We start from the raw sequence: 57,671 nt of genomic DNA, 5'->3' as shown, positions 1-57,671 counted from the left end.
GTGGCGCCGCCATAGACGGCGCCGAGCGCGGCGGCGCTGTTGCCCTCGATGAAGATCCGGTCGCCGACCTTGTCCGACTTTTTCACCCTGAGGCCAATCGGGCATTTCAAATTCTGCAGCGCCCAGTCGCGCCCCAAATGCAGCGCATGGACGTTGGAGGAGAGCAGCTTTTCCTTGCCCTTGTATTGCTCGCCGATCAGCTGCTCGATCAGCTTCGGGTCCATGTCGAGCAGCGCCGAGAGCGCGCCGAGGTAGATGATGTTCTTGAACAGCTGGCGCTGGCGCGGATCGGTGTAGGTCGAGTTGGTGATGGCGGTGAGCGGCACGCCGATTACGGTGATATCGTCGCGGAATTTGGTCGACGGCATCGGCTTGGTGGAATCGTAGAACAGATAGCCGCCGGGCTCGATGCCGGCCACGTCCTTGTCCCAGGTCTGCGGGTTCATCGCCACCATCATGTCGACGCCGCCGCGGGCGCCGAGATGGCCGTCCTCGGTCACCCGCACCTCGTACCAGGTCGGCAGGCCCTGGATGTTGGAGGGGAAGATGTTGCGTGGGGACACCGGGACGCCGTGCCGCAGGATCGCGCGCGCGAACATCTCGTTGGCGCTGGCCGAGCCCGAGCCGTTGACGTTGGCGAAGCGGACGACGAAGTCGTTTACGCTGCTGATCGGCTTTTTGTCGGGCATGTCGAACCTGCGTGGGTCATCTCGATGAAATATTTTTGCATGTCCCAGGCGCCGGTGGGACAACGCTCGGCGCACAGCCCGCAATGCAGGCAGACGTCCTCGTCCTTCACCATTACGCGCCCGGTTTTGAGATCCGAGGAGACGTAGAGGTCCTGGTCCGGATGCGGCGAGGGTGCCTTCAGGCGCTGGCGCAAATCGCTTTCCTCGCCGTTGCCGGTGAATGTGATGCAATCCATCGGGCAGATGTCGGCGCAGGCATCGCACTCGATGCAGAGCGAGGTCGAGAACACGGTCTGGACGTCACAATTCAGGCAGCGCTCGGCTTCGCCCAACGCCAGCTTGACGTCGTAGCCGAGCTCGACCTCGGCGCGGATGTCCTTCAGCGCGATCACCTTGTCGCGATGCGGCACCTTGTAGCGTTTGTCGATCGAGATGTCGTTGTCATAGCTCCATTCGTGGATGCCCATCTTCTGCGATGAGACATGCACGTCGGGCAGCGGACGCTCGGTAATGTCCTCGCCCGAGAGCATCTTGTGGATCGACAGCGCGGCGTCATGGCCGTGCGCCACCGCCCAGATGATGTTCTTCGGGCCGAATGCAGCATCGCCGCCGAAGAACACCTTTGGATTGGTCGAGGCGAATGTCTTGGGATCGACTTTGGGCATGTGCCATTTGTCGAACTCGATGCCGCAATCCTGCTCGATCCAGGGGAAGGCGTTCTCCTGGCCGACCGCGACCAGCACGTCGTCGCAGGGAATGGTCTGATCGGGGTCGCCCGAAGGCACGAGGTTACGGCGGCCCTTGGCGTCAAATTCGGCTTTGACGTGCTGGAAGGTGACGCCGATGAGCTTGCCGGCGACGTGCTTGAATGCCACCGGCACCATGTAATTGAGAATCGGAATATCCTCGTGGATTGCGTCCTCCTTCTCCCACGGCGAGGCCTTCATCTCCTCGAAGCCGGAGCGCACGATCACCGTGACTTTCTCGCCGCCGAGGCGGCGCGCGGTGCGGCAGCAATCCATCGCGGTGTTGCCGCCGCCGAGCACGATCACGCGCTTGCCGATCTTGTCGACATGGCCGAATGACACGTTGGCCAGCCATTCGATACCGATATGGATGTTGCCCGCCGCTTCCTTGCGGCCGGGAATGTCGAGCTCGCGGCCGCGCGGTGCGCCGGAGCCGACGAAGATCGCGTCGTATTTCTCCGCGAGCAGCGACTTCATGCTCTCGATGCGGTGGCCGCCCTTGAAGTCGACGCCGAGACCCAGGATGTAGCCGGTCTCCTCGTCGATCACCGAATTGGGCAGGCGGAATTTCGGGATCTGCGTGCGCATCATGCCGCCGGCTTCGGGATCGGCATCGAACACGGTGCAGTGATAGCCGAGCGGCGCCAGATCTCGCGCCACCGTCAGCGAGGCGGGGCCGCCACCGACGAAGGCAACGCGCTTGCCGTTCTTCGGCGAGGGGCGCGGCAGGCGCTGCCTGATGTCGTCCTTGAAATCGGCGGCGACGCGCTTGAGCCGGCAGATCGCGACCGGCGTCTCCTCGACGCGTCCGCGGCGGCACGCCGGCTCGCATGGACGATCGCAGGTGCGTCCCAGAATTCCGGGAAACACGTTCGATTTCCAATTGATCATATAGGCGTCGCTGTAGCGGCCTTGTGCGATCAGTCGGATATATTCGGGAACCGGGGTGTGCGCAGGACAGGCCCATTGGCAATCGACCACTTTGTGAAAGTAGTCGGGGGCCGCGATATCGGTCGGTTTCATTCCTACCCTGTCCGCGCAGGCTCAAAGACCCGGCGGCCTCTTCTGAGCTTGGCGAACGCTTAACGCGCTGCGATCTGGTTTCTGAATGACGTCATTGGGTTAGCTTATTAGAACCTTTCCGAAGTACAACGGCAAAGTTCGGCGCGTCCCCGCTTTCATGGGAGCTACGCGCGCACAGCATTAACGGCCGCGCGCGATGCGCGTGCGGTGCAATATGTTGCGATGCAGATGGTTGTTCAGCCGCGCGCGATATCGCTCTTCGCGAGATCCCACATCAGACCGTATGTGCCGACGGAGACGGGCAGCGGGAAGGGCGATGCGGCAGGGCCGGTGAAGCGCTCGGCAATCACGGCCGAGACCGCGCCAACATGCGTGCCGTCGATCAGCACGAACCAGTCGCGGACGCCTTCGTTGCGCACCGCCGGAATGTCCGCTGTCGCGCCGGACAATTCCGGCTCGCTCTCGAGCAGATGCATGGAGATGATGCCGTCGCGCTTCTCCGGCGCCAGCTTTTCTTGCAGTGCATCACGCCATGCGCCGGCATTGTCGGGCGTCGGCCGCAGGCGCACCACGCCGAGCGCAGCGCCGCGGCCGGTGCCGTTGCTGATGGTAATGCGCGCGACGACACGGAGCATGTCCTTGAAATGCGCCATGCTCCGCCGCGACCATTCGGTCTGGTTGGCCAGCCGCGCCCGATAGGCGGGACTGTCGAGCACGTCGAGCGTCGCGGTCGAGTACAGCGAGAGATATTTGGGATTGGCGGCATGCGCGACATAGCGCCGCGCTTCCAGAAAGCCCTCGATCGCGACGCGCTCTTCCAGATGTTCGCGATCGTACCAGCGGTTGAAATCGGCCTCATTGGCTGCGTCGATATTCATCGACGTCAGCAGCATGCCCTTTCCGGCGAGCGGCATTTTCTTGTTGTCCTTTTTCGCGCATTAGCGCGCGGCCTTCGACGCAAGGTCGGCAATCGACTTCATGACCGCATCCCTCACGCCGGCATCATAGAGCGAATGTCCGGCTTCTTCCACGAGGCGAAGCTCGGAACCCGGCCAAACTTTCGCGAGCGCGTGTGATGTCTCAGGGGGGCACAACAGGTCGTAGCGGCCCTGCACGATAATGCCGGGAATGCCGGCGAGCCGGTCCGTGTTCCGCAGCAGCTGGTCTTGGTTCATGAAGCTGTCGTTGCTGAAGTAATGCGCCTCCATGAATGGCGTCGCCGGCAGCGTGCGCCAGACGTTCAGTGACGCCAGGTCCAGCCGCGTCTTGGCCGCCTTGTGCTCCGACAATGCGCGCTCGGTGTCGTGCCAGGCGCGGGCCGCGGGTCCGTGAACGGCCGGATCGGCATCGAGGATGCGGCGATAATAGGCTTCCACCGGATGCGCGCGTTCCCCGGGCGGCAGCACGCTCAGAAAATCCTCGTAGAGCGCGGGATAGAATTGCGGCAGGCGTACCGTGAAGGCCGTCTCGACCTCCGCCCGCGTGCCCAGAAAGGTTGCACGCAGCGCGATGCCGCAGACGCGCTCGGGATGGGCCTGCGCGTACGCCAGCGCCAGCGTCGCGCCCCAGGAGCCGCCGACCACCATCCAGCGCTCGAAGCCGAACTTGTCGCGGATTTTCTCCATGTCGGCGATCAGATGGGCCGTGGTGTTGTGCTCGCGCGATCCCTTGGGACGGCTGCGGCCGCAGCCGCGCTGGTCGAACAGCACGGCGCAGAAGCGATCAGGGTCGAACAGCCGGCGATGATCGGGCTGGCATCCGCTGCCGGGCCCGCCGTGCAGGTAGACCGCGGGAATGCCGCCGCTGCGACCGACGCTCTCGACATAGAGCTCATGGCCGTCGCCGACGTCGAGCATGTCGGAGGTCAGCGGCGCAAACGGATCGGCGCGCCTCGCGGCTGTGCCAGCGTCGGCGTCAGGCCCCATTCTCGGATTCCAGGGTGCCGCCGGCGAAGTTGCGATAGAGGAAGCGGCTGGTCTCGCCCTCGGCCTCACGCTCGGCCTGCTTGAAGATGGTTTCGTGCAGCGGCGACAGTGCGCAGGCGGGATCGGTGTTGGCGGCATCGCCGGTCAGCGCAAAGGCCTGGCAGCGGCAGCCGCCGAAATCGATCTCGCGGAATTCGCAAGACTTGCACGGCTCCTTCATCCAGCCGGTGCCGCGATAGCGGTTGAAGGCCTCGGAGTTCTGCCAGATCCAGGCGATCGAATGGTTGGAGCGCACCGACTCGAAGTCGAGCCCGGTGATGCTCTCGGCGGCGTGGCAGGGCAGCACCTTGCCGGCGGGCGAGATGTTGAAGAACTGACGGCCCCAGCCGCCCATGCATTTCTTCGGCCGCAGCGCGTAGTAATCGGGAACGACGTAGTCGATCGCAAGCGTGCCCTTCAGCCGTTCGCGCGCCTCCTCGACGAGGCGGGTACATTCGTCGAGCTGCGCCACCGTCGGCATCAGCGCGGCGCGGTTCTTCAACGCCCAGCCGTAATACTGCACATTGGCGACCTCGAGCCGGTCGGCGTCGAGATCGACGGACATCTGGATGATGTCAGGCAGCTGGTGCAAATTCTGCCGGTGCATCACCGCGTTCACGGTGAGCGGCAAATCGAGCTCGCGCGTCCACTTTGCGACCTCGAGCTTCTTGCGGTGGCCGCCCTTGTAGCCGGCGACGCGATCGGCGAGGCCTTCCTCGATGCCCTGGAACGAGATCTGCACATGGCAGAGCCCGGCATCGGCGAGATCGCTGAGCTTCTCGCGCGTCAGCAGTACGGCCGAGGTGATCAGGTTGGTGTAGAGGCCGACGTCGCTGGCATGCTTGACGAGGTCGACGAGGTCCTTGCGCGCCGTCGGCTCGCCGCCGGAGAAATGCACCTGCAGCACGCCGATCTCGGCGAGCTCGCTCAAGACCTTCTTCCATTCCTCGGTGGTCAGCTCCTTGCCCGAGCGATCGAGCTCCACCGGGTTGGAGCAGTAGGGGCATTGCAGCGGGCAGCGATGGGTGATCTCCAGCAGCACCGCGAGCGGAATGCCAAAAGTCTCCGCTGTTGAGCGCTGCTTCTCCAGCACCGCGAGGCTGTCGCTGGCGTTGGGCGGGACGGTGGGATTGCCGAGCACATCGCTCATGACGTCTTCTCCCGGGCTTCCGTGAGAAAGCCCTTGTCGGCGAGATCCTGCAGCATGACGATGACATCGGCCAGGATCGCCTCGCGCGGCGCGGCGTATTTGACCGCCAACGCGTCCGCAATGTCGCCGACGCTGCGCTCGCCGTTGCAGAGCTGCAGGACCTCGACTGCGATCTCGTCCGGGGCCAGCACACGTTCCGGCGCCAGGATCACCCAGACCTTCCGCGTCTCATCATATTTCAGCTTGGCATGCCGCGGCAGCACCGGGCGGCTTGCCTCGCTGACGCTGATGTTCCGCGGCCCGGCCATTCCAGTTCCTCTTCAGCTCGCTTTGGGCACGAACGCGCCCGGCGGAATGTTGCCCTCGACATAGGCGTGCTGGAGCGCGTCGAGCTGCACCCATAGCACGTTGGTCTTGAAGATCAGCGCGTTGCAGACGGAGGCGCGCTCTTCCGGCGTCCTTGCATGCGCCTTGACATAGTCGAGCGCAAAGCCGGCATCGCGCGGCGCCTGGGTCAGGCGACGCTTGAAGTAGCTCATGATGTCAGGATTGACGAAATCATAGTGCTCCAGCATGCCGGAGATGCGTTCTTCATGCAGATTTGGCGCGAACAGCTCGGTGAGCGAGGAGGCGATCGCCTCCAGCGGGCTCTTCTCGCGGCAGTAGTGGACGTAGGCTTCGACCGCGAAGCGCGTCGCCGGCAAGATGCCTTCGGTCGATTCCACGTAAGCCGTGTCGAGCCCGAGTCCTTCCGTCAGCTTGATCCAGCGCTCGATGCCGCCCTCGGAGCCGACATCGCCGTCATGGTCCTCGATGCGATGGCGCCATTCCAGGCGCGTGGCGCGGTCGCGGAAGCGCGAGATCACCACCGCGTCCTTGATCGGGATGGTGCTCTGGTAATAGTAGCGGTTCAGCGCCCAGGCCTGCACCTGGCCCTTGTTCAGCTTGCCGCCGTGCAGCAGCTTGTGGAACGGATGCAGGCTGTGATAGCGCGTCGCCCCGATATGGCGCAGCGCCGCCTCCAGCTCCTCGGCGCTCGTGAGCTTGATGTCCTTGCCGATCGAGAGCGCAGTCATTCCAGTCATTGACGCCGCATTCACAGCACGATCTCCGTTCCATCCGCCGGTATCTGCCAGCCCGCCTGCTCAGCGGCCTTGCGCTCGGGTGAGGCAGGCAGCAGCGCCGGGTTCGAGTTATTGATATGCAGAAATATCTTCCTGTCGATAGCAAGGTCGGCCAGCCGTGCGATGGCGCCGTCGTCGCCGGACATGGCGACATGTCCCATGCTCTTGCCGGTCTTGTGGCCGAGGCCGCATTTGATCATCTCGTCGTCCTGCCAGACCGTGCCGTCGAAGAACACGAGCGAAGCGCCGTCGATCTCGGCCTTCAGCGCGTCGGTCACCTCGGCGCACGCCGCGATGAAGTAGAAGCACTTGCCGGTCGCCTTGTCGGTGATCTTCAGGCCCAGCGTGTCGCCGTCGCCGCTCTCGCCACCGGGATGCGCCTTGCCTTCCAGATACCAGGCCGACTTGCCCGGGACTGCGAAGGCCAGCACTTCCAGCCCGGAGCGCGCGCCATCCGGTAGCCGCGGTTCGAACGGCTCGCTGATGTCGATCGGCTGGCGCCGCACGTTCTTTTCGTTCAGCACGTCGAAGATGCTGTTGCTCTTCAGGATCGCCAGCACCTTCTCGTGCGCATAGACCGTGAAGGGCGAGCCCTCGCGCATCGAGAGCAGGCCTGCCACCGCATCCACCTCGCTGTTGGTCAGGATAACGCCTGCGATCGGCGTATGGCGCAGCGCGCCCGCTTTGGGGTGCAGCTGCGGCGTGGCATTCAATTGCTGCCGCAGGTCCGGGGAGGCATTGATCAGGAACCAGTACTCGCCGTCGCCGCTGAAGGCGACCGAGGCTTGGGTTCTCAAGAGTTCATGGCCGTTCTCACGGGCCGCCCGGCAGCCCTCGCAGCCGCAATTCCATTGCGGCACTCCGCCGCCGGCTGCGGCGCCCAGGACGACGACGCGAAGCATGATCCGTCTCCTGGAAGCAATGTCACGGAGGTGGATCTCAGGCCGACACGATTTCCATCATTCGGAAACCGGTCGTGACCGAAAGACCCACCTGCGCTGAACGCAGATCACCAACCGCTTACTTGCGGTTGGCGCTCACATACATGTTGATTTCCATGCCGCAGGGCACTTCGACGATCTTCGGGGCTTTCCAGGCCATTTTGGCACTCCATTTTCGCGAATTCGGACGTATCCGCCCACCCGTTAAATTAATGCGCGCCGAGAAGTTCGCCAGTGAAATTTTCCCGAGAAGCCCATGTTGCGCCGCGAAAAAAAGCCCTCGGGAACGCCACTTCTGGGGCGCTGCCTTGCGTTCGGCGCATTCGGTCGCGAACCCTGTCCTGATAAAGCAGTTGTGAGTGCAGTGCAGCTTTCAATCCGGTACAGGCGACCCAACTGGATTTCGATGATGCCCAGATACTACTTCAACACCCGTATCGGCGACGAACTGATCGTGGATCCCGAAGGCGAGGACCTGCGCAACCCCGACCGCGCCTGGGAGGTCGCCCGCCAGATGATCCTGGAGGTGGTGAAATCCGAGGGCACCCAGCGCGCCCTGCTGGACGCCGTGATCGAGGTGACCGACGCCGAAGGCGAGATCGTGCTGGAGTTCCCCTTCACCGAGGCGCTGCTGGACATCCCGGACGCGTCCGCGACGCGGCACTAGCCCACACTCCCTCCCCGTCATTGGCCCTTGCGACGAAGCAATCCAGACTGCCTCCGCGGAGGGATTTCTCGATTGCTTCGCTGCGCTCAGGATTCAATGACGAGGCGCCACCCGGCACCCCAGCGCCTTCGCCCCTGCGAAATCCGCATGGCTTTGCCGCGTTCCCGGCGCTAAAAGACGCGGGTTACACGGAGCAAGCCATGCAAGATCTCTGGCGCCTGTCGGCTGCCGACCTCGCCATCCTCGTCAAGTCCAAAAAGGTGTCCGCCAAGGAGGCCGCCAAGGCCGGTCTCGCCCGCCTGGACGCCGTCAATCCCCAGCTCAATGCGGTGATCGACCACCGGCCGGACGACGTGCTCAAGCAGGCCGACGCCGTCGATGCCGCCATCGCGCGGGGCGAGGACCCCGGCGTGCTCGCGGGCGTGCCCGTCACCATCAAGGCCAATGTCGACCAGGAGGGCTTTGCAACCACCAACGGCCTCAAGCTCCAGCGCGATTTGATCGCGCGCGAGGACAATCCGGTGGTCGCCAATTTCCGCAAAGCCGGCGCCATCCTGCTCGGCCGCACCAATTGCCCGGCCTTCTCCTATCGCTGGTTCACCACCAACCTCGTCCATGGCGACACCAAGAACCCGCGCGATGCTTCGCTGACCCCGGGCGGTTCGTCCGGCGGCGCCGGTTCGGCGGTCGCGGCCGGCATTGGCCACATCGCCCACGGCACCGACATCGCCGGCTCGATCCGCTATCCCGCCTATGCCTGCGGCGTGCACGGCCTGCGCCCGACGCTGGGCCGCATCCCCGCCTTCAATCCGGCACTGCCGGAGCGCCCGATCGGACCGCAGATCATGGCGGTCTCGGGTCCGCTGGCGCGCACCGTCAACGACCTCAGGATTTCACTGGCTGCGATGTCGGCCCGCGACATCCGCGACCCCTGGTTCGCACCGGTGCCGCTCGAAGGCCCGGCGCGGGACAAGCGCGCCGCGCTCTGCCTCAATCCGGACGGCCTTGCCACCACGCCCGAAGTGAAGGCGGCGGTGAGCGATGCGGGCAAGCGCCTCGAGCGTGCCGGCTGGACGGTCGAGGCGATCGAAAACACGCCGTCGATGCGCGAGGCGGTCGAGTGGCAGATCAAGCTTTGGCTCGGCGACGGCTATGAAGCGCAGCTGGAGATGGCCGAGCGCGAGGGCGATCCCGGCGCGCTGGCGTGCCTGCGCGGCAATCGCGGCAGGGTCACGCCGATGGATCAGGCCAATTACGCCAAGGCGCTGACGCGGCGGGCCACTCTGACCCGCGACTGGATGCTGTTCTTCGAAAAATACGCGGTGCTGCTGACGCCGGTGTCCGGCGAGCTGCCGTTCCCCGATCATCTCGATCGCAAGGACGATGAGTCCTTCAAGCGCGTCTGGGAAGCGCAGCTGCCGCAGATCGCCATTCCCTTCATGGGTCTGCCGGGCCTCGTGGTCTCCACGGGTCTGGTCGGCCAGGCGCCCGTCGGCGTGCACATCGTCTCCGGCCGCTACCGCGAAGACCTCTGCCTGCTCGCAGGCGAAGCGATCGAGGCGGGCGGCGTGCCGCCGTCGCCGATCGATCCCGTGGGTTAGCGATGTCCGCGATCTACGATTTCAAGGCCAACTCGCTTGCGGGTGAGGAGGTTGCGCTCCGCCGCTTCGAGGGGCAGGTGCTCCTGATCGTCAACACCGCGAGCAAATGCGGCTTCACGCCGCAATATCGCGGTCTGGAGGATCTGCATCGCGATCTCTCGCCGCGCGGCTTCTCCGTGCTCGGCTTTCCCTGCAACCAGTTCGGCGCGCAGGAGCCGGGGCAGGCGAGCGAGATCCAGGCGTTCTGCTCGACCAATTACGACGTCACCTTTCCCCTGTTCGAGAAGATCGACGTCAACGGCGCCCATGCGCACCCTCTGTATGAGTACCTGAAACACCAGCAATCGGGCCTGTTAGGGGCCTCCATCAAATGGAATTTCACCAAATTCCTGGTGGACCGTACCGGCAAGGTGATCGCGCGCTACGCGCCGACCGCACGGCCGGAAGGATTGCGGAATCAAATCGAGACCCTGTTATGAGCGAGACAATCATGAGCGATGAATTTCCGGACCGCCTGTCGGTCGATCCGAACAGCCCCTATTACAACGCAGACATCCTGGCGCGCGACGTCGGCATCCGCTTCAAGGGCGTCGAGAAGACCAATGTCGAGGAATACTGCATCAGCGAAGGCTGGGTCCGCGTCACCGCCGGCAACGCCAAGGACCGCCACGGCAACCCGCTGACCATCAAGGTGCACGGGCCGGTGGAGCCGTATTTCAGGGATAAGAAGTGACGGCGAAGCCGTCATTCCCGGGCGATGCGAAGCATCGAACCCGGAATCTCGAGATTTCCCGGTGCGCAATTGCGCACCTGAGGTCAGGTCCTTCGGACCATCCCGGAATGACGGGCTAACAAATCGAAAGGCCCCCCATGTCCGTCCGCATCGTCGACGTCCGCGAGATCACCAAGCCGATCTCATCGCCGATCCGCAACGCCTATATCGACTTCACCAAGATGACGACGAGCCTCGTCGCCGTCGTCACCGACGTCGTTCGCGACGGCAAGCGCGTGATCGGCTACGGCTTCAACTCCAACGGCCGTTACGGGCAGGGCGGCCTGATCCGCGAGCGTTTTGCCTCGCGCATCACCGAGGCCGATCCGAAGTCGGTGCTGAATGCGGCCGGCGACAATCTCGACCCCGACAAGGTCTGGGGCGCGATGATGACCAACGAGAAGCCCGGCGGCCACGGCGAGCGCTCGGTCGCAGTCGGCACCATCGACATGGCGGTGTGGGACGCGGTGGCGAAGATCGCGGGCAAGCCGCTGTTCCGCCTGCTCGCCGAACGGCACGGCGTCAAAGCCAATCCGCGCGTGTTCGTCTACGCCGCCGGCGGCTATTACTATCCCGGCAAGGACCTCTCGATGCTGCGCGGTGAGATGCGCGGCTATCTCGATCGCGGCTACAACGTCGTGAAGATGAAGATCGGCGGCGCGCCAATTGAAGAAGACCGCACCCGCATCGAGGCGGTGCTGAAGGAGATCGGCAAGGACGCGCAGCTCGCCGTCGACGCCAATGGCCGCTTCAACCTGGAGACCGGCATCGCCTATGCCAAGATGCTGCGCGACTATCCCTTGTTCTGGTACGAGGAAGTCGGCGATCCCCTCGACTACGCGCTGCAGGCCGCGCTCGCCGAATTCTATCCAGGCCCGATGGCCACAGGCGAGAATCTCTTCAGCCACCAGGACGCCCGCAATCTGATCCGCTACGGCGGCATGCGCCCCGATCGCGACTGGCTGCAATTCGACTGCGCGCTGTCCTACGGCCTGTGCGAATACCAGCGCACGCTGGAGGTGCTGAAAACCCACGGCTGGTCCCCCAGCCGCTGCATCCCGCATGGCGGCCACCAGATGTCGCTCAACATCGCCGCCGGCCTCGGCTTAGGCGGCAACGAGAGCTACCCCGACCTGTTCCAGCCCTACGGCGGCTTCCCGGATGGCGTTGGCGTCGAGAACGGCCACATCACCATGCCGGACCTTCCGGGCATCGGTTTTGAAGGCAAGTCGGATCTCTACAAGGAGATGAAGGCGCTGGCGGAGTAGGGTCGACGGCGTCTCCAACAACTCGGTGTCGTCCCCGCGAACGCGGGGACCCATAACCCCAGGGAGAGGTTATGGAGCGGGCCGGCAACTCCGAATCTTCGCCAAACCCAACCCTGTGGCTTTGGGTCCCGGATCAGCGCTTCGCTTGTCCGGGACGACGACTGAGTTTGCGGCTTACGACAATCGCATGTCCAGCAGCCGCCTTCCTTCGCCCTTCAGCAGCTTCTTCACCGCGCTCGACGCCACCACCTCGCCGTCATTCGCGTAGGCCTCGTGGTTTTTCTCGATGTCGTCGAGGCGATAGAGGTAGTTGACCATCACGCCGGCGGATTCCCGCACGCCCTTCGGCGAGAGATCGCCGAGCCAGTTGATGCGCTCCAGCCTTGCGCCGTTGCCGAGATGGAAGCGGGCGACGGAATCGATCAGCTTGCCCTTCGGCGTGCGCGCCTTGAGGAAGTAGTGCGCCGCGAGCGGCTCGATCACGGCGCGGAGCTGTGCCGTCGTCTCGGGGCTCTCGAACCATTTGGGGTCGTCGAGGCGCTTCAGCACCTCGCGGTCCTCGTCCGACAGCGGCAGGTCCTTGTCCTGCTTCAGCCATGGCATGAAACCCGGCACCGGCGACAGCGTCACGAAAGTGTCGAGCTTGGGCGTTTCGCGGCGCAGCTCCTCGACCACCTGCTTGATCAGGAAGCTGCCGAAGGAGATGCCGCCAAGACCGCGCTGGGTGTTGGAGATCGAATAGAACACGGCGGTGCGCGCGCGCTCGATCGGCAGATACTGGCGATCGACCGCGAGCAGCGGCGCGATCGCGCCGGGGATCGTCTCGGTCAGCGCCACCTCGACGAAAATCAAGGGCTCGTCGACCATCGCGGGATGGAAGAAGGCGTAGCAGCGGCGGTCGACCGGATCGATGCGGCGGCGCAGATCGTCCCAGTCGGAGATCTCGTGCACGGCCTCGTAGCGGATGATTTTTTCGAGGATGTTGGCCGGGGTCGACCAGTCAATCCTGCGCAGCACGAGAAACCCCCTGTTGAACCACGAAGAGAGAAGATGCGAGACGTCGCGATCGAGCGCGGCGAGCTCGGTGTGGCCGTTCATCATGCCGAGCAGATCGGCGCGCATGTTGACGAGATCGCCGGTGCCGCCGGGCGCGCGGTTGAGGCGGCGGATCAGCTCCTGCCGCCGCGGCTCCGAGGCGAAATGCAGCGAGCTCGCGTCCTCGTCGCTCGGCGCGGCGCGCCATTTCTCGATCGCCTTGGACAGGCGCTCCCGGTCCGGGCCGAAATCGCGCACCAGTCCGTCGAAGAAGGCGCGGCGTCCCGCCGCATCCAGCTCCCGGTAGATGTCGAGCACCTCACGCGCGATGGCGATGCCCGATGCCTCGCCCCGGCCCGACAGCAGCGCGTCGCAGAGATCGATCAGCCCGTCGGCGTCCCGTCTGGTGTCGGCGGAATCTCCCCGACGAAGCAGCGTGCGGCCGCGCTCGGAGATCGTGGCGAGCAGGTCGGAGAAGAAGGCGTTGGCCATCGGGACTTTCGTGTCGGGTTTGTGCGTTGCGGAAGCTTACACGGGATTTGGGCAGAAACCGATCACAATCAAGCCGAGGAATGCGGCAACTTTAGTTGGGCCGTGCGTCTGGAGAATGCCGGCATGCCTGCCTCCGCGGCAATGCCACCGAGGGCACCGCTACCGTAGGGTGGGCAAAGGCGCACTTGCGCCGTGCCCACGATCTCTCTCGATTGCGAAAAATGCGTGGGCACGCTCCGCTTTGCCCACCCTACGAGTTCTGCGCTCGTATCGACGAGCTACCCTTTCCCCGCAAACTCCGTCGGCGTCCGCCCCGTCACCTGGCGGAACGCGGCCGAGAACGCCGGCACGCTGGCATAGCCGAGCTGCGTCGCGAGCTGCTTCACCGAGACATTCGCATCCGTGGAGAGCCGCTGGATCGCCGCCGCAATCCGCGCGCGCTGGCACCAGCTTTTGAAGCTCAGCTGCGTTTCCGTCGAGAACAGCCGCGACAGCGTCCGCGCGGAAGTTCCAACCTCGCGCGCCAGCGTGTCGATGTCGTGCAGGCCGGTGGGATCGTCGAGCACGATCATGGCGGCGCGGCGGCAGCGCACTTCGCGCGGCAGCGGCACGAAGGTCGCGGAATCCTCGGCCTGGTGCAATTCCAGCATGACGAGGCGCACCAGCAGCTCGGTCCGCTCCTCCGTGTTGCGCGCGTCGAACAGCGCCAGGATCGCCTGATTGAGCAGCGGCGACACCCGCACCACGAATTCCCGGGTCAGGCCGTCATAGCGCTGCTCGCGCTTCAGCCAGGACAGGTCGAAATACAGCGTGCGCATCTCGATGTCGGCGAGCAGATCGATGGCATGCTCGAGCCCGGCCGGGACCCAGACCGCGCGGTCCGGCGGCACCAGCCATCGCCCCCCGGGCGTCGTCACCTGCATCGTGCCCTTGGCCGCATAGATCAGCTGTGCCTCGCGGTGCAAATGCGGATCGATCCGCATGCCCTTGGGATAGTCGCGCGCGACCAGGTGCACGCCCGCGGGCGAGCGGTGGTTGCTCCGGACCTCCCTCAGGATTGGCGTTTCCAAGATTGGCGTTTCCAAGACAGTCATTGGCAGCATCCCGTCATGGGGAGGACATATAACTCATTTCGGAGCAGGAGAGGATTCGTATGAACAGCCCCAACCGGGTCATCAGTTTCGTCAACGCAGGCCATTTCATCGACCATTATTCGATGCTGATCTTCGCCGCCGCCGTCATCATCATGGGGCCGGCGCTCGGCATGGCCTATTCGGAACTTCTGCCCTACGCGACACCGGGCTTTGTGGCTTTCGGCGCCGGCTCGCTGCTCACCGGCTGGCTCGGCGACCGCTGGAGCCGCCGCCACATGATGCTGATCTTCTTCGTCGGCATTGGTGCCTCCATGATCTCGGTCGGCTTCGTGCAGACGCCCGTGCAGCTCGGCGCCGCGCTGCTCGCCATCGGCATCTTCGCCTCGATCTATCATCCCGTCGGCACCGCCATGATCGTGTCGTATGCCGACCGGCTCGGCCGCGAGATGGGCATCAACGGCGTCTGGGGCAATCTCGGCGTTGCCTCCTCGGCGCTGGTCACCGGCGTGATCGGCCAATATCTCGGCTGGCGTTTCGCCTTCATCGTTCCCGGCGTGGTCACGATCCTGATCGGTATCGCCTTTGCGATGCTGGTCGTGCACGAGGACCGCAAGGGCTCGAAGCAGGCGGCGGCGCAGGCGCGGGTGGCAAAACAGGACATGTGGCGCGTGGTGCTGTCGCTGCTGATCGTGGTGATCGCGATCTCCACCACGTTCAACGCCGTCACCGTCGCGCTGCCAAAACTGTTCGCGGAGCGTCTCGCCGATTTGACCAAGAGCCCGGCGTTGCTCGGCGTCATCGCGGCCTGCGTCTACGTGTTCGGCGCGATGACGCAGTACACGATCGGCCGGCTGCTCGACCGTTACTCGCTGAAGACGGTGGCGTTGCCGCTGTCCTTCATGCTGGCGCCGTTCCTCTATCTCGCCGCCAGCCTGAACAATCTGCCGCTGATCCTGGTCTCGATCGGCATCGTCATGGGTGCGTTCGGACAGGTCACGGTGAACGATGCCATGGTCGGCAAGTACACCAGCGAGGAATGGCGCTCGCGCGCCTACGCGGTGCGCTATTTCATCGGCTTCACCGCGGCCGGCGCCTCGGTCGGCCTGGTCGCCTGGCTCTACGAGCAGGGCGGCTTCGTCACCATGCTGCACGCCTTCGCCGCGCTCTGCCTGCTGGCAATCGCGGCGGCGATCATCCTGCCGCGCGAAATCAGGACGCCGGCTGCAGTGTGAGGGTCCGTGTCCCGGACAAGCTGCAACGCGTAAGCGTTGCGGCGCAGAGCCGGGACCGAGAAAATTGCGGGCAAGTTTCTCGGCGGCATAGGCCCCGGCTCTGCAGCGCACCGCCGAAGAGGCGCTGCGCTGCGTCCGGTGCACCAGCGGGGTGGAACCCGCCCCACCTCCCGTGGGTTCTATCCCCGTGGCCCCGACGCCGGGGGTGAAGGGGGAAAGACACCAGCATGCCATGGCGCCTGCTCCGACCGGTCGGCCTCGTCCCCGCGGCGCTTGTCCTCACCACCATTGCGGCCGGTGCCGAGGGCGGCAAATCGGCTGGCCCATCCGAATTCCTGTTGGTGGCGCAAATCGTGCTGTTGATCGCGGTCGGTCGCGGTCTCGGCGAGATCATGCAGCGCGTCGGCCAGCCCTCGGTGATCGGCGAGTTGCTCGCCGGCATTCTCCTCGGACCGTCGCTGTTCGGCTGGATCTGGCCCGAAGCGCAGCACGCGATCTTCCCGAAGGCACCCGAGCAGAAGGCGATGCTCGACGGCATCGCGCAAGTGGGCATCCTGCTCCTGCTGCTGCTCACCGGCATGGAGACCGACCTCAAGCTGGTCAGGAAGGTCGGCAAGGCCGCGATCGCGATCTCGATCGCCGGCATCCTCGTGCCCTTCGCCTGCGGCTTTGCGCTCGGCGAGTTCCTGCCCGATGCGCTGCTGCCCAATCCGCAACAGCGCCTGGTCGCTTCGCTGTTCATGGGCACGGCGCTGTCGATTTCGTCCGTGAAGATCGTCGCCGTGGTGGTGCGCGAGATGAATTTCATGCGCCGCAATGTCGGTCAGATCATCGTCGCGACCGCCGTGATCGACGACACCATCGGCTGGATCATCATCGCCGTCATCTTCAGCCTGGCCTCGCACGGTACGCTGGACATCGCCTCGGTGACGAAAGCCGTGCTGGGCACGCTCGCCTTCCTCGCCGTCAGCTTCACCATCGGCCGCCGCCTGGTGTTCCAGCTGATCCGCTGGGCCAACGACAATCTCGTCAGCGCGGCCGCAGTCATCACGGTGATCCTGCTGTTGATGAGCGTGATGGCGCTGATCACGCATCTGATCGGCGTGCATACGGTGTTAGGTGCCTTCGTCGCCGGCATCCTGGTCGGGGAATCACCGATCCTGACGCGGCAGATCGACGAGCGCCTGCGCGGGCTGATCTCCAGCTTCTTCATGCCCGTGTTTTTCGGCCTCGCCGGCCTCAGTGCCGATCTCTCGGTGCTGCGCGATCCCAATCTGCTGATGCTCACCGGCCTCCTGGTCGTGATCGCCAGCGTCGGCAAGTTCGGCGGCGCCTTCGTCGGCGGCACGTTGGGCGGCCTGAACAATCGGGAGTCGCTGGCGCTGGCGAGCGGCATGAATGCCCGCGGCTCGACCGAGGTGATCATCGCGACCATTGGCCTGTCCATCGGCGTGCTGAGCCAGAACCTGTTCACGATGATCGTGACCATGGCGATCGTGACCACGATGGCGATGCCGCCGATGCTGCGCGCCGCGCTGGCAAGGCTGCCGATGAACAAGGACGAGAAGGAACGGCTGGAGCGGGAGGAATTCGAGAAGCGCGGCTTTCTCGCCAATCTCGAGCGTCCTCTGCTGGCGGTGGACGAAAGCGTCAACGCCACCTTTGCCGCCCACATCGCCGGCCTGATCGCCGGCATGAGGGGCTTGCCGATCACCGTGCTGCATATCGGCAAGAGCGCCAAGGAACAGGAGAAGGGCCGCGACCAGGAGGAGAGCCACGAAGCGGTGGTGAAGAAGGCCGCCGAAGTCGTGTCCGCCCATGGCGACGGCGAGGCCGGCAACGTCGATGTCGTCACCCGTGCGAGGCAGGCGGAACTCGGCGAGACCATCGCCGACGAGGCGCGCAAGGGTTTTGATCTCCTGGTCGTTGGCATCGACAAGGTCGTGACGGCCAAGGACCGTTTCGACCGGAGGATCGACGACATCGCCGCGAAGTTCGAAGGACCGCTTGCGATCGTCGCGGCCAAGGGCAAGCACCTGAAGCAGCCGGCGCCCGAGGCGCTCAACATCCTCGTTCCCGTCTCCGGCAGCGGCATCTCCAAGCGCGGCGCCGAGGTGGCGGTCGCGCTGGCGCAGGCCGGGTCAGGCTCGCTCCGGGTGATCTATGTCGCGACGACGCGCGACAAGGGCGCGCAGCGCGGCGCCTCCCGTGGCCTCGGCCAGGAGGCGGGCATCCTCAAGGACGCCAGCGATCTCGCCGCCCGCTACGACGTCGACATCACCACTACGCTGCGGGTGAACCGGGCGCCGGAGGCCGCGATCCTGCGCGAGATCGACACCACCGACGTCGATCTCGTCGTCATGGGCGTCGACCGCATCCAGGCCGACCATCTCTCCTTCGGCGGCGTCGCCGACGCCGTGCTCAGGCAGTCGAAAGTCTCGGTGCTGCTGGTGTCGAGCGGCGAGGCGCGGCAGGCGCCGGTGGAGAAGGCTTAGGATGTGGCTGTAGCCGCGTGGACGGTGCGCTCCCTCTCCCGCTTGCGGGAGAGGGTTGGGGAGAGGGTGTTTCCGCAGTGGACTCTTAGGGCTTCACCTCCGCCGCCGTCTCCACCTTCGCCACCTTCTTGCTCGCCCGCCAGTTCTCGAAGCGCTGCACCACCACGAAGAAGGCCGGCACGAACAGCACGGCGAGGCAGGTCGAGGCCAGCATGCCTGAGAACACCGTGATGCCGATCGACTTGCGCGCGCTGGCGCCGGCGCCGGTCGCGAGCACCAGGGGCACCACGCCGAGGATGAAGGCGAACGAGGTCATCAGGATCGGGCGGAAGCGGGCGCGCGCCGCCTCGATCGCGGCCTCAAGCACCGGCTTGCCGTCGCGGCCGTGCAGCTCGAGCCCGACCTCGACGATCAGGATCGCGTTCTTGGCCGACAGCGCGATCAGGAGGATCAGCCCGATCTGGCAATACAGGTTATTGTCGATCTTGAGCCCGGAGAGGATCAGCATCGGCCCGAGCAGCGACAGCGGCACCGCGAGGATCACCGAGATCGGCGCGTACCAGCTTTCATACTGGCCGGCGAGCACGAGATAGACCAGCAGCATGGCGAGGCCGAACACCCAGTAGATCTGGTTCGAGACCGCCTTCTCCTGATAGGACATCGCGGTCCATTCATAGCCGGTGCCCGGCGGCAGCGTCTTGTCCGCGATCTCCTCCATCAGCTTCAACGACTGGCCGGAGGAGTAGCCCTGCGCCGGCAGGCCGATCACGGTCGAGGACGGATAGAGGTTGTAGAGGCTGATCAGCGAGGGGCCGGTGGCCGGCGTGATCTTGGCGACGGTGCCGATCGGGATCATGTCGCCGTTCGAGTTGCGCACCTGCATGTTGGCGATGTCGCTCTCGGTGACGCGGAAGGCGGGATCGGCCTGGGTGTAGACCTGGAACACACGGCCGAACTTGTTGAACTGGTTGACATAGGACGAGCCGAGATAGGTCGACAGCGCCGAGAACACCTGATCGGTCGTGACGTGCAGCGTCTGGGTCTTGACCCGGTCGATCTCGACGTTGAATTGCGGCACCGAGGAGCGGAACGAGGACTGCACGCGCTGCAGCGCGCTCTGGCTCTGGCCGTTACTGACCATCGCGCCGGTGATCGCCTGCAGCTTGGCGAAATCGCTGTTGCCGTCGCGCAGCTCGACCTGCATCGAGAAGCCGGCGGCGTTGCCGATGCCCTGGATCGGCGGCGGCGGCAGCACCAGCGTGCGCGCCTCCATGATGGTCGCGAGCTTGTCGTTGAGCCCATACACCAGCGAGCGCAGATCCTCGCCGGGTCCTTTGCGTGCGTCCCAATCCTTCAGGATGATGTAGGCGACGCCGGCATTGGCCAGGCTTGCGCTGTTGTCGAGCGCGGAGATGCCGGCGATGGTGATGACCTGCGCCACGCCCGGCGTCTCCTTGATCAGCCCGCTCGCTCTATCGAGCACGGCTTGGGTCCGCTCCAGCGCGGCGCCGTCGGGCAGCTGCACGGCGGCGATCAGATAGCCCTGGTCCTCGATCGGCAGGAAGCCGGTCGGCACCCGCGACAGGCCGTAGCCGCTGGCTCCGATGACCAGCAGCGCGAACGCAACCGAGACGGTGGCGTGCCGGCACAGGAAGGTGATCAGCCTTGTATAGCCGCGCTCGACCCGGTCATAGACCGCGTTGAAACCGCGATAGAAGAAGTTGCGCTGCTCCGGCGGCACCGTCGGTCGCAGCCACAGCGCGCATTGCGTCGGCTTCAGCGTCGCCGCGTTGATGGCGGAGAGCAGCGCAGTCGCCGCGATCACCAGCGCGAATTGCGAATAGATGCGCCCGGTGAGCCCCGCGAGGAACGAGGCCGGCAAAAACACCGAGATCAGCACCAGCGTGATGCCGACGATCGGCGCGAACAGCTGGTCCATCGCCTTGATCGCTGCATCGTGGCCGTTCATGCCCTGCTCGATGTTGTGCGCGGCGCCTTCGACCACGACGATTGCGTCGTCGACCACGATGCCGATCGCCAGCACGATCGCGAACAGCGTCGACATGTTGATGGTGAAGCCGAGCGCCGCCATCGCCGCAAAGGCGCCGATGATGGTGACAGGCACGGTCGTCGCCGGCACCAGCATCGCGCGCCAGTCCTGCAGGAACACCAGGATCACGACCAGCACCAAAAGGCCGGCCTCGATCAGGGTCATGTAGACCTCGTGCACCGAGGCCTCGACGAATTTGGTGGTGTCGAACGGCGTGTCGTATTTGATGCCTTCCGGAAACCGCTTGGCGAGGTCCGCCATCTTCTTCTCGACGGCCTGCTCGACCTGGAGCGCGTTGGCGCCGGGCGACTGGAACACGCCGATGCCGACGGCCGGCTGCTTGTTGAGCGAGAAGATCTGGCTGTAGGTCTGCGCGCCCAATTCGACCCAGCCGACATCGCGCACCCGCGTGACGTCGCCGCTGGTGCCTGACTTGACGATGATGTTCTCGAACTGGCTGGTGTCGTCGAGCCGTCCGTTGACGTTGAGCGTGTACTGGAACGCCTGGCCCGGCGGCGTCGGCGGCGCACCGACCTGGCCGGCGGAGACCTGCTGGCTCTGCTGCTGGATGGCGTTGATGACGTCCTGCGGCACGAGACCGCGAACCTGCAGCTTGTTGGGATCGAGCCAGACCCGCATCGAATACTGGCCGGCGCCGAACACGGTGACGTTGCCGACGCCGGGCAGGCGGGAGAGCTCGTCGCGGATGTTGATGGTGGCGTAGTTGCTAAGATACAGGCTGTCGTATCTGGAGTCCGGCGAGGTCAGCGTCACGAACAGGAGGATCGAGGTCGACCGCTTCTGCACGGTGACGCCCTGGTTCTGCACCGCGCTCGGCAATTGCGACAATGCGCTGGAGACGCGGTTCTGCACCAGCACCTGCGCGAAATTGAGGTCGGTGCCGATCTTGAAGGTCACGGTCAGCGTATAGGTGCCGTCGGAGCCGCTGTAGGACTGCATGTAGAGCATGTCCTCGACGCCGTTGACCTGCTGCTCGATCGGCAAGGCAACGGTGTCGATCACGGTCTTGGCGCTGGCGCCGGGATAGCGCGTGGTGACCTGCACGGTCGGCGGCACCACATCGGGGTATTGCGCGATGGCGAGATTGAACAACGCGACGCCGCCGATCAGGATCATCAACAGCGCGATGACGTTCGACAGGACCGGCCGCTCGATGAAGAACTTTGAGATCATGGCAGGCAGCTCCCTACTTGGCAGACGCCTGCGGCTGCTCGATCTTCGTTGTTTGCGGATCGATCTTCTGGCCCGGGATCACCCGCAGCAGCCCCGCGATGACGACGCGGTCGTCCGGCTTCAAGCCGCTTTCGATGACGCGCAGCCCGTTGTCGACCGGGCCGATCTGCACCTTGCGCTGCTCGACGACGTTGTCGCCGTTCACCACCAGCAGATAGCGGCCGCCCTGGTCACTGCCGAGCGCGGTGTCGGGGACGAGCAGGGCGCTCTTCTCCTGGTCGAAGGGCACGCGCACCCGGACGAAATAACCGGGCAGCAGCACCCGCTTGTCATTGGGCACGACGCCGCGCACCGCGAGCGTGCCGGTTGACGTATTGAGGGTCGGCGAGACGTAGTCGAGCTTGCCCTCATGCGGATAGCCGGTCTCGGTCTGCAGTCCCACCTGAATCGGGAATTGCTTCATGTCGGCGGGGGTCAGTCCGCGGCGGGCCGCTTCGGCGCGGATGCGCAGCACGTCCTGCTCGTTGACCGTGAAGTTCACCCAGATCGGATCCATCGCGACGATGGTCGCGAGCTGGGTCGGCGAGGAGACGCCGACGAGCTCGCCGATCGAGACCAGGTGGGCGCTGACGATGCCGTCGAACGGCGCTGTCACCCTGGTGTAGCCGTAATTGACCTCGGCCAGCCTCGTATTGACCTGGGCCTGCTGGAGGTTGGCCTGGGCGTTGTCGCGGGTCGATGTCGAGGTGTCCAGGGTGGACTGCGAGACCGCCTGGCGCTGCACGAGCTCGACCTGCCGCTTGAAATCGGCTTCGGCCTGCTTGACCGTGGCTTGCGCACCGACCTCGGCCGCCTTCGCCTGCTCGACCTTGAGCTTGTAGGTCTCGGGCTCGATCGTGAACAGCTGGGTGCCCTGCTTGACGAAGGTGCCGTCCTGATAGTCGATCGATTGCAGGAAACCCTGCACCCGCGCCACGAGATCGACGCTCTTGATCGGCGCGGTGTTGCCCGTGGCTTCGATGTAGCGCGTCACCGGACGCTGCACCGGCGTTGCCACGTCCACCTTGGGCGGCGGCGGTGCCACGAACGTGTTCTTGTCCTCGCAACCCGCCAGTGCGACCACGGTCGCAGCGGCGGCCAGTGCCCGCCCGGCCTGTCTCCACGCTTCATTGCGCCGTGCAGCAGATGCGGGATTCGATGAGGTCATTCGGTAGCCCCCGAGTATCGTCTGTCGGTGCGGCAGGCTACCAACAAATGTCCGGCCGTGGAACACCATAGCCATGGCAGTCGCCGGCCTTGCGCTGCAAAGGGCGGTGTGGCCTTTGACAGATTTGTCACGACAAACCGCTTTTCACCGAGCGCACGATCGACCAGAATTGTGCCAAAGACCGTGTGACGGTGCGCGAGCCAGCCGGGAAGAAGCCAAGAAGAAAAGGTGAGGAGAACATGACATGCCCACGTCCCTCCGCTCGGGCCTTGCCGGCCTCGTTCTCGCAGCGATGGTCGCCATGCCGGCGCTAGCAGACGGTCTGAAGGACGAGATCGCGCCGACCGGCAAGCTGCGCGTCGCGATCGCAATCAGCCCCGCAGGCGGCGCATTCTGGTCGACCAAGATCGAAGCCGGCTATGCCGGCGTTCCCGTCGATCTCGGCAAGGCGATGGCCGCCAAGCTCGGCGTCCCCGTCGAATATGTCGTCCACCAGAACTCCGGACAGATCACCGACGCGGCTGGCAAAGGCACGTGGGACGTCACCTGGCTCCCCAGGGATCCCGAGCGCGAGACCAAAATGTTGTTTGGCCCGATCTACGAGGTCGCCGACGCCACCTACATCGTCAAGCCCGGCTCCGCCGTCACCAATTTTGCGACGCTCGACCAACCCGGAATCAAGGTCGCGGCCGTCAACGCCACCACCACCATGCGCGGCGCGATCGCGCATCTGAAGCATGCAACGGTCACCGGCTATCAGACCTATGACGAGATCTTCGGCTTGCTGAAGAGCGGCGAGATCGACGCCTTCGCATTGTCGCGCGACCAGCTCAACAAGATGGCGCAGAAGATTCCGGGGACAAAGGTGCTGGACGAGACGTTCAAGAAGACAGTGACCGCCGTCGCCGTGCCGCTCGGCCACGGCCAGGCACTGGCCTTCGTCACCAAATTCATGACCGAGGCCACGACGAACGGCACTCTGCGCAAGGCCTATGATGACAACGGCCTGAAGGATTCGTCGATCCGGACGGAGTAGACTGTCAGCCGGCTTGCGCGATTGGGCTAGGTTCCGGTTGCCGGTGTCCTTTCGGCATGCCAGGCCGCCAGCACGTCCCGCTCTTCATCGGCGGAAAGCCCGACGACCGGGCCGCCGCTGACGTGAAGCCAATGCAGCGTGTCGCGCGCGGTGTCTCCCGCTGGTCGCGAGGTCAGTCCGGCCTCGCGCGCCGGCGAGGTGTCGCGCGTCAGGAAGCCCGCGAAGTCGGGCAGGGGCAGCCACATCGGCAACGACCGCGGACCGGCCCAGCGCCGCACGTCGTGTGCCTCGAGGAAGGCGCGATCGATCCAGGTGAACGTGCAGGACGTATTCAGCGCTGCCGCGCATTCGATCAGAAGCTCGCCGCGCCTGCGGATTGGTCCAATCCCGTCATAGATGCCGGTGAGACGAATTTCCGCCGCATGCACGATCCATTGCGCGAGGTCGCGGACATCGATGAACTGGACGGCATCGTCAGGCGATCCCGGCGCCAGCACCTCGCCGCCGCGTGCAAGCCGTGTCGGCCAATAGGCGAAGCGTCCGGTCGGGTCCTCCGGGCCTGCGATCAGGCCGGCGCGGCAGATGAAGGCATCGCCGCCGACCGCCTGTTCGCAGGCGACCTTGGCCGCGCCGTAAATGGCATCGGTGCTGTGCTCCACATCCTCGGCCACAGGCTCGCGCAGCGGCGCCCTGTCGGCACGTTGTCCGGGTATCCGATTGTCCGCATACACGCTGATGGTCGAGACGAAGGTCCAATGCACATTTGGTCGCTTCAGCGCCGCGACCGCGCGGCGAACCTGGCGGGGACGACGCGAGACGTCGACCACGGCATCGAACGACTCGCCTGCGAGCGGCGCAAGCCCGTCGGCCACATCACGGTCGATCCGGACGAGACGCGCGCCTGCCGCAATCGGACCCGCGAGACCGCGGGCGGCGCAGGTCACCTCATGACCGGCAGCACATGCATGGGCTGCGATCGCCCGCCCGAGAAACTGGCTGCCGCCGAGAATGAGAATGCGCATGTGACGGTCCGTGCTGCAAAGGAGATCCCGCAATAATACAATTACTGGTTGTCGCTGCAACTCCGTCAGCGCGGCTTGATCTCCGCATATTTCGCCATCGCCTTCTCGAACTTGCGGTTGAACAGCCACATCGCGGCGAGGATCTCGCGGAAGCTTGCCGAGGTGCGCGCCCGGTCGGCCTGTCCGAAGGCAAAGATGCTGTTGTTGCGCAGATGCTTCATGATCGTCGGGCTCGACACCCTGTAGTTCAGGAGGTCGCCGGACTTGAGCGCCGATCTCGTCGGCGTGGGAACGATCTGGATCAGCTCGAACAGCTTCATCTGGTCGATCGGGTCGGGCAGCGTCTTCACGATGCCAGGGATCTCGCGGAACACATCCGCATGTGCGTTCATCAGGCCGTCGCGCACGTTGGTCCAGTGATTGAAGCGGAGATCGGTGCCGCGGGCCCGCGCCTCTTCCTTGTCGTCGCGCGCGCTTAAGGCGGGATCGATCGCGGCGATCTCGCCCTTGATGGTGCCCCACTTCCTGCGGCCGTTGCGGTCCTCGGACGGGCCGGTCTGGAAGCTGCCCATATAGGTGTTCGAGCGTCCGTTGCGGACGTTCTGCTTGCCGTTGGTCTCGGCAAAGAATAGCCCGAGGCTGATGCGCCCCGCAGCGGCTGCGTGGTCAGGCGCAAGCCCCTTGGCGCGCGCGATCACCGTCGCGAGATCGACGACGTCCTTGAATGGCGTCGGCGAGTTCTGCGCATTGGCGGGCGGCGCCTCCATCACGTCGAAGAGCTCAGAATATTCGTCGATCAAGGGCTCGATCTCGGCGTCGAAATAGGCCGGAGGAATCTCGAACTTGTTGGGCCTGCCGATCCGCGACGGCATGGCGTCGGTGAGATCCTTGTAAGAACTGATGACGGCGACGCGGGCGAGGTAGAGCGCCTGTCCCGGCAGGTTCGGCAGCGGCTGCTTCGCCTCGATCTGGCGCCGCCGCTCGGCGAGGATCGATTTGAACTCGGCGAGCGCCTTGTCATAGGTGGCGACCGCCTCGGATTGGCGAGGCGTGAGCGCGCGCTGTTGTCCGACGGCGGGCGCCGCGACGAAGAAGGCAACAGCCGCAAGGGCGGCAAGACGTCTCGATCCCATGGCCGGTTCCTGTCGATTCGGTGGCCAGGGAGATCGTAAGCATCAGAGGCGAGGGCTGGCGAGACGCAAATCCCGCTCAGCCGGAATTCTTATGCCGCCCGGTAGTCCGGCGCCGTCGCCAGGAATTTCGCATAGGCATCCGCATCCGGCGGCTGGAAGCGCCCTTTGAGCCCGCCGCGCTTCTGGTTCTTGGCGCCGATGTCGGCCATCAGCTCGTCGAAATGGCGGTAGTGATAGGGCGCGACGCAGAGGCCGCCATAGACGCCGGCGGCCGGCCGCTCGACGCGCTTGAAGTGCAGCATCATCTCGATGTTGTCGTGCATTTGCTGCGCCGTCGGCTGGTTGGCGAGCCGGCCGTCGGCATAGCGTACCAGCCAGTTGGCGGCGAGGTCGGCGCAGAGCACGGTGCAGAAAGACGAGTTGAAGCCGACGAAGCCGAGCTCGGGCAGATCAGGGTTGGCGATCAGGCGGTAGAGCCGGTACTGGCCGTCGGCATCGACCAGCTTCTGCTTGTAAGCCGCGGGCAGGAACGGCACGCCGAGCTTGTAGCCGATCGCGAGCACCGCGACGTCGGCGCTCACGCGCTCGCCGCCGTTCATCACGATGCTATCGCCGTCGTAATGGTCGAAGGTGCCGAACACCGCCTTGATGCGGCCGTCGGCGACCATCGGATAGAAGCCCGGCGTTGCGATCGGCACCGAGCAGTTGACGCCGTCCTCGATCCGCTCCTTCGGCACCATCTTGCAGCGGCCGAGCTTGAGCTGCGCCTTGAGCAGGCTCTCCAGCCCGCGCCAGTTCGCCCACACCAGCGGCGCGGCGATGCGGTGCGCGAGCCGCGTCATCGCGCCGATGCCCCAGCCCGGAAACATCTCCTCCTGCGCGCGGATGTAGAGGATGCGCTTGAAGTTCACGAGCCCGCCGATGAAATAGGGGATGCGCCAGACCGGCTCGCGCATCACGATGGTGACCTCGCGCGCGCCCGATTTCACCGCGTTCACGGCGATGTCGGTCGCCGATTTCGAGCCGCCGAGCACGACGATTCGGCGTCCTTTCGCCAGCGTGGGATCGCCGTATTTCGACGAATGCAGGATCTGGCCGCCCTGGGCGAGGAATTCATCCTCGCCAGGGCAATGCAGCTCGCGCGGCTCGTTGAATTGGCCGGTGCAGACCGCGACAAAATCGAAATCCTCGCTCGTGCTCGTGCCGTGCTTGTCCTTCAGCGCGAGCGTCCAGCCGGGCTTGCCGTCGGCGCGGCGCGCCATGCCGGCGACCTCGGTGCCAAGGCGCAGCATGCGGTCGAGACCAAAACTCCTGGCGTAGTCGGCGAGATAGGCGTGGACCTGCGGCCCGGTTGGCCATTCCGGATAGGCCTCCGGCATGGCGCGGTCGGTGTAGCGGTAGAGTTCTTTCGGGCTCTGCGTCTGCACGTCGGGATAGGAGCGCGCCGGCTCCCAGACGCCGCCGAGATCGGCGCTGCGCTCGACGATGGTGACGCGGTGGCCACGGCTGGAGAACGCCTTGGCGGCAGCAAGGCCGGAGACGCCGGCGCCGATCACGCAGATATGCTTGGGGCTGACCATGGGATTGCTCGCAATCGATGTGTTTCGCGCGCAAGCGGTCTCGTTCGGCCGCAAGGCGCGGCCGGCGGACCTGCAAGCAGATGAAAGTGGACGAGGGGGCCGCGCCTAGTCGTTGGCCTCGGGCGGCAGGAAGTCGACCTCATGCAGCGCCGAGACGCGCACGACTTCGGCAGGGTCCGTCAGATTGTGCAGCTGGTTGAACAGCGCCTCCAGCTTCTGCATCGGCGAGACCCAGAACAGCGCGCGGCACGGCTTGTCGGACTTGTTGAAATAGCCGTGCGGAATGCCGCGGGGCATGCGCACGAGGTCGCCGGCATGGGCCTTGACCCATTTGCCGTCGAGCTTGAGGTCGAGCGTGCCCTCCTGCACCAGGATGAATTCGTCCTGGGTCGGATGGATGTGCACCGGCACGAACTGGCCGGGATCGCTGTTGGTCTCGAACGCGAAGGTGGAGTCGGTGACGGCCTTGGGGAAGTAGACCTGGCCAAGAATGTTCCAGCTCTTGCCGCCGTAGCCTGTGCCGCTAGCGGTAATGCCCTTTTCGAGTGCAGTCATGGCGCGCTCCTGTTGGATTCCGGCGTGAATGGAGCTTCAGCCAGCGGTGGGGTGCCTGTCTATCCGCTAAACGAATCCGCGAACGCCTGTTGCCATGCAGCATGACGATTTCGCCGGCGCTGCCCTTTTCGCGTCCGGGGAACTATTATAGGCTTAAAGCAATTCCCTGACGCGAAGCGTGGTCGACCATGTCCGCAGCCGTGCTGGAAATGAGCGCAAGGGCGCCCGCGGCCGAACGGCTCGCGGACTTCGCCCGCGTCACCACTGACGATGTCGACGAAGCGGCCGAACAGATCGGGCGCATCTTCTGCCCGCACGATCTCAAGCCGGCACGGCTGCGCGCCTCCGGCTTCTCCGCCCGGCACAATTGCGCTGATTTCGACGGCTTTTCCATCAATTACGTCGCCTATGACGGATCGGTCGGCATCGACCCCGGCTGCCTCGAGCGCTTCTTCCTGGTGCAGGTCCCGCTCACGGGCACGGCCTACATTCGCGCCGGCACGACCGAGCTTGACGCCGCGCCGGAGCGGACGGCGTCGCTGCTGTCGCCGACGATCCCGACCCGAATGATGTGGCGCGACTGCGCGCAGGCGATCCTGCTGTTTGACCGCCGCATGGTCGAGCAGCGCGCCGCGGCGCTGTCGGGCAGGGCATCAGGCACGGTCGAGTTCGATCCGGTGATCGATTTGGACGCGCCGACCGGGCGGGCGCTGCGGAGCAGCCTGGCCGAGCTGATGATGCTTGCCGAGCGTCTCGGTCCCTCCCGCCGGCTGTCACCGGTCGCGATGGCCGATTGGCGGGAGCTGCTGCTCGATCACCTGCTCAATGGCCAGCGCCATGGCCTGTCGGATGCGATTCAGAACTTCTCCGGCCAGGCCGAGCGTCTGCCGCGCGCGCTCCGCGCTGCGCGCGACCACCTGGCGGACAATGCCGGCGAGCCGCTCGACCTTGTGCAGCTCGCCTGCGCCTCCGGCATCGGGATCCGCGCGCTCCAGCTCGGCTTCCGCCGTCACTTCGGCCTGTCGATCTCGCGGATGCTGCTCGACATGCGCCTCGCCGGTCTGCACGCCCGCCTGGCGCAGGCCGCGCCCGATGCCTCCATCACCGACATCGCCTTCGATCTCGGCTTCACCCATCTCAGCCGCATGGCCGGCGCCTATCGCGAAAAATTCGGCGAGACGCCGTCGGCGACGCTGCGACGAAGGATGAGCTAGCGCGAGAGAGCTATTTCCGTGGCCGCGTTCTGCCGTTGTCTTCCGCCGCCTGTTTGCGCAGGAACGCCTCGACATCGGCCTGCACCGAATAGGGCGTCGGGATCGCGTCGCCGGCGGAATCGACGGCGGTGTCGAGGCAGCGGCGCAGCATGCGTGCGAGCTCGGCCTTGCGATAGGGCTTTCTCAGCAGCGGCGCGCCCATCGTCGCGCGTCCCTGTGCGTGCAGCGAATCGTAGGCGTAGCCCGACGTGAACAGAACCCGCAGGGAAGGGCGCGCCGCCACCATCTGCTCGGCGAGCTCGCGTCCGTTCATGCCGCCGGCCATCACGATGTCGGTGAAGAGCAGGTCGAACGGCTTGCCTTCGGCCGCAATCGCAAGCGCCTCGGTCGCATTGGCGGCTGGGATGACCTTGTAGCCGAGGCCTTCGAGCTGGACCGTGACGTAGTGGCGGACGTCGCGGTCGTCTTCGACGCAGAGGACGGTTTCCTTGCCCCCGATGATCTTGCGGTCGTCATAGCCGGTCGGGCGCAGCGCGCTCGCCTCCGCCTTCGGCAAATAGAGCGTGAAGATCGTGCCGCGGCCTTCTTCGGAGGCGACCTTGATGCCGCCGCCGGACTGCTTGACGAAGCCGAACACCATGCTGAGCCCGAGTCCGGTGCCCTTGCCGACCTCCTTGGTGGAGAAGAACGGATCGAAGATCCGCTCCAGGATGGCTTGCGGAATGCCGGTGCCGGTGTCGGCGATCTCGATCTCGACATAGTCACCCGCATAGCCGGCGCCGACCGCGACCGCCTCGCGCACGCCGAACACGACGTTGCGCGTCGTCAGCGTCAGCCTGCCGCCGTCCAGCATGGCATCGCGCGCGTTGATCGCGAGGTTGAGCAGTGCCGAGCTGAGCTGGCCGCGGTCGGCGTAGGCGAGCCAGACGTTGCGGTCGAGCCGGGTGACGATCTCGATCTTCTTGTCGAAGGTCGCCAGCAGCAGCTTTGCGAGCTCTTCCAGCAGCTCGTTGACGTCGATCTCGGCCGGCTGCAGCGCCTGCTTGCGGGCAAAGGACAACAGGCTCGACGTCAGCGCGGCGCCGCGATCGGCGGCCTCGCTGATCAGCTTGGTGATGGTCGCAAGCGGCGGGTTGTCCCTGACGGCGTCGGCGAGGATCTCGATCGTGCCTGTGATCACCGTGAGCATGTTGTTGAATTCGTGCGCGATGCCGCCGGTGAGCTGCCCGACCGCTTCCATCTTCTGGGACTGGACCAGTTGCTCCTCGGCCGCACGCTTCTGGGTGATGTCCCGGACGAAGGTGTTGATGAGGGTGCGCCCTGCGAGCCGCATGACCGTGCTGGAGGCCTCGGCCAGGATCCGGTCACCGTTCCGGTGGATCAGGGCGAGCTCGAAGCGCAAGCCGGACGGGGTGTCCGACAATTCCGGCACCAGCCGCGCCATGCGCTGCCTGAAGGCGGCGCGCAGCGGCTCGGCGACGATGAGATCGACGACGTCGGCGCCGAGCGCCTCCTGGCGCGTCCATCCGGTCAGGGCCTCAGCCTGAAAGCTCCACTCCAGCACGGCGCCGCTGTCGTCGATCTGAATGAAGGCATCGAGCGCGGTCTTGATGACGGCTTGTGTCATCTGTGCGCTGTCGCTGCGCGCCCGCGCCAGCTCGGTCGATTGCGTGGCGGCGCGCTTGTCCTCCGATCGCTCGATCGCGCGGGCGCAGAGGCGAACCATCAGCGCCGCAACGGCAGCGCTTGCCATTAGGGCAACAAGCTGGGGAATGCCGAAGCCGGCTCCGGCCATGGCATAGGAGGCGAGGAGGGCCGCCGCGGTCACCACGACCTGTGCGGCCATCGCGAGTGTCAGAAGCCCCCTGAGTTTCATGGTCTCCCACCAAAGAAGACTACCGCATCGGGCCGCCCGGTCCCGGGTGCCGCTTTGATGTGAGCTACAGACTCCGCGCGGCGGCGTCGAGGGGCAATTTGCGGTGGTGTCGGCCGCCAGCCTTTCTCCGGCCTCAACCTGCGGGCGAATCGCATGGCGAGGAGGCGCGCATACAAGCAATGCGATTGACAGCTGTATTCAGTCATGTTCGTTCGAACTGAACTCAGGAGTGCCCATGTCCCCGCCGCTCAACCGGATCAACAGCGACGGACGCCTGCCGCAGCAGGTCGATGTCGTCGTCATCGGCGGCGGCGTCATCGGCGTCTCCGCGGCCTATCATCTGGCGAAGAAGGGCCTTTCGGTCGCGCTGGTCGAGAAGGGCCATGTCGGCGGCGAGCAGTCGAGCCGTAATTGGGGCTGGTGCCGCCAGCAAGGCCGCGCGCGCGAGGAGATTCCGCTCGCCCGTGAAGCGTTGAGGCTCTGGGAGGACATGCAGAACGACGCCGGCGTCGATGCCGGCTTCCGCCGCACCGGCGTGCTGTTCCTGACCAAGAGCAAGGACGAGCTTGCGAGCTGGGAGCGCTGGGCCGCGGTCGCGCGCGAGATGCAGGTCCACTCCACCGTCCTGACGCCGGCGGAGGTCGCCGAGCGCATGCCGGGCAATACCGACACCTGGGTCGGCGGCCTGCACACGCCGAGCGACGGTCGCGCCGAGCCGTCGATGGCGGTGCCCGCGCTCGCCACCGCCGCGCGAAAACACGGCGTCACCATCCATCAGGGCTGCGCCGCGCGCGGGCTGGAGACGACGGGCGGGCGGGTCAGCGCCGTCGTCACCGAGAAGGGCACCATTCGCACGCAATCCGTGCTGCTGTCGGGCGGCGCGTGGTCGTCGCTGTTCTGCCGCCGTCACGGCATCGAGTTGCCGATCGGTCTCGTCAACGCGACGGCCTGCCGGACCACGCCGGGACCGGAGATCACCTCGGGCGCGCTGGGCACCGATCTCTACTGCGTCCGCCGCCGCCTTGACGGTGGCTTTACGCTGGCGTTGCGCAACCGCGGCACGGTGGAGCTGTCGCCCGATTTGTTCCGCTATGCGCGCACCTTCTGGCCGACCTATCTGCATCGCAAGAACGGACTGAAGCTGTCGTTGGGCAAGTCCTTCTTCGACCAGATCGTGCGCGGCACCAGCTGGAGCTTTGACAAGCCGTCGCCATTCGAGACCGAGCGCGTCCGCGATCCCGAGCCCGACATGTCGCTGGTGAATGCTGCGCTCGCCTCATTGATCAAGGCCAACCCTGAACTCAAGGATGTCGAGATCGCGGAAGCCTGGGGCGGCACCATCGACTGCACGCCCGACACGATCCCGGTGATCTCGCCGGTCGACGCGCTGCCGGGCTTCTTCCTCGCCACCGGCTTCTCCGGCCACGGCTTTGGCATCGGCCCCGCCGCCGGCAAGCTCGCCGCCGACATCGTGACCGGCACCACGCCGCTGGTCGATCCCATGGCCTACAGCCACAAGCGCATGATCGACGGCCGCCGGCTCGCGCCGGTCAGCCCGTTCTGAGGGCTCGCATGACGGTTCTCTACAAGGCCAACATGGTTCGCGGCGCCGAGTGGGCGCGCTTCTTCGCGGAACGCGCGCCCGACGTCCCATTCCGGCTCTGGCCTGACATCGGCGATCCCGCTGATATCCGATATCTCGTGGCGTGGGTGCCGCCCGACGACATCGCGACGACGTTCCCCAATCTCGAGCTGGTCTTCTCAGTCGGCGCGGGCGTCGATCAGTTCGATGCCACCAAAGTCCCGGCGCACATTCCACTGGTCCGCATGCTGGAGCCCGGCATCGCCGAGACCATGGTGGAGTACGTCACCATGGCTGTGCTCGGTCTGCATCGCGACCTCCTCGATTTCATCAATCAGCAGAAGCAGCAAGTCTGGCGCGAGATCCGGATCACGCCGGCGAAACGGCGGCGTGTCGGCGTGATGGGACTTGGCCAGCTCGGCCAGGCCGTGCTCGAACGGCTCAAGGCGTTCGGCTTTCCGCTGTCGGGGTGGAATCGCTCGGCGCGGAAGATCGAGGGCGTGATCTGTTACGCGGGTGCTGACACCTTGCCGGATTTCCTCGCACAGAGCGACATCCTCGTCTGCCTGCTGCCGCTGACCGACGAGACGCGCGGCATCCTCAACGCGGATTTGTTCGCACGCCTGCCGCGCGGTGCGTCCCTCGTCAATGTCGGACGTGGCCCGCATCTCATTGAGGCCGATTTTCTTGCGGCGCTCGACAGCGGCGCGCTATCCGGCGCGGTGCTCGATGTCACCGAGCCCGAGCCGCTGCCTGAGGGACATCCGTTCTGGCGCCATCCCCGCATCCTGCTGACGCCGCACAATGCCAGCATGACGACGCCGGACACGGCTGTCGATTTCGTGCTCGATGTCATCGACCGTCACCGCCGCGGCGAGGAGTTGCCGGGGCGTGTCGATCGCAGTCGCGGTTACTGAGGTGAATGGGAACACCAGCAGCCCCGGGCTCCTCTTACCTCTCATGCTCAAGGGATGATGGATTCCCGTCGTCTCCTTCGACGTCGCTTGAGGCGCGACGATGAGGATCTGTCCTCCTGAAATTGTGACTGGATGGAGCGACAGGGAACTGCGGCATGTGAATTGCCTCATATTCCATCACTCTCTTTTCGAGCTATCACTCCCGCAAGAAATTGTCGCACCCGGCGCCAACTGACAGACACGGGTGAGAGACAATGCCTGCGAAGCCGCGTGCTCGCAGCTTTGGATTGGCTCTCGTCTTGGTCACGAGCAAGCCAACCCCATCACTCAGCAAAGATCTTTCAGAAATTGGAAGCAAGGACATCGCGAAACGCGTCCACGCAGCTCCTATTCGGGGGTCGGCCGGTAGGCTGCTACTTAGTAAGGAGTACCCAATGAAGACGAGCAACGCAGCACCCAGCGCATTTTCCCTGACAAGGTACGCCGGCAATCTTCGGATCGCCCGTTCCAGTCTGATCAGGTCGGCCCATCTTCTTGAAAGAATTGGGCTTGCAGCCGTCGGGGCCTCCTGCGGCCTCTATGTGGGTGCGGCCCTATTGCGTCAGAAGGGCGGACTTTTTGAAAGCGGCTGGATCGTGCTGCTGACGGTGCTCTACGGCGCTCTCAGCTATTATGTCGGAATTGATTTGTCCCGGACGATCGCTCGGAGGTCGATTTCGAGTACCTCCGAAGAATACGATGGCTCCGAGATGGTTGAGATCATGAGTGCGGCCGGAACGTTCGGCGCAGCGATTGCAGCAGCCCTGTCCGTCAGCATCCTTGTCCTTGATCAAAACCTCCCCAACGGCCTGGTAGCCTTCGTCGCCGGCTGCTGGGTGGTTGGCTCTTCGCTTCAAGTTGCGGCGGGAGCGATGGCGCGTAACTGCGAAGTGCCCGACAACAAGGACTAAAGATAATTGTGCTCACGGAAAAACGTCTGCTTGGCGTCGTGACGTGGGCACAAGCCCGGTACCGGGATCAGGCTTAGGGCCTGAAAGCGAGTGACCGACGACTCATCGCAACTTCTGTCGTCCAATGCGGCGTGCAGACGATTTTTGGTAGCGCAGCCGCTCGCATCAAACAATGTCCCAGCGTGGAAGCGGTATCGGTACCGAGCAACCTAAGTTATCGCGCAACAAACAAGACGTGCCATCATGGTGAGGTTGGGATATTGTCCCTGCGCGCCGTGGTCCAAAATTCTGCTCACCGCCAACCACACGATCGGTGGAGCCAATGCAGATTGCGGAGTGGCTCGAGAAGCTGGGGCTTGGGCAATACGCAGAGCGTTTTGTCCAAAATGGGATCGACATGGGCGTCCTTCCCGAGCTGATGGTCGAGGACTTCGACAAGCTCGGAGTCCTGCTCGGGCATCGCCGCAAAATGCTGCGTGCGATTGCCGACCTTGATCCAGCCGCGTTGATCGCATCGCCGGCGCCTCCTCACGACGCCGAGCGTCGCCACCTCACTGTCATGTTCTGCGATCTGGTCGGCTCGACTGCGCTCTCGGCGCGTCTCGATCCCGAGGATATGTGGGAAGTGATCCGGGCCTATCGCGCCGCCTGCGCGAGCGTCGTTGCTGCTTATGACGGCAGGATAGCCAGGTTCGTCGGTGACGGAATACTCGTCTATTTCGGCTATCCGCGCGCCCACGAAGATGATGCGGAGCGCGCAGTGCGGGCCGGCCTGGACACTATCTCCGCGGTTCGCCAGCTCAAGATGGGCGCCGACGAACGGGTTGAACTGCGGATCGCAATTGCGACCGGGCTTGTGGTGGTCGGCGACCTCATCAGCGGAGATGCGTCAGAGGAGCGCGCAACCGTCGGCGATACACCAAACCTCGCTGCCCGGCTCCAGAGCCTGGCGGAGCCGGGAGCGGTCGTCGTTGCCTCGTCGACGCGCCGGCTGCTCGGTGATCTCTTCACGTTTCGCAACCTCGGCCGCCGCGAGGTCAAGGGGATATCCGAACCCATCGCGGTCTGGGCGGTCGAGGGAGCGCCCGCATCGGAAAGTCGCTTCGAGGCGGTCCATGCGGCGCGCTCGATCGGCTTTGTCGGCCGCAAGGAGGAGATCGAACTCACGCTCTCGCGCCAGCGGTTGGCATGGCAGGGGCACGGGCAGATGGTGCTGATTTCCGGCGAAGCCGGCATCGGCAAGTCGCGCATGGTCGCAATGCTGTCCGAAAGCCCCGTGTTGGGGGCGCACCGCCGGGTGCGATATCAGTGCTCGCCGTACCACACCAACAGTGCGCTTCATCCCTTTGTCGCGCAACTCGAGCGCGCCGCCGGCATTTGCTCGCACGACACGCCCGGGCAAAAGCTCGACAAGCTCGAGGCGATGCTGGCGCTTGGAACGCAGCAGGTTGCCCGGGCGACAGCGCTCATTGCGGCACTGCTTTCGATCCCAACCGGCGACCGTTATCCGCCGCTCGGTCTGAGCCCGGCGCAGCTGCGGCGACAGACATTTGCCACCCTTCTCGATCAGCTCGAGGGATTGGCGCGAGAGCAGCCCCTGCTGATTGTCTGCGAGGATATGCACTGGGCCGATGCCACGACACTCGAACTGTTCGATCTCGGGGTCGATCGGATCAGGGGGCTGCCGATACTCGTGCTCATGACATCGCGGCCGGAATTCGAGCCCTCCTGGTCGGGCCTTGCCAACGTCAGTCTGTTGCGGCTCGACCGGCTCGACCGGCAGGACACGCGCGCGCTGGTCGAGCAGGTGACCGTTGGTCGCCAGCTGCCACGCGAGATGCTGAAGCAGATCATCGACAGGACGGATGGCGTCCCGCTCTTCGTCGAGGAATTGACCAAGATGGTGCTGGAGTCCGGATGGCTCGTCGAAGGTGCCGGGCGCTATCGCCTCGAAAGTCCGCTCCCGCCGCTGGCTATTCCCGCGACGCTGCAGGATTCGCTGATGGCGCGGCTCGACCGACTTGCTCCGGTCAAGGAGGTAGCGCAGATAGGCGCCGCCATCGGCCGCGATTTCTCGTACGCGCTGCTGAGATATGTGGCGGGACGCGATGATCTGACGCTGAGCGCTGCGCTGGGGCAACTCGAAGAGGCCGAACTGCTGGTGTGTCGCGGGGCTCCGCCCGAAGCAAGCTATAGTTTCAAGCACGCTCTCGTTCAGGAGGCGGCCTATGAGAGCCTGCTCAAGAGCAAACGGCAGGTGCTTCACACGCGCATCGGTGATGTCCTGCGCGAAAAGTTTCCAGCCGTCGCCGAGACTGAGCCGGAAGTTCTGGCGCACCACTTCACCGAAGCTGGGCTGAACGAGGTCGCCCTCGAGTGGTGGCGCAAGGCGGGCCAGCAGGCGCTGAAACGCTCGGCCTATTCCGAGGCGATTGCGCATCTCGGCAAGGCGATTGCCATTGCCGATGAGTTGCCCGACGAGCCTCGCCGGATGATGAGCAGGCTGCATCTTCAAATCGCCTATGGCCGCGCATTACGGGGCAGCCTCGGCCACAGTGCTCCGGAAACGGTCGCGGCATGGACGCGTGCGCGCCAGTTCGCAGCCGACATCAATGATCCCGTTGAACTTGCGCCGATCCATTCGGGCCTCTTCAATGCCTGCCTGACACACGGCGAACTCGCTCCGATGCGGGAGCTGGCGGATGCCATCAAGAGCGCGGCCGACCGACGACCGGACTCGCCGGTGGCCGCCGTCGTTGCACATTGGACCGGCGGGGTGACCTGTTGGTTCGGGGGCGACTATTTGAACGCGAGGGTGCATCTCGAGCAGGCACTGGACATCTATGGCGCCGAGCCGGATCCAGCGACGTTCAGGGCCTCGGCGCTGGATCTTCCGTTCGTGATCATGAGGTTTCTCGCCTTGGTGCTTTGGCCGCTTGGCAGGATCGCCCGGGCACGCCGCCTCGCCGCCGAAGCGGTGAGTGCTTCCGGAGAAAAACGGGCGCTTTCCCAGGCCAATGCGCTTGTGCATCGAGCCGTGTTCGACGGAGTATGCGGCGGCATGTTGCAGCAAACAGAGACGATCCTGGCGCTCGGTCTCGCGCGCGACCACACGATGCCGCTGTATGTGGCCGCGGGCACCTACCTGAACGGCCTGGCCAAGTGGCGCGACGGCGACCGAGCCACTGGACTTACGGAAATGCGCCGCGGCTGGACCTTGCTACACGAAAATGACTGCTACCTCTGTGAACCGTTTTGGGGGATGCATGTCGCCATGGCGGACGCAGAGTCGGGCCAAGTCGAAACCGGGCTGGAAATCCTGAGCGAATCGATCGCATGGGTGGCGCAATCCGGCCAGCATTGGCTCGATGCCGAGCTGCACCGCGTCTATGGCGAGCTTTTGTTGCGTCAGGATCCTCCAGACGAATCCGGTGCCGAAGATGCCTTCGAGCAAGCGCTGCAAATCGCACGACGCCAGCAGGCGAAGACGTTCGAGTTGCGCAGCGCCCTTGGACTTGCTCGCCTGCACAAGACAAGGGACCGAGCGGGCGCGGTCTCTGAAGTGCTTGCTCCCTTGCTCGCCGAGTTCGATGCGGAGCGAAATCTTCCCGAAGTCGTAGAAGCGAAAGAGCTGCTTGGGAATGGGCGTTAGCCGCGCCGCCATTCGATCGGCGCAAACGCCGCGCCGACTTCAAGCCGGAATGGGTCGAGATCTTGATCCTCGGCTCGGCAGCCGTAGTTATCCGGTTTTGACACAGCTTAACCTGTTGTGGTGAATGCTAGATATGCTTCTCGTGGTTGCGAAGGCGAGTCTGCCGCGGCGGCGAATCCTGATTTCGGCTGGCGGCAATGTTGTCGGATTGCTCCTTGCCTCAAGGCGCAGACGTCATCCCAGCGCCGGGCCATGCGGCGATTGGCTTGCCTTCGCTGCGGCTGGCGCAGCGACCAAAGCCCATTGGAGATCCAGTCGTGGTTCGTTTGCACGTCGAACGTTTCATTCGTAGCCGGGTTGTTCGTCGAGCCCTGGCGCTCGGGATCATCGCGCTGAGCGGATGGGCCCTGTTGCCGTATGTGACCTACCGAATCGCTCCCTCCGCATTCGTCAATGCCGAGCTCATGCGGGTGACTGCACCCTTCGCGGGTCAGCTCTCGCCTGATCTTCCACGCAAGGGTGAATATTTCCAGCAGAGCCGGGTGGTGCCGATGGTCGGGGCGCGGTCGCCGGATCGCCGGCACCTCATGGACCTCGATCAGCAGCTTGCCATGTCCACCAAACGCGCCGAGCTCGCACGTCGGCAACTCGAGGAAATCGCCGGGCTCGATCGCAAGCTCGGCGAGCGCAGCGAGGACTATCGTTTGGGGATGGTCGCGCGCCTGAACCACGAGATCGGCGAAACGGAAGTTGAAAAAGGCGGCTGTCTCGCCGAGGCGCGGCAGCGGAACGATGTCGCGGGCCGGATGGAGAGGCTCGTGAAGCTCGGCATCAGTTCGCAAATCCGCTCCGGTGAGGCCCAGGCCTCGCAGGAGGCAACCGCAACGCGGTGCCAGATGGCCGATGAACGCCTGCAGCGCCTCAAGACCGAGTTGGGGGCGGCCGAGAAGGGCATTTATCTTCGTGGCGACGCCAATGACGTGCCGTATTCTCAGCAGCAGCGCGAGCGGCTTGTCCTCCGCCGCCAGGAGCTCGAGACAGACCTGTTGCAGAACAGCTCACGTGCCACGCAGCTGGCCGCGGAAATCGCAGAGGAACGCACTCGGCTCGATCGTCTCGATCACTACGATCTGTCCTTGCCCGCAGCCCATGTGGTCTGGTCGGTCGCGGCCAGCCCGGGCTCGATGGTCACGGAAGGGCAATCGGTTTTCGATTTTGCAGATTGCGAACGCCGATTTATCGTTGTTGAACTCCCCGAACGCGATTTCGAGAAGATCAAGGCCGGAGATGCGGCTACCGTGCGCCTGATTGGGAGCCGCGAATGGAAGACCGGCCAGATCCGGCAAGTCCGCGGATCGGCAGCGTACGGCGATGATCGGCTGCTTGCGGCTCGGGTGCCGCGGCCCGATCCGGGCAACATTACCGTTGAGATATCGCTTCCGCCCAATGAGACGTCGGCCGACCATAACGGCTCCTGCGATATCGGACGGTTGGCTGAGGTGCGCTTCGAGCGTAGCGCCGACGGCCTGCTACGATTGGTCAGCTCGAAGTTGAAATGGCTGACCGCGCGCCTGGAGCTCGATCATTCGTCCCTGTGAGCGAGATGTTCCATGCAGGCCATGACTCTGCCTCTCTCTCAGCTGTTCGCGCCGATGCTGGGCATCTTTGCGGCGATGTACCTGTTGGCGCCGACCTTTCCAGTCGCGCGCCTTTGGGCGCGTGTCGCGGTCTTTATCGTGGTTTGGCTTGTGGTCGCCCGCTATCTCGAATGGCGTATTTTCACAACCGTGCTGCCGGCAAGCGGGACTTGGTATCAGGTCGGCTGGATCTGGTTCTGTCTCTTCGTCGAGCTTCTGACCTTCACAGATCAGTTCGTTCTCTATCTGACTTTCCTTCGCAGGACCGATCGCAGCAGCGAAGCAGATCAGCACGAGCATCGGCTTCGCAGCCTGCCGGATGACGAGCTGCCCTCGGTCGACGTCTTTATTCCGACCTATGACGAGCCATTCGAGGTGCTGGAAAAGACGATCACTGGCGCGCTGTGTCTGGACTATCCAAACTTCCACGTCTGGGTCCTGGATGATGGTCGCAGACCCTGGCTCAAGGAACTTTGCGAACACAAGGGCGCCGGGTATCTCACGCGCGCCGACAACTTGAATGCCAAGGCCGGCAATATCAATCATGCGCTGACGAAGACGAGCGGCGAGTTCTTCGCGATCTTTGACGCGGACTTCGTGCCGCAGCGCAATTTCCTGATGCGGTCGATGGGCTTCTTCGCTGATCCAAAGATCGGAATCGTTCAGATCCCGCACACCTTCTACAATGAGGACCCGATGCAGGCGAATCTTGGCCTGCACAGGGGGCTGCCGGACGAGCAACGGTTCTTCTTCGATTCCATCATGCCAGCGCGCGACGGCTGGGATGGTGCCTTTTGTTGTGGTTCCAACTCCGTCACGCGTCGCGCAGCACTCCGCGCGGTGGGCGATGCCTTGCCGACCCAGTCCATTACGGAAGACATCCTGCTGACGCTGGTCCTGCTGCGCAAGGGGTACGTCACTCGCTATCTACACGAGCCGCTGGCGATTGGACTGGCGCCGGAAAGCCTTGACGCCTTTTTCGTGCAGCGGCAACGCTGGGCGCGTGGCGCGATCCAGACGCTGTATCTCGCCGACGGCCCGCTCGGCCCCGGATTGGGCTTGATGCATCGGCTCCTGTTCTTTCCGACCCATTGGCTCTCATTGGGCCTGCGGGCGCTCACGGTCGTGGTGGTTCCGATCGTGTTCATGTGGACTGGGCTCGCGCCTGTCGTCGACGTTACCCCTGAGTCGGTCTTCTACTACTTATTCCCCGCGATCCTGGCGCTCAACGGCGGCATCTCGTGGTTTGCGCCGCACGCGCATTTTCCGCTCGCCGCTCAGGTGTCGGCGACGATCCAGAGCTTCAAGATTCTGCCGACGGTGCTTGGGACTCTCGTCAAGCCGACGGGACATGCGTTCAGGGTGACGCCCAAGGGAGCTGCCGCGCGGTGCGCAAGCTACGCCGCGGAGATATTCTGGCCGTCAGCGGCCTTGATGGCGTTGACGGTTGTCGGCCTGGTTGTGAACACCATCCCGGAATGGCGGATGATCGATCATCCGGCCGCTTTACCGATGGTCGCCTTCTGGTCGGTGGTGAACATCGTCGTGCTCTTCTTCGTCTGCATGACCTCGCTGCAGGCGCGGATGGGACGCGCCGAGGAGCGTTTCGACTTCGATGAATCAGTCTTGATCGAGACTGGCACCGGCGAGCGGCTTTCCGGGCGCGTGAGCAACATCTCCCTCTCTGGCGCCGGCGTTCTGCTCGGCGCCGGCATTGACTGTCCTCGCGCTGGAGAACCGCTGCGCGTGCACATCGCGCAGGTGGGGTGGATCGACGCGATGGTCGTGCAACAAAGAGGCCATCTCATCGGGCTGCAGTTCGATTTGCCGCAGTCGCTTGAACGAGACCTGCTGATCCGCAAGCTCTTTACCGTCGCCCGTCTGAAGGGGAACGGTGTCATCGCATGCTCCGTGAACAGGGCTATGCTCAAGAACATCTGGTCAATGGCCGCGCCGTTGCCTCACATTGTTACAACTGGCGCGAAGCCCGCATCGCTCTCGCCGACGGTGCGTCTGCCGGCAGAGAGCCTGGTCATTCGGCCTCAACCGCGGATCGACGATTTGGCACATCTTGCCGGAGTTCGAAGCCTGCATCCGACGAGTTTTACTGAACCTGGCTGCGTCTCTTGATCGATCACCGTAGTGATGTTCGCCAGGGGCGTCTGACGCTCTGGGCCTCGGCATTCGTCGTGGTCGCCTGCTTGGCGATTGTCGCACTCAGCGGTTGGCGGGAGTGGTCCTCGCGACAGACGGTGCTGAAGGGCTCCGAAACAGACATGGCCAATCTGGCCCGGTCGGTGACGCAGCACGCGGACGATACGTTCGAACTCGCGGACACCGTTCTCAATGTGTTGGTTGGCCAACTCGAACTCGAGGGAACCAGCCCGGCGGCAATCGCCAAGATTCAGACCTTTCTTTCCCGGCGCAAAGCCGCGAACCGGATCCGCGCCGTGTTCGTCTATGACGAGACCGGCCGCTGGCTCGCGACCAGCGAGCCTGTGGATTTCGCCGGCCTCAACAACAGCGACCGAGAGTATTTCCAGCATCATCGTGCCGTGGCTGACCGGGGCACCTTCATTGGGTCTCCAGTGAGGAGCAGGTCGGGCGGGCAATGGATCATCACCGCGTCGAGGCGCTTCAATCATCCTGACGGCAGTTTTGCCGGAGTTGCCCTTACCACGATCGACGTCGACTATTTTCTGCAGTTTTATCGTGGTTTCGACGTCGGCCAGAGCGGTTCAATTGCACTGGCGACAGCGAACGGCATTATCCTCGCGCGTAGCCCGGACAACGGATATACGGGCCGCGATCTGTCGAGTGCTCCGCTCTTCAGGATTATCCGTGAGCGGCCGGCCGCGGACGTCTACTACTTCACGTCGCCTCTCGACGGCGTCCGGCGTCTGAGCTTTTATCAACTCAGCAGTCGCTACCCCGTTCTCGTGGTTGCTACAGAATCGGAAGATGACGTTTTGGCCCCCTGGCGCCGAGCCGCGCTGACACGCATGGCTGCGGTGCTCGGGCTGATAGGAGGACTCGCTGTTGCGGGGCTCTTGCTGGTGCACCAGCTGCACCAGCGGCAGAAGATGGCCGCTGCCCTGGTCGCCAAGGAGGCGGATTTTCGCCTCCTTGCAGAGCAGTCGGGAGACATGGTCATGCGCATAGCGGTCGATGGACGGATCCTCTATGCGTCGCCGTCCACCGCTCGAATCCTTGGCTGGGCTCCGAACGAATTGGTGGATACATCAGCCCTCGCCGGCATCAATCCCGCGGATCTGGCCCGAGTTGAGCAAACGCTCTCCGCATTGATGAACGGCGAAGCCGAGGAGGCGAGAATCACGTATCGCACCCGTCATCGTGAGAAGGAAGAGATCTGGGTCGAAACTGCACTGCGCGTCACGAGGAGTGCGCAGAGTGGACACATCAACGGCGTGGTGGCGATCTCGCGCGACATGACCGAACGCAAGGATCTGGAGGATAGGCTGGCGGCTCTCGCCCGTTCGGACGGCCTGACGGCCTTGGCAAACCGCCGACACTTCGACGAGCGGCTGGAGGCGGAATGGGACCGGGCCAGGCGGGAAGGAACGCCTCTGTCACTGCTGCTGATGGACGTCGATCATTTCAAGAGCTTCAACGACCGGTACGGGCATCAAGCGGGCGATTCATGTCTCCGCTCAATCGCGGGGGTCCTGGCGCAGCAGGCCAGACGGCCGGCAGACGTGGCGGCCCGGTACGGTGGTGAGGAATTCGCCTTGCTACTACCGAATACCGACGCAGGAGGTTGCGAGCAGGTCGGCGAGCGAATCCGGCAGGCGATCGAGGACCTCGGCATCCTGCACGCGCTCAACGCGTCATCCAGGCAGGTCACCCTCAGTATTGGTGGCGCCACACATAATTCGTTCGGCGACAAGGCGGATTGCTCGTCGCTGATAGCGGCTGCGGATAAGGCGCTTTACGCCGCCAAGGAGGGCGGACGCAACCGCCTGGTGATGTCAGGGCAAGTCGTCGCGTGGCCCGGCTCGATACGGGCTTGAAGAGCAATTCCAGCTGCCGCGGCGTGGTGTCACGAATTCACGTGCACGAAATCCCGCAGCAGCGGATAGATCTCGTTGTTCCAGCGCCGGCCTGAGAACACGCCGTAATGGCCGACGCCGGCCTGCATGTGGTGGACGCGCCGATAGGCGCGCACGCCGGTGCAGAGATCTTGGGCAGCAAGGGTCTGGCCGATCGAGCAGATGTCGTCCTTCTCGCCCTCGACCGTCATCAGCCCCATGCGGCTGACCGCCTTGGTGTTCACGGGGCGGCCGCGATGCATCAGTTTGCCTTGCGGCAACAGGTGCTCCTGGAAGACGTCGCGCACGGTCTCGATGTAGAACTCGGCCGGCAGGTCCATCACGGCGAAATATTCGTCGTAGAAGGTCTTGATGGTCGCGGCCTTGTCCTTCTCGCCCTTGGCGATGTGGTTGGCGAGGTCCATGTGCTGCTTGATGTGGCGCTCGAGATTCATCGAGACGAAGGCGGTGAGCTGCACGAAGCCGGGATAGACTTTCCGCAAGGCGCCGCGGCACTGCATCGGCACGTAGTTGATCAGGTTCTGCTCGAACCATTCGATCGGCTTGCTCTTGGCGAAGTCGTTGACCCTGGTCGGCTGGATGCGGGTGTCGATCGGCCCCGCCATCAGCGTCAGCGTCGCCGGGCGCGAGGGATGGTTGTCCTCGCACATGATCGCGGCGGCCGCGAGCGCCGACACCGACGGCTGGCAGATCGCCACCATGTGCGGGCGCGGACCGAGCTGTCCGAGGAAATCGATCAGATGCTCGGTGTAGTCGTCGAGCCCGAAGCGACCCTCGCTGCGCGGGATGTCGCGCGGATTGTGCCAGTCGGTGATGTAGACGTCGTGGTCCTGCAGCAGCGTCTGCACGGTGCCGCGTAGCAGCGTTGCGAAATGGCCGGACATCGGCGCCACCAGCAGCATGCGCGGCTGCTCCGTCACGCCGTCCTTCCTGAAGTGCAGCAGCGAGCCGAACGGTGTCGCGTAGGCGATCTCCTCGGTGACGGCGACTTCGCGATTGCCCACCATGACGCTGTCGATGCCGTAGGCCGGGCGATGATAGGTGAGGGTGGAGCGCGAGATCAGCTCCAGCGCCGCCGACAGCCGGCCGACGACCTGATCCGACATGCCCTGGGGCACCAGATTGAGGAATCTGAGCGCGGACGAAGCCCCCGCGCGCCACGGCGCAGTCAGGTCCATCTGGTTCTGAAAGGCCTGATAATACATCGACATCATACTGAAGTGCCCACCTGTCCCCCGTCTTGATGCAATATCGAAGCCAGATGGGGGCCGGACCGCCGGGAAAATTGGCACGTCGCTTGCTGCTCTTTGGGCGGGAAGGACGGGGCGCGCACGCCCGGCAGCGCGCTCCCAGGCGTGAGGGAAGGGCCATATGGCGAAGGCGACACTGACCATCAGCAGCAAGAACTACTCGTCCTGGTCGCTGCGCGGCTGGCTGCTGACGAAATTCTCCGGGCTCGATTTCGAGGAAATCGTCACCGCGCCGGACGATCCGTCGGCGCGCGCCGAAATCCTCTTGCTGTCGTCGTCGATCCTGGTGCCGTGTCTGCGGCACGACGGTGCCGTGGTCTGGGATACGCTTGCGATCGCCGAATACCTCAACGAGGCGATGCCGTCAGCCGGCCTGCTGCCTGATGACCGCGTGCAGCGCGCACATTGCCGCTCGATCTGCGGCGAAATCCATTCCGGCTTCACCACCTTGCGCGCCTCGCTGCCCGTCAATCTGAAAGGACATTTTCCCGGCTTCAAGATCTGGTCGCGCGCCCAGGCCGACATCGACCGGGTCTGGTCGATCTGGCGCGACTGCCTGGAGAAATCCGGCGGCCCGTTCCTGTTCGGCGAGCGGCGCACCATGGCGGATGCGATGTACGCGCCTGTGGTGACGCGCTTCGTCACCTACGACGTCAAGCTCGAACCGCAGCTGAAGGCCTACGCCGACACCGTCATGGCGATGGATGAGATGAAGGAATGGATCGCGGCGGCGAGGGAGGAGCCGGCCGAGATCGAGGAGCTCGAGGTCGAATATTAGGCAGTCCTTGCCTGGCGCTGCCTGTTTCGGGGGCGGGTGCCGGCCAGGGTGGTCTTGCGCGCTATGCCCTTGTCGCGATTAACCTTTGGCGCCCGTGCCCGGCCCGGGCCATCCGCCGCGCTGCGCAGATATTGTACGCGCCGGTAGAGCCGCATCGACATCTAGCCGTGAACAGCTGCGTACGCGGCCGTTCGGCCGATTCGGACGTGATTCGTTCGGGCCGCGTTCCGAAGGTTAAGGCGGAGCGCGGCCGCGTTGCATTTTGGAACAGATATGGGCGTCAGGCGGCCCCGCGCTGCCTCACGCGCGGCAGGCGCCAGCCGATGACGGTCGCTTCCACCGCGATGCCGGCCTCGTGGTTCTGCCAGCGTCCCTCGACATAGCGACAGGCGAACGGCAGCTGGTACGTTCCGCTGTGGTCCTCGCACAGCACTTCGAGCGCAAGCCCCGGCGGTGGTTCTCCGGCGCCGTCGAATTCCGCCAGTCGTCTATCGCGCGTTGCCATTCCAAAAATCTCCCCTAAACAAAGCCGCGGAACAGCGCCCACTTCTTCCGCGTGCCGATCATCGTTCCCCGTCCAAGGGAACGATGCAAGCTCAACGCGAGAATGCGGTACGAGTGTGGTAGCCCTGAGTGGCTGTGCGCAAAAAGCGCACATTGCCGTGATCGATTGGACGAGGAACCTCTCATGCTGCTTCGAAACGCCGGCATTTGTTTCGCAATATTGCTGCTCGCAACGCTGGCGAATGCGCAGGTGCACGCGCAGGACGTGCCCGGCATCGAGATCTGCACGGTCGAGAAGACCATGGAGCGGCGCACCAGCTGCCTGCAGAGCAATGTCGACTTCCTGCAGAAGACGATCACGAAGCTGAACCTCGACCACCAGCAGAAGCTGGATGCAGCAAACCGCCAGATCGACGCGTTGAAGACGAACCTCGCGGGCCTGCAGAAGACGCTTCTCGATCTCCAGGCCGCCCAGGTGAAGACGGCCGAGGATCTGAAGAAGAAGCAGGACGCGCCGCCGGCGAAGGATGCGAAATAAGCGCGCCGGTCACGTCACGCGATATCGCTCCATCACGTCCCGATCGGGCTCATAACCGAGCCCCACGCCCGAAGGCACCGCGACATGGCCGGTGGCATCGCTATCCGCGCGGCCGCCCCAGAGGCAGGCCTCGCGCTTGAGATAGAACATCTCGACCAGCCCGTCGTCGCGTGTCGCGAGGAGATGCAGCGTCGCGAGCAGGCCCGGACCGAAATACGGGGAGTGCGGAACGATCTTGACGCCGAGCTGATCGGCGAGCGCCGCGACCTTCAGAAATTCCGTGATGCCGCCGACCTTGGTCACCGACGGCTGGGCGTGGCTCACCGCGCCCGCCTCCATCATCTGGCGGAATTGATATTCGGTGCAGGCATTCTCGCCGGCGGCAATGCCGAGCCCGCCTTTGCTGCGGACCTCGGCGAGCGCGGCGAAGTCTTCCGGCGGCCACACCGGCTCCTCCAGGAACATCGGCCGCGCATCGCGGCACGACGTCGCGAATGCGATCGCCTGCTCGGCCGTGAGCGGACAGTTCATGTCGACCATCAGCGGAATGGTCGGCCCGATCGCCTCCCGCGCGGCGAACACCGCAGGCGCCGTGGTCTCGTGCAGCTTGATTGCGCCATAGCCGAGCGCGAGCGCCTTCCTGCATTCGGCCGCGATGTTGTCGGGCGAGCCGATCCGCAGCAGGCTCGCATAGGCGGGAATGGCCGTGCGCCTGGTCTCGCCGAGCAGGCGATGCAGGGGCACGCCCTCGACCTTGGCAGCAAGGTCCCAGAGCGCGATGTCGAGCCCCGAGATCGCGAACATGGTGATGCCGTAGCGGCCGAACAGATGCAGATTGCGCTGGATCTGCTCCATCGCGGCGGGGATGCCGGCGGCATCGGGCACCTTCAGCCCGCGGGCCTGCGGCGCGATCATCTCCTCGACGGCGCTGCGCGTGGTGCGCGGGCAGACATAGGCGAAGGCGTCGCCCCAACCGGTCAGCCCGGCGTCGGTGGTGACCTCGACCAGCACCATGTCGAGCGCGGTAATCGCGGATGCGCCCTGGCGGAAGCTCGCAACGCCGGCGTCATAGGGGATGCGGATATGGTGTGCCCGCACATCGGTGATTTCCATGACGCGGGTTCCTCTTTCTCGTGAGCGGTTTCGAAACAGTCTAGCCGCGAACGCCAGGGCGTTGCCAGTGGCCATTCCCGGACTATCCTTGCGCGCGGACAGCAATGCCGATCAAGCGAAGCCGGCGCCGACGGCGCATCATCGTCACGCTTCGAACGAGGGGTTGAGCCGCCATGAACCCTGCCCAGCGCGCGCTCTGGTATATCGAGAGCCATCTGGCCGAGCCGATGACGCTCGACGAGATCGCTGCGATCTCGGGCGTGTCGCGGTTCCACATCGTGCGCGCGTTTGCCGCAGCCACCGGACTTCCGGTGATGCGCTATTTGCGCGCGCGGCGGCTGACCGAGGCGGCGCGTCTTCTCGCGAACGGCGCGCCTGATATCCTCAGCGTCGCGCTGGAGGCCGACTACGGCTCGCACGAAGCTTTCACCCGCGCGTTCCGCGACCAATTCGGCACCACGCCCGAAGCGGTCAGGGCGGCAATGTGCGCCAATGACCTCAAGCTTCAGGAGCCGATCCTCATGGACTCCACCATGCTCGACCATCTCGCCCCGCCGCGCTTCGAGACCGCGCGGGCGTTGCTCGTCGCCGGTCCCGGCGAGCGCATTTCTTGCGACAACGGCGCCGTCATCCCCGGCCTGTGGCACCGCTTTCATCAGGAGGTCGCCGATATTCCCTCGAGGGTCGGACAGGTCGCCTACGGCGTCTGCTGCAACGGCGACGATTCCGGCAATTTCGACTACATCGCAGGCGTCGAGGTCGCCGAGTTCTCGGACCTGCCGCGACGCTTCGCCCGCATCCGCATCCCCGAGCAGCGCTATGCCGTGTTCACGCATACCGAGCACGTCGCCTCGATCCGCCGCACCGTCAACACGATCTGGAATCGATGGCTGCCCGCCTCGGGTTTGACGGCCGCGGACGCGCCGAGTTTCGAGCGCTACGACGAGGCGTTCGATCCCGCAACCGGCAATGGCGGCTTCGAGATCTGGCTGCCGGTGAAGCCGTAGGCTTCCGCAACGCTGGCATACCATCCCGCTTGCTTGGCAAGCCGGGGTGTCTTTGTCATAACCGCAGGCAAATCTTGCGTGTGGGGCCCGTGCCGGACATCCCGTGCAAGTCATAACAATCAGCCGGGAGGGGCCCCAATGTCCACCGCCACGTCCAACGTCCGCGTTCTCGCCACCGACCTCGAATTTCCCGAAGGGCCGGTCGTGATGCCTGATGGTTCGGTGGTGCTGGTGGAGATCCGCGGCCAGCGCCTGACGCGCGTTTATCCCGACGGCCGCAAGGAGATCGTCGCGAAAATTCCGGGCGGGCCGAACGGCGCCGCGCTCGGCCCCGACGGCAAGATCTACATCTGCAACAATGGCGGCTTCTCCTGGATCCCGACCCGCAACATGATCATGCCGGGCCCGCAGCCCGACGATTACCTCGGCGGCTCGATCCAGCGCGTCGATCTGCAATCCGGCAAGGTCGAGACCGTCGTCACCAGATGCGGCGCGCACGATCTGCGCGGGCCGAACGATCTGGTGTTCGACAAGCAGGGCGGCCTTTGGTTCTCCGATCTCGGCAAGCGCCGCGCCCGCGAGATGGACGTCGGCGGCATGTACTACCTCAAGCCCGGGATGACCGAGCTGGTCGAGGTCGTGCACGGCATATTGCCGGCGAACGGCATCGGGCTGTCGCCGGATGAGAATACCGTCTACATCGCGGAGACGCCGACCGGCCGGCTCTGGGCCTACGAGCTCTCCGCGCCCGGCACGCTGAAGCCGCGCGACGTGATCTATCGCGGCGAGCGGGGCAAGCCGATCTGCGGCCTCGGCGGCTACCAGATGTTCGACTCGCTCGCGGTGGAGGCGAACGGCAATGTCTGCGTCGCCACCCTCGTTTCCGGCTGCATCTCGGTGATCGCGCCCGACGGCACGCTGGTCGAGCAGGTCCCGACCGGCGACCGCGTCACCACCAACATCGCCTTCGGCGGCCCGGGGCTGAAGACCGCCTATATCACGCTATCGGGCAAGGGCGAGCTCGTCGCCATGGACTGGCCGCGTGGCGGTTTGCCGTTGAACTTTTTGAACAAGTGAATGTATCTGGACGAGCCGTGCCAATACATCCGTCGTCATTCCGGGATGCGTGCGCCAGCACGCAGGCCCGGAATCCATAACCCCGGGCGGTGGTTATGGATTCCGGGCTCGCCGCTTCGCGTCGCCCCACAATGACAGCAGTCAATATGGAGTGAGAAATGCCCTGGCCCGATCCCATCACCCTGCGTGGACAGCACGCCCGTCTCGAGCCGCTGTCGCAGCAGCATCTCGACGGGCTGGTGACGGCCGTGAAGGATGGCGAGCTGTCAAAGCTCTGGTACACCGCGATCCCGCTGCCGGACAACATGGCCAAGGAGATCGACCGGCGCCTGGGGCTGCAGGCTGCGGGCTCGATGCTGCCGTTCACCGTGTTCGACGCCGGCGGCAACATCGTCGGCATGACCACTTACATGAACATCGATGCCGCCAACCGCCGCGTCGAGATCGGCTCGACCTGGTACGGCAAGAGCGCGCAGCGCGGCCCGCTCAACACGCAGTGCAAGCTCTTGCTGCTGCGCCACGCCTTCGAGACGCTGAACTGCATCGCGGTCGAATTCCGCACCCACTTCTTCAACCACCAGAGCCGCCGCGCCATCGAGCGCCTCGGCGCCAAACAGGACGGCATTTTGCGCAGCCACCAGGTCGCGCCGAACGGCAGCTTGCGCGACACTGTGGTCTACAGCATCACCGCCGCCGAATGGCCGACGGTGCAGACGCATCTGGAATTTCAACTCAACGACAAGCCGCGCTAGGAGCGGCCGAGGCACCATGGACAGATTTGATTATGTGATCGTCGGCGCGGGCTCTGCGGGTTGCGTGCTCACCAGCCGGCTGAGCGAAGACCCCAACGTCAGCGTCTGCGTGCTGGAAGCCGGCCCGTCCGACTGGCATCCCTACATCCATCTGCCGGCGGGCTTCATCAAGACCTTCCACATGAAGAGCATCAACTGGGCCTATCAGCAGGAGCCGGGGCCCTGGACCGGCGGGCGCAGCATCTATGCGCCGCGTGGCAAGACGCTCGGCGGCTCCTCCTCGATCAACGGCCACATCTACAACCGCGGCCAGCGCATGGATTTCGACACCTGGGCGCAGATGGGCAATCGCGGCTGGGGCTATGCCGACGTGCTGCCTTACTTCAAGCGGCTGGAGAAGCGGGTCGGCGAGGGCGACAACAATTTTCGCGGGCGCGACGGCAAGCTCACCGTCACCACCATGGAGTGGCGCGATCCGCTCTGCGAAGCCTTCATGGAAGGCGCGGTCTCGCTCGGCATCCCGCGCAACCCCGACTACAACGGCGCCAAGCAAGAGGGCGTCTCGTACTGCCAGCGCACCATCGACAAGGGCCTGCGCGTCTCGGGCTCGACCGCCTTCCTCAAGCCGGCGATGAAGCGGCCCAACGTGCATGTGCACACCCATGCGCACGCGACCGAGATTATCTTCGAAGGCAAGCGCGCCGTCGGCGTGCGCTACACCAAGGGCGGCCGGGGCGGCACGCCGGTGGAGGTGCGCGCCAACAAGGAAGTCATCCTGTCCGGCGGCACCTATAACTCGCCGCAGCTCTTGCAGCTCTCCGGCGTCGGCTCGCCGGACCTGCTGGCCGCGCACGGCATCGCAGTGCGTCACGCGCTGCCGGTCGGTGAAGGCCTCCAGGACCACTACGCCCCCCGCACCGTGGCGCGCGTCAAGGACATCAAGACCATCAACGAGCTCCGCCGCGGTGTCTCGCTGTGGATCGAGGCGCTGAAATGGGCGACCGCGCGCCGCGGCCTGCTCTCGCTGTCGCCGACCATGGTTTATTGCTTCTGGCACTCCGGCGAGAGCGCCGACAGTTCCGACCTGCAGCTCACCTTCACGCCCGCGTCCTACAAGGAAGGCGTGCAGGGCCAGCTCGAAGACGAGCCCGGCATGACGGTGGCGTCCTGGCAGCAGCGCCCGGAGAGCCGCGGCTATGTCCGTATCCGCTCCTCCGACCCCTTCGCGCCGCCGATCATCCAGACCAACTATCTCGACGCCGAGCTCGACCGCCGCGTCATCGTCGGCGGCATGAAGCTCGCGCGGCGCCTGCTCAAGAGTGCGCCGCTCTCGCCTTATTACGCCTACGAGGATTTCCCCGGTCCCAACATCAACACCGACGACGAGTTTTTGGCGGCCGCCACCGAGCGCGGCACCACCACCTTCCACCCCGGCTGCACCTGCCGCATGGGCCCGGCGGATTCCACCTGGGCGGTCGTCGACGACCAGCTCCGCGTCCACGGCCTCGAAGGCCTGCGCGTCATCGACGCCTCCGTGATGCCGCGCATGATCTCGGCGAACCTCAACGCGTCCACGATGATGATCGCCGATCGCGCCTCGGACCTCATCCGCGGGAAGGCGCCGATGGAAGCCGCGCGCATTCCGGACGCCGCGGTGGCGTGACATCTTCGTAGGATGGGTAGAGCGAAGCGAAACCCATCATCGTGCAGCGCTTGCTGAGCCCGATGGGTTTCGCTGCGCTCTACCCATCCTACGATTTCCGCCCATCGAATGAGTCGCATCCATGGAAGATCATCCGCTTCTTGACATCGTGACGAAATGGCCCGGTCGCCGGCCGACGCAAGCCGCGTTCGAGGCGCTTGGGTTCTCGCTCCACAGGGCGCGGCAGGACGAGCTCATTCAATTCTGTGGAACGGAGTGCTCGGACCTGCTCTACCGATATTGGGACGAAGTCGCTCTTGAAACGATGCAGTCGCTTGGACAGGGCAATCCCGACGGACGAACCTTCGTCATCATGCCGAAAAATCGTTCCGCCTTGCTGGACGAACTCTTCGCCGCCAGAGATTTTGTCGAGCCGCCATTCGTCGCCCCGCCACTCGTGAGATGCGTGTTCGAGCACCTTCGGAAAGTCTATGGGGACCAGGAGTTCCGCGAGAACCGGGTCGCCCATCTGGATCGGTTGCAAAGGGCGGAAGCCGAGCGTCTGCGCATTGATCCAGGCGGTGGACTTCGAACGAAAAAGGACGTCATTCCCTTCCTGGAAGAGTTTTGCGGCGTGCTGGGATTTGAAGGCCGTTCCCGGAATCGATGGCAGAAAAAGGTCGGCGGCTGCCTTGTCTTCGAGATTGGCGTTTGGCTCGGCGGAAATGCCTTTCGCATGTGGTCTCCGCTCAAGTTTCGCATCGTCCACGTGCGCGAGCCAAAATACGCATTCGAGACTGAGGGAGGCGCTGTGTTGGGCCGGCTCATCCCCGGAGCGGACTTGTATGGGCGATGGGGCAGCGATCTTGAATATGTTCTCGGCATCAGGGCTCTCATCGAGCTGTTCAATGTCGTCGCTGGCACGTTCGAGGATGCTCTAGCGAGCGGTTCCTGAAACGGTTGCTCGTGAGACCCGTCGGGCAAAACACCCCGCAACCCGTCAACCCCTCCGCGCAAAAATATTCCACTTTACCGAAATTCGGAATTGCGGCATACATCGAAGCAGCCCGGCCCGACGAAGAGGGGCGGTTCGCGAGTCGTTCGAAACGCGGGCCGGGTTGCGGTGGACGCGGCAGCGTCGTGCGCGAGAGGCGTGGGCAGGGCGGGTAGTCCCTGTGAGCCCGAGGCTTCGTGCGGACGAGCGGCGCTGAAGTCCGGCGAAGCCTCTTGGCGAAGCCGGATGAGCTGCGTACGGCAAAACCGTGTGGTCCTGGCCGTCGTTGCTACGGTCAAGCCTGTCGCGGAGATGTGCGCGAGCCCAACCGGGCAGACGGCATCATCCAATTCGCGGGGCGAGGGAGGCCAGAGGGAAAGTTCGGCTCCCGGGAGATCACGGCATAAGCCGTCCGACCATCGCGCAGGGAAGGCCGTGTGTTCGGCCGCACCTGTATGCCGCTGTGCAGTCCTTTTGCGCTATCTGCGCACAGCGGACCGCGGGTGCCAAGCCGGCACCCGGCCTTCCCTGCGCCCTCTTTCCTTGGGGGCGACGGAGAGAGCAAAGCTCGGGCGAGATGCGTCGCGAGGCTGCGAAGGTGTGTCTGCGATTCAAAATGCGAGTCGGAAGGGCAACTGCTGCCTCATACTCCGTCATTGCGAGCGCAGCGAAGCAATCCAGACTGTCACCGCGGAGGGATTCCGGATTGCTTCGCTGCGCTCGCAATGACGGTGTGGAGAAAGCGGCGCACCGAACTCTACTCTCGTGCCCCGGACGCAGCGCAGCGTCTCTTGACGGTGCGCTGCAGAGCCGGGGCTCATGTCGCCGCATTGTACCGTGTCGCCTACTGGGTCCCGGCTCTGCGCAGCAGCGTTGCACGCTGCAGCGCGTCCGGGACACGGGAAGGTCACACTTCCCGTCTGCTCAAAAATGCCAGCCGCTCGAACAGATGCACGTCCTGCTCGTTCTTCAGCAGAGCGCCGTGCAGCGGCGGGATCAGTTTTCGCGGGTCGCGCTCCCGCAGCTGCTCGACGCTCATGTCCTCGTTGAGCAGCAGCTTGAGCCAGTCCAGAAGCTCCGACGTGGACGGCTTCTTCTTCAGGCCGGGCACCTCGCGCACCTCGAAGAAGATGCGCAGCGCTTCCTCGACGAGGCGCTTCTTGATGCCGGGGAAGTGGACGTCGACGATGCGGGCCATCGTGTCGGCGTCGGGGAACTTGATGTAGTGGAAGAAGCAGCGGCGCAGGAAGGCGTCCGGCAGCTCCTTCTCGTTGTTGGAGGTGATCATCATGATCGGGCGCTGCTTGGCCTTGATCGTCTCGCCGGTCTCGTAGACATGGAATTCCATGCGGTCGAGCTCGAGCAGGAGGTCGTTCGGAAACTCGATGTCGGCCTTGTCGATCTCGTCGATCAAGAGCACCGGGCGCTGCTCGGCGGTGAAGGCGTCCCACAGCTTGCCGCGCTTGATGTAGTTCTTGATGTCGGACACCCTGCTATCACCGAGCTGGCTGTCGCGCAGCCGCGACACCGCGTCGTATTCGTAGAGACCCTGCTGCGCCTTGGTGGTGGACTTGATGTGCCAGGTCAGCAGCGGCGCGTTCAGAGCCTTCGCGACTTCCTCGGCCAGCACCGTCTTGCCGGTGCCGGGCTCGCCCTTGATGAGGAGCGGGCGCTCGAGCACGATCGAGGCATTGACGGCGACCTTGAGATCGTCGGTCGCAACATAGTCCTTGGTGCCGGTAAATTTCATCGCGTGTCCTTGGGTCATCGTCGGCGAGAGGCGTCGGCCCCGTCGCGACAAGCGAACGGCCGCTCGCGGCGGCTGTTCCTGGTTCGGTCAGGCTTTCAGACCCGTTTTATCAGCGAAAGGATGACGAGCACAATCACCGCGCCGATCGTGGCGTCCACGATGGCGCCGACCGTGCCCGTTGCCAGCTGGATGTGCAGCTGGGGCAACACCCAGCTTGCGACCAGCGCGCCGATGATGCCGACGACAATGTTGCCGATCAGTCCAAATCCCGCCCCGTGGACAATCTTGCCCGCAAGCCAGCCCGCGATCGCACCGATGATGAGTGCTGCGACAATTCCCATTGCAAACGTCCCCAAAACAACCCCGTGAGGGCCCCAATTCTAGAGCAAAAAGCTTCGCGGTCCAGCACCCCGCGGCGGTCTCCGCCCCTTGACGTCAGCCACCCGACGGGCAATCTGTCACCCATGTTCCTGCAATTCTTCACTTCTCTGCGCGATGCGCAGGTCCCCGTGACGCTGCGCGAATACCTCACGCTGATGGAGGCGCTCGACGCTGACCTGTCGGATTATTCGGTGGAGAATTTCTACTACCTGTCGCGCACCTCGCTGGTGAAGGACGAGCGCAACCTCGACAAGTTCGACCGCGTCTTCGGCACGGTGTTCAAGGGGCTGGAAAACCTGCTCGACGCCATGGAGAAGGCGGAGATCCCCGAGGAGTGGCTGAAGAAGCTCGCCGAAAAATACCTGACTGACGAAGAGAAGAAGCAGATCGAGGCCATGGGCTGGGACAAGCTCATGGAGACCCTGAAGAAGCGCCTCGAAGAGCAGAAGGGGCGGCACCAGGGGGGCTCGAAGTGGATCGGCACCGCCGGCACCTCGCCGTTCGGCGCCCACGGTTACAATCCCGAGGGCGTGCGCATCGGCCAGGAGAAGAACCGCAACAACCGCGCCGTGAAGGTGTGGGACAAGCGCGAGTTCAAGGACCTCGACGGCAATGTCGAGCTCGGCATCCGCAACATCAAGGTGGCGCTGCGCCGCCTGCGCAAATTCGCGCGCACCGGCGCACCCGACGAGCTCGATCTCGACACCACCATCCGCGAGACCGCCAATCACGGCTATCTCGACGTCCACATGCGCCCCGAGCGGCGCAATGCGGTGAAGCTTTTGGTGTTCTTCGACATCGGCGGCTCCATGGACGCGCATATCGAGCAGGTCGAGGAGCTGTTCTCCGCGGCGAAGAGCGAGTTCAAGCACATGGAGTATTTCTACTTCCACAACTGCCTCTATGAGGGCGTGTGGAAGCAGAACAAGCGCCGCTTCACCGACCGCACGCCGACCTGGGACGTGCTGCACAAATACCCGCACGACTACAAGATCGTGTTCGTCGGCGATGCGTCGATGAGCCCGTACGAGATCATGGTGCCCGGCGGCTCGGTCGAGCATGTCAACGAGGAGCCGGGCTCGGTCTGGCTCGACCGCATCATCCGCACCTATCCGCATGCGGTGTGGCTCAATCCGGTCGCTCAGAAGCACTGGGACTATTCGGAATCCACCACCATCATCAAACGCATCTTCGCCAACCGGATGTACCCGATCACGATCGAGGGGCTGGAGGGTGCGATGAAGGAATTGACGCACTAGCTTCTCGTCATTCCGGGGCGCCCGAAGGGCGAGCCCGGAATCCATCGGGCCGCAGTGCGTGTAGAGGAATGGATTCCGGGCTCGCGCTGCGCGCGCCCCGGAATGACAACAAGAGGGAGAACCACATGCCCCAAAACATCACCCGCGGCATCAAGGCGCTGATCGACGAGGCCAATGCCGAGATCGAGACGCTCAACGCCAAGGACGCCATCGAGATCTCCAAGAATGGCGACGTCGTCATCGTCGACATCCGCGACCCCCGCGAGATCGAGCGCGACGGTCGCATCCCCGGCGCGTTCGCCTGCACGCGCGGCATGCTGGAATTCTGGATCGACCCGCAGAGTCCCTACGCCAAGCCGGTCTTCCAGGAGGACAAGAAGTTCGTCTTCCACTGCGCCGGGGGCCTGCGCTCCGCACTCGCGGCCAAGACCGCGCAGGACATGGGCCTGAAGCCCGTCGCCCACATCGCCGGCGGCTACGCCGCCTGGCGCGATGCCGGTGGGCCGACGGAAGCGTGGGAGCCGAAGAAGAAGGGGTGAATTGGATACCGCGCTTACCACACACTCCGTCATGGCCGGGCCTGTTGTTTAGCCCGGACAGATCACTGACGGGTGTTCGGAGACATAGCTGACACATCAACATTGGCTGGATTGGTCCG

48 protein-coding genes (1 of these 48 running past the window's edge) are annotated in these 57,671 nt (G+C 64.5%); 25 read left to right on the top strand and 23 right to left on the bottom strand.

Features of this window, described 5'->3' with window-relative positions; all coding sequences use genetic code 11:
* The 9 genes from XI03_RS35080 to pqqA all read right to left on the bottom strand — a co-directional run.
* Positions 1-689, bottom strand: partial view of a 2-oxoacid:acceptor oxidoreductase subunit alpha gene (locus XI03_RS35080; RefSeq protein WP_028145653.1) — the start only. It extends 1,159 nt beyond the left edge of the window; the window shows 689 of its 1,848 coding nt (coding positions 1-689); the start codon lies at positions 687-689; its stop codon lies beyond the left edge, outside the window.
* Positions 659-2,458: an FAD-dependent oxidoreductase gene (locus XI03_RS35075; protein ID WP_152102462.1), complete on the bottom strand. Its 1,800-nt coding sequence runs from the start codon at positions 2,456-2,458 to the stop codon at positions 659-661. The genes XI03_RS35080 and XI03_RS35075 overlap by 31 nt, the downstream gene beginning before the upstream one ends.
* A gap of 236 nt (positions 2,459-2,694) precedes the next feature.
* The gene (locus XI03_RS35070) at positions 2,695-3,372 is read right to left on the bottom strand and encodes a DUF4286 family protein (protein WP_271594647.1); all 678 of its coding nucleotides are present in this window, start codon (positions 3,370-3,372) and stop codon (positions 2,695-2,697) included.
* Between the two features lie 24 nt (positions 3,373-3,396).
* Positions 3,397-4,383, bottom strand: coding sequence for a prolyl aminopeptidase (pip, locus tag XI03_RS35065; protein WP_271594646.1), 987 nt, complete (start codon positions 4,381-4,383; stop codon positions 3,397-3,399).
* Complete coding sequence (pqqE, locus tag XI03_RS35060) at positions 4,373-5,572, bottom strand: pyrroloquinoline quinone biosynthesis protein PqqE (protein WP_028145649.1); 1,200 nt, start codon at positions 5,570-5,572, stop codon at positions 4,373-4,375. The genes pip and pqqE overlap by 11 nt, the downstream gene beginning before the upstream one ends.
* The gene (gene pqqD, locus XI03_RS35055) at positions 5,569-5,880 is read right to left on the bottom strand and encodes a pyrroloquinoline quinone biosynthesis peptide chaperone PqqD (protein ID WP_028145648.1); all 312 of its coding nucleotides are present in this window, start codon (positions 5,878-5,880) and stop codon (positions 5,569-5,571) included. Before pqqD ends, pqqE begins: the two co-directional genes overlap by 4 nt.
* A 12-nt stretch (positions 5,881-5,892) precedes the next feature.
* On the bottom strand, positions 5,893-6,672 hold the full coding sequence (pqqC, locus tag XI03_RS35050) for a pyrroloquinoline-quinone synthase PqqC (protein ID WP_038950958.1): 780 nt from the start codon (positions 6,670-6,672) through the stop codon (positions 5,893-5,895).
* Positions 6,669-7,598: a pyrroloquinoline quinone biosynthesis protein PqqB gene (pqqB, locus tag XI03_RS35045; protein ID WP_271594645.1), complete on the bottom strand. Its 930-nt coding sequence runs from the start codon at positions 7,596-7,598 to the stop codon at positions 6,669-6,671. The genes pqqC and pqqB overlap by 4 nt, the downstream gene beginning before the upstream one ends.
* Before the next feature lie 118 nt (positions 7,599-7,716).
* Positions 7,717-7,797: a pyrroloquinoline quinone precursor peptide PqqA gene (pqqA, locus tag XI03_RS35040; RefSeq protein ID WP_271594822.1), complete on the bottom strand. Its 81-nt coding sequence runs from the start codon at positions 7,795-7,797 to the stop codon at positions 7,717-7,719.
* 249 nt (positions 7,798-8,046) lie between these two features.
* Between pqqA and XI03_RS35035 the strand changes: the two genes are divergently transcribed.
* The 5 genes from XI03_RS35035 to tarD all read left to right on the top strand — a co-directional run bounded on the left by XI03_RS35035 (position 8,047) and on the right by tarD (position 11,945).
* Positions 8,047-8,304: a DUF6894 family protein gene (locus tag XI03_RS35035; protein ID WP_026202038.1), complete on the top strand. Its 258-nt coding sequence runs from the start codon at positions 8,047-8,049 to the stop codon at positions 8,302-8,304.
* 200 nt (positions 8,305-8,504) lie between these two features.
* Positions 8,505-9,905 (top strand): amidase family protein, encoded by a 1,401-nt coding sequence (locus XI03_RS35030; protein WP_271594644.1) that lies wholly within the window; start codon positions 8,505-8,507, stop codon positions 9,903-9,905.
* Between the two features lie 2 nt (positions 9,906-9,907).
* Positions 9,908-10,384 carry a glutathione peroxidase gene (locus XI03_RS35025; RefSeq protein ID WP_038950953.1) on the top strand — a complete coding sequence of 159 codons (477 nt, stop codon included), beginning with the start codon at positions 9,908-9,910 and terminating at the stop codon, positions 10,382-10,384.
* Entirely contained in the window at positions 10,381-10,638 is a 258-nt protein-coding gene (locus XI03_RS35020; protein ID WP_018318553.1) for a DUF3297 family protein, read from the top strand. The genes XI03_RS35025 and XI03_RS35020 overlap by 4 nt, the downstream gene beginning before the upstream one ends.
* Positions 10,639-10,775: 137 nt before the next feature.
* On the top strand, positions 10,776-11,945 hold the full coding sequence (tarD, locus tag XI03_RS35015) for a D(-)-tartrate dehydratase (RefSeq protein ID WP_271594643.1): 1,170 nt from the start codon (positions 10,776-10,778) through the stop codon (positions 11,943-11,945).
* Between the two features lie 174 nt (positions 11,946-12,119).
* Here the strand turns inward: tarD and XI03_RS35010 are convergent, their stop codons facing one another.
* Positions 12,120-13,472, bottom strand: coding sequence for a malonyl-CoA decarboxylase (locus XI03_RS35010; RefSeq protein WP_028145642.1), 1,353 nt, complete (start codon positions 13,470-13,472; stop codon positions 12,120-12,122).
* 278 nt (positions 13,473-13,750) lie between these two features.
* Complete coding sequence (locus tag XI03_RS35005; protein WP_271594642.1) at positions 13,751-14,575, bottom strand: AraC family transcriptional regulator; 825 nt, start codon at positions 14,573-14,575, stop codon at positions 13,751-13,753.
* Between the two features lie 50 nt (positions 14,576-14,625).
* Here XI03_RS35005 and XI03_RS35000 point away from each other — a divergent pair, with 50 nt between their 5' ends.
* On the top strand, positions 14,626-15,798 hold the full coding sequence (locus XI03_RS35000; protein WP_271594641.1) for an MFS transporter: 1,173 nt from the start codon (positions 14,626-14,628) through the stop codon (positions 15,796-15,798).
* Between the two features lie 227 nt (positions 15,799-16,025).
* Entirely contained in the window at positions 16,026-18,293 is a 2,268-nt protein-coding gene (locus XI03_RS34995) for a cation:proton antiporter domain-containing protein (protein ID WP_271594640.1), read from the top strand.
* Between the two features lie 85 nt (positions 18,294-18,378).
* Here the strand turns inward: XI03_RS34995 and XI03_RS34990 are convergent, their stop codons facing one another.
* Together XI03_RS34990 and XI03_RS34985 are read right to left on the bottom strand one after the other, a co-directional pair.
* Positions 18,379-21,537 (bottom strand): efflux RND transporter permease subunit, encoded by a 3,159-nt coding sequence (locus tag XI03_RS34990; protein WP_271594639.1) that lies wholly within the window; start codon positions 21,535-21,537, stop codon positions 18,379-18,381.
* 13 nt (positions 21,538-21,550) lie between these two features.
* Entirely contained in the window at positions 21,551-22,744 is a 1,194-nt protein-coding gene (locus tag XI03_RS34985) for an efflux RND transporter periplasmic adaptor subunit (protein WP_161966368.1), read from the bottom strand.
* Positions 22,745-22,988: 244 nt separating this feature from the next.
* Here XI03_RS34985 and XI03_RS34980 point away from each other — a divergent pair, with 244 nt between their 5' ends.
* Positions 22,989-23,780 carry an ABC transporter substrate-binding protein gene (locus XI03_RS34980; RefSeq protein ID WP_271594638.1) on the top strand — a complete coding sequence of 264 codons (792 nt, stop codon included), beginning with the start codon at positions 22,989-22,991 and terminating at the stop codon, positions 23,778-23,780.
* A gap of 26 nt (positions 23,781-23,806) precedes the next feature.
* Here the strand turns inward: XI03_RS34980 and XI03_RS34975 are convergent, their stop codons facing one another.
* The 4 genes from XI03_RS34975 to XI03_RS34960 all read right to left on the bottom strand — a co-directional run bounded on the left by XI03_RS34975 (position 23,807) and on the right by XI03_RS34960 (position 28,070).
* Positions 23,807-24,802 carry an NAD-dependent epimerase/dehydratase family protein gene (locus XI03_RS34975; protein ID WP_271594637.1) on the bottom strand — a complete coding sequence of 332 codons (996 nt, stop codon included), beginning with the start codon at positions 24,800-24,802 and terminating at the stop codon, positions 23,807-23,809.
* Positions 24,803-24,867: 65 nt separating this feature from the next.
* A complete protein-coding gene (locus XI03_RS34970) occupies positions 24,868-25,935 on the bottom strand; it encodes a hypothetical protein (protein WP_271594636.1) in 1,068 nt (355 codons plus the stop codon).
* A gap of 89 nt (positions 25,936-26,024) precedes the next feature.
* Entirely contained in the window at positions 26,025-27,515 is a 1,491-nt protein-coding gene (locus XI03_RS34965; RefSeq protein WP_271594635.1) for a flavin-containing monooxygenase, read from the bottom strand.
* Positions 27,516-27,620: 105 nt separating this feature from the next.
* Positions 27,621-28,070, bottom strand: a complete 450-nt coding sequence (locus XI03_RS34960) for a cupin domain-containing protein (RefSeq protein ID WP_152102471.1) — start codon at positions 28,068-28,070, stop codon at positions 27,621-27,623.
* A 188-nt stretch (positions 28,071-28,258) separates the two neighbouring features.
* Here XI03_RS34960 and XI03_RS34955 point away from each other — a divergent pair, with 188 nt between their 5' ends.
* Positions 28,259-29,284, top strand: a complete 1,026-nt coding sequence (locus tag XI03_RS34955; RefSeq protein ID WP_271594634.1) for an AraC family transcriptional regulator — start codon at positions 28,259-28,261, stop codon at positions 29,282-29,284.
* A 10-nt stretch (positions 29,285-29,294) separates the two neighbouring features.
* Here the strand turns inward: XI03_RS34955 and XI03_RS34950 are convergent, their stop codons facing one another.
* Positions 29,295-31,160, bottom strand: a complete 1,866-nt coding sequence (locus XI03_RS34950; protein WP_271594633.1) for an ATP-binding protein — start codon at positions 31,158-31,160, stop codon at positions 29,295-29,297.
* A gap of 235 nt (positions 31,161-31,395) precedes the next feature.
* Between XI03_RS34950 and XI03_RS34945 the strand changes: the two genes are divergently transcribed.
* The 7 genes from XI03_RS34945 to XI03_RS34915 all read left to right on the top strand — a co-directional run bounded on the left by XI03_RS34945 (position 31,396) and on the right by XI03_RS34915 (position 43,929).
* Complete coding sequence (locus XI03_RS34945) at positions 31,396-32,724, top strand: NAD(P)/FAD-dependent oxidoreductase (protein ID WP_271594632.1); 1,329 nt, start codon at positions 31,396-31,398, stop codon at positions 32,722-32,724.
* Positions 32,725-32,732: 8 nt separating this feature from the next.
* Complete coding sequence (locus XI03_RS34940) at positions 32,733-33,659, top strand: 2-hydroxyacid dehydrogenase (protein WP_271594631.1); 927 nt, start codon at positions 32,733-32,735, stop codon at positions 33,657-33,659.
* A gap of 434 nt (positions 33,660-34,093) precedes the next feature.
* Positions 34,094-34,609 carry a hypothetical protein gene (locus XI03_RS34935; protein ID WP_271594630.1) on the top strand — a complete coding sequence of 172 codons (516 nt, stop codon included), beginning with the start codon at positions 34,094-34,096 and terminating at the stop codon, positions 34,607-34,609.
* Positions 34,610-34,931: 322 nt separating this feature from the next.
* Entirely contained in the window at positions 34,932-38,261 is a 3,330-nt protein-coding gene (locus tag XI03_RS34930; RefSeq protein ID WP_271594629.1) for an adenylate/guanylate cyclase domain-containing protein, read from the top strand.
* A gap of 317 nt (positions 38,262-38,578) precedes the next feature.
* Complete coding sequence (locus XI03_RS34925) at positions 38,579-39,859, top strand: HlyD family efflux transporter periplasmic adaptor subunit (RefSeq protein ID WP_240536535.1); 1,281 nt, start codon at positions 38,579-38,581, stop codon at positions 39,857-39,859.
* A 12-nt stretch (positions 39,860-39,871) separates the two neighbouring features.
* Positions 39,872-42,028, top strand: a complete 2,157-nt coding sequence (locus XI03_RS34920) for a glycosyltransferase (protein ID WP_271594628.1) — start codon at positions 39,872-39,874, stop codon at positions 42,026-42,028.
* Positions 42,025-43,929, top strand: a complete 1,905-nt coding sequence (locus XI03_RS34915) for a sensor domain-containing diguanylate cyclase (protein ID WP_271594627.1) — start codon at positions 42,025-42,027, stop codon at positions 43,927-43,929. The genes XI03_RS34920 and XI03_RS34915 overlap by 4 nt, the downstream gene beginning before the upstream one ends.
* Positions 43,930-43,958: 29 nt before the next feature.
* Here XI03_RS34915 and XI03_RS34910 read toward each other — a convergent pair whose 3' ends face one another.
* Entirely contained in the window at positions 43,959-45,182 is a 1,224-nt protein-coding gene (locus XI03_RS34910; protein ID WP_028145622.1) for a polyhydroxyalkanoate depolymerase, read from the bottom strand.
* A gap of 157 nt (positions 45,183-45,339) precedes the next feature.
* Here XI03_RS34910 and XI03_RS34905 point away from each other — a divergent pair, with 157 nt between their 5' ends.
* On the top strand, positions 45,340-45,996 hold the full coding sequence (locus XI03_RS34905) for a glutathione S-transferase family protein (RefSeq protein ID WP_028145621.1): 657 nt from the start codon (positions 45,340-45,342) through the stop codon (positions 45,994-45,996).
* Between the two features lie 280 nt (positions 45,997-46,276).
* On the opposite strand, the gene XI03_RS34900 is transcribed toward XI03_RS34905, so the two are convergent.
* The gene (locus XI03_RS34900; RefSeq protein WP_018318578.1) at positions 46,277-46,501 is read right to left on the bottom strand and encodes a hypothetical protein; all 225 of its coding nucleotides are present in this window, start codon (positions 46,499-46,501) and stop codon (positions 46,277-46,279) included.
* Between the two features lie 183 nt (positions 46,502-46,684).
* Here XI03_RS34900 and XI03_RS34895 point away from each other — a divergent pair, with 183 nt between their 5' ends.
* Positions 46,685-47,038, top strand: a complete 354-nt coding sequence (locus XI03_RS34895) for a hypothetical protein (protein ID WP_095426019.1) — start codon at positions 46,685-46,687, stop codon at positions 47,036-47,038.
* A gap of 9 nt (positions 47,039-47,047) precedes the next feature.
* Here the strand turns inward: XI03_RS34895 and XI03_RS34890 are convergent, their stop codons facing one another.
* Positions 47,048-48,151, bottom strand: coding sequence for a mandelate racemase/muconate lactonizing enzyme family protein (locus XI03_RS34890; protein WP_271594626.1), 1,104 nt, complete (start codon positions 48,149-48,151; stop codon positions 47,048-47,050).
* Positions 48,152-48,324: 173 nt separating this feature from the next.
* Here XI03_RS34890 and XI03_RS34885 point away from each other — a divergent pair, with 173 nt between their 5' ends.
* From XI03_RS34885 to XI03_RS34865, 5 genes are all read left to right on the top strand, one after another.
* The gene (locus tag XI03_RS34885; RefSeq protein ID WP_028145618.1) at positions 48,325-49,158 is read left to right on the top strand and encodes an AraC family transcriptional regulator; all 834 of its coding nucleotides are present in this window, start codon (positions 48,325-48,327) and stop codon (positions 49,156-49,158) included.
* Positions 49,159-49,296: 138 nt separating this feature from the next.
* Entirely contained in the window at positions 49,297-50,235 is a 939-nt protein-coding gene (locus tag XI03_RS34880) for an SMP-30/gluconolactonase/LRE family protein (protein ID WP_271594625.1), read from the top strand.
* 158 nt (positions 50,236-50,393) lie between these two features.
* On the top strand, positions 50,394-50,987 hold the full coding sequence (locus tag XI03_RS34875) for a GNAT family N-acetyltransferase (RefSeq protein ID WP_038950869.1): 594 nt from the start codon (positions 50,394-50,396) through the stop codon (positions 50,985-50,987).
* 16 nt (positions 50,988-51,003) lie between these two features.
* Positions 51,004-52,650, top strand: coding sequence for a GMC family oxidoreductase (locus XI03_RS34870; RefSeq protein WP_212475161.1), 1,647 nt, complete (start codon positions 51,004-51,006; stop codon positions 52,648-52,650).
* A gap of 121 nt (positions 52,651-52,771) precedes the next feature.
* Positions 52,772-53,584, top strand: a complete 813-nt coding sequence (locus XI03_RS34865) for a hypothetical protein (protein WP_271594624.1) — start codon at positions 52,772-52,774, stop codon at positions 53,582-53,584.
* Between the two features lie 946 nt (positions 53,585-54,530).
* On the opposite strand, the gene XI03_RS34860 is transcribed toward XI03_RS34865, so the two are convergent.
* Together XI03_RS34860 and XI03_RS34855 are read right to left on the bottom strand one after the other, a co-directional pair.
* Positions 54,531-55,373: an AAA family ATPase gene (locus XI03_RS34860; RefSeq protein ID WP_271594623.1), complete on the bottom strand. Its 843-nt coding sequence runs from the start codon at positions 55,371-55,373 to the stop codon at positions 54,531-54,533.
* Between the two features lie 95 nt (positions 55,374-55,468).
* Positions 55,469-55,714, bottom strand: a complete 246-nt coding sequence (locus tag XI03_RS34855; RefSeq protein ID WP_018318587.1) for a GlsB/YeaQ/YmgE family stress response membrane protein — start codon at positions 55,712-55,714, stop codon at positions 55,469-55,471.
* A 123-nt stretch (positions 55,715-55,837) separates the two neighbouring features.
* On the opposite strand from XI03_RS34855, the gene XI03_RS34850 reads away from it, so the two are divergent.
* Positions 55,838-57,013, top strand: a complete 1,176-nt coding sequence (locus tag XI03_RS34850; RefSeq protein WP_028145611.1) for a vWA domain-containing protein — start codon at positions 55,838-55,840, stop codon at positions 57,011-57,013.
* Positions 57,014-57,138: 125 nt separating this feature from the next.
* The gene (locus XI03_RS34845; protein ID WP_028145610.1) at positions 57,139-57,552 is read left to right on the top strand and encodes a rhodanese-like domain-containing protein; all 414 of its coding nucleotides are present in this window, start codon (positions 57,139-57,141) and stop codon (positions 57,550-57,552) included.
* The last annotated feature ends 119 nt before the right edge of the window (positions 57,553-57,671 follow it).

The sequence above is a fragment of the Bradyrhizobium sp. CCBAU 65884 genome (genome assembly GCF_028128835.1).
Taxonomy (GTDB): domain Bacteria; phylum Pseudomonadota; class Alphaproteobacteria; order Rhizobiales; family Xanthobacteraceae; genus Bradyrhizobium; species Bradyrhizobium ottawaense.
The sequence above is the reverse complement of the archived record's forward strand: the minus strand, read 5'-3'. Positions and strand labels throughout refer to the sequence as shown.

Excerpts from the sequence above, each read along its gene's own strand:
- XI03_RS35075 (WP_152102462.1), bottom strand. The coding sequence starts at position 2,458 with ATGAAACCGACCGATATCGCGGCCCCCGACTACTTTCACAAAGTGGTC.
- XI03_RS35070 (WP_271594647.1), bottom strand. The coding sequence starts at position 3,372 with ATGCCGCTCGCCGGAAAGGGCATGCTGCTGACGTCGATGAATATCGAC.
- pip (WP_271594646.1), bottom strand. The coding sequence starts at position 4,383 with ATGGGGCCTGACGCCGACGCTGGCACAGCCGCGAGGCGCGCCGATCCG.
- pqqE (WP_028145649.1), bottom strand. The coding sequence starts at position 5,572 with ATGAGCGATGTGCTCGGCAATCCCACCGTCCCGCCCAACGCCAGCGAC.
- pqqD (WP_028145648.1), bottom strand. The coding sequence starts at position 5,880 with ATGGCCGGGCCGCGGAACATCAGCGTCAGCGAGGCAAGCCGCCCGGTG.
- pqqB (WP_271594645.1), bottom strand. The coding sequence starts at position 7,598 with ATGCTTCGCGTCGTCGTCCTGGGCGCCGCAGCCGGCGGCGGAGTGCCG.
- pqqA (WP_271594822.1), bottom strand. The coding sequence starts at position 7,797 with ATGGCCTGGAAAGCCCCGAAGATCGTCGAAGTGCCCTGCGGCATGGAA.
- XI03_RS35035 (WP_026202038.1), top strand. The coding sequence starts at position 8,047 with ATGCCCAGATACTACTTCAACACCCGTATCGGCGACGAACTGATCGTG.
- XI03_RS35030 (WP_271594644.1), top strand. The coding sequence starts at position 8,505 with ATGCAAGATCTCTGGCGCCTGTCGGCTGCCGACCTCGCCATCCTCGTC.
- XI03_RS35025 (WP_038950953.1), top strand. The coding sequence starts at position 9,908 with ATGTCCGCGATCTACGATTTCAAGGCCAACTCGCTTGCGGGTGAGGAG.
- XI03_RS35020 (WP_018318553.1), top strand. The coding sequence starts at position 10,381 with ATGAGCGAGACAATCATGAGCGATGAATTTCCGGACCGCCTGTCGGTC.
- tarD (WP_271594643.1), top strand. The coding sequence starts at position 10,776 with ATGTCCGTCCGCATCGTCGACGTCCGCGAGATCACCAAGCCGATCTCA.
- XI03_RS35010 (WP_028145642.1), bottom strand. The coding sequence starts at position 13,472 with ATGGCCAACGCCTTCTTCTCCGACCTGCTCGCCACGATCTCCGAGCGC.
- XI03_RS35005 (WP_271594642.1), bottom strand. The coding sequence starts at position 14,575 with ATGCTGCCAATGACTGTCTTGGAAACGCCAATCTTGGAAACGCCAATC.
- XI03_RS35000 (WP_271594641.1), top strand. The coding sequence starts at position 14,626 with ATGAACAGCCCCAACCGGGTCATCAGTTTCGTCAACGCAGGCCATTTC.
- XI03_RS34995 (WP_271594640.1), top strand. The coding sequence starts at position 16,026 with ATGCCATGGCGCCTGCTCCGACCGGTCGGCCTCGTCCCCGCGGCGCTT.
- XI03_RS34990 (WP_271594639.1), bottom strand. The coding sequence starts at position 21,537 with ATGATCTCAAAGTTCTTCATCGAGCGGCCGGTCCTGTCGAACGTCATC.
- XI03_RS34985 (WP_161966368.1), bottom strand. The coding sequence starts at position 22,744 with ATGACCTCATCGAATCCCGCATCTGCTGCACGGCGCAATGAAGCGTGG.
- XI03_RS34980 (WP_271594638.1), top strand. The coding sequence starts at position 22,989 with ATGCCCACGTCCCTCCGCTCGGGCCTTGCCGGCCTCGTTCTCGCAGCG.
- XI03_RS34975 (WP_271594637.1), bottom strand. The coding sequence starts at position 24,802 with ATGCGCATTCTCATTCTCGGCGGCAGCCAGTTTCTCGGGCGGGCGATC.
- XI03_RS34970 (WP_271594636.1), bottom strand. The coding sequence starts at position 25,935 with ATGGGATCGAGACGTCTTGCCGCCCTTGCGGCTGTTGCCTTCTTCGTC.
- XI03_RS34965 (WP_271594635.1), bottom strand. The coding sequence starts at position 27,515 with ATGGTCAGCCCCAAGCATATCTGCGTGATCGGCGCCGGCGTCTCCGGC.
- XI03_RS34960 (WP_152102471.1), bottom strand. The coding sequence starts at position 28,070 with ATGACTGCACTCGAAAAGGGCATTACCGCTAGCGGCACAGGCTACGGC.
- XI03_RS34955 (WP_271594634.1), top strand. The coding sequence starts at position 28,259 with ATGTCCGCAGCCGTGCTGGAAATGAGCGCAAGGGCGCCCGCGGCCGAA.
- XI03_RS34950 (WP_271594633.1), bottom strand. The coding sequence starts at position 31,160 with ATGAAACTCAGGGGGCTTCTGACACTCGCGATGGCCGCACAGGTCGTG.
- XI03_RS34945 (WP_271594632.1), top strand. The coding sequence starts at position 31,396 with ATGTCCCCGCCGCTCAACCGGATCAACAGCGACGGACGCCTGCCGCAG.
- XI03_RS34940 (WP_271594631.1), top strand. The coding sequence starts at position 32,733 with ATGACGGTTCTCTACAAGGCCAACATGGTTCGCGGCGCCGAGTGGGCG.
- XI03_RS34935 (WP_271594630.1), top strand. The coding sequence starts at position 34,094 with ATGAAGACGAGCAACGCAGCACCCAGCGCATTTTCCCTGACAAGGTAC.
- XI03_RS34930 (WP_271594629.1), top strand. The coding sequence starts at position 34,932 with ATGCAGATTGCGGAGTGGCTCGAGAAGCTGGGGCTTGGGCAATACGCA.
- XI03_RS34920 (WP_271594628.1), top strand. The coding sequence starts at position 39,872 with ATGCAGGCCATGACTCTGCCTCTCTCTCAGCTGTTCGCGCCGATGCTG.
- XI03_RS34910 (WP_028145622.1), bottom strand. The coding sequence starts at position 45,182 with ATGATGTCGATGTATTATCAGGCCTTTCAGAACCAGATGGACCTGACT.
- XI03_RS34905 (WP_028145621.1), top strand. The coding sequence starts at position 45,340 with ATGGCGAAGGCGACACTGACCATCAGCAGCAAGAACTACTCGTCCTGG.
- XI03_RS34900 (WP_018318578.1), bottom strand. The coding sequence starts at position 46,501 with ATGGCAACGCGCGATAGACGACTGGCGGAATTCGACGGCGCCGGAGAA.
- XI03_RS34895 (WP_095426019.1), top strand. The coding sequence starts at position 46,685 with ATGCTGCTTCGAAACGCCGGCATTTGTTTCGCAATATTGCTGCTCGCA.
- XI03_RS34890 (WP_271594626.1), bottom strand. The coding sequence starts at position 48,151 with ATGGAAATCACCGATGTGCGGGCACACCATATCCGCATCCCCTATGAC.
- XI03_RS34885 (WP_028145618.1), top strand. The coding sequence starts at position 48,325 with ATGAACCCTGCCCAGCGCGCGCTCTGGTATATCGAGAGCCATCTGGCC.
- XI03_RS34880 (WP_271594625.1), top strand. The coding sequence starts at position 49,297 with ATGTCCACCGCCACGTCCAACGTCCGCGTTCTCGCCACCGACCTCGAA.
- XI03_RS34875 (WP_038950869.1), top strand. The coding sequence starts at position 50,394 with ATGCCCTGGCCCGATCCCATCACCCTGCGTGGACAGCACGCCCGTCTC.
- XI03_RS34870 (WP_212475161.1), top strand. The coding sequence starts at position 51,004 with ATGGACAGATTTGATTATGTGATCGTCGGCGCGGGCTCTGCGGGTTGC.
- XI03_RS34865 (WP_271594624.1), top strand. The coding sequence starts at position 52,772 with ATGGAAGATCATCCGCTTCTTGACATCGTGACGAAATGGCCCGGTCGC.
- XI03_RS34860 (WP_271594623.1), bottom strand. The coding sequence starts at position 55,373 with ATGAAATTTACCGGCACCAAGGACTATGTTGCGACCGACGATCTCAAG.
- XI03_RS34855 (WP_018318587.1), bottom strand. The coding sequence starts at position 55,714 with ATGGGAATTGTCGCAGCACTCATCATCGGTGCGATCGCGGGCTGGCTT.
- XI03_RS34850 (WP_028145611.1), top strand. The coding sequence starts at position 55,838 with ATGTTCCTGCAATTCTTCACTTCTCTGCGCGATGCGCAGGTCCCCGTG.
- XI03_RS34845 (WP_028145610.1), top strand. The coding sequence starts at position 57,139 with ATGCCCCAAAACATCACCCGCGGCATCAAGGCGCTGATCGACGAGGCC.